Annotated in this window: 44 protein-coding genes (1 of these 44 cut by a window edge); 34 read left to right on the top strand and 10 right to left on the bottom strand. The window is 51.9% G+C overall.

What is annotated here, in order from left to right; translation table 11 throughout:
* On the top strand, positions 1-448 hold the 3' portion of the coding sequence (locus tag L6H98_RS20430; RefSeq protein ID WP_236417917.1) for a TraX family protein. 173 nt of this gene lie to the left of the window's left edge; only the last 448 of its 621 coding nucleotides appear in the window; its start codon lies beyond the left edge, outside the window; it ends in the stop codon at positions 446-448.
* Positions 449-515: 67 nt separating this feature from the next.
* Here L6H98_RS20430 and L6H98_RS20425 read toward each other — a convergent pair whose 3' ends face one another.
* Both L6H98_RS20425 and L6H98_RS20420 read right to left on the bottom strand, forming a co-directional pair.
* Positions 516-4,223, bottom strand: coding sequence for a non-ribosomal peptide synthetase (locus tag L6H98_RS20425; RefSeq protein WP_236417915.1), 3,708 nt, complete (start codon positions 4,221-4,223; stop codon positions 516-518).
* 47 nt (positions 4,224-4,270) lie between these two features.
* Positions 4,271-6,010 carry a methyl-accepting chemotaxis protein gene (locus L6H98_RS20420; protein WP_236418493.1) on the bottom strand — a complete coding sequence of 580 codons (1,740 nt, stop codon included), beginning with the start codon at positions 6,008-6,010 and terminating at the stop codon, positions 4,271-4,273.
* A 530-nt stretch (positions 6,011-6,540) separates the two neighbouring features.
* On the opposite strand from L6H98_RS20420, the gene rpiA reads away from it, so the two are divergent.
* The 10 genes from rpiA (at position 6,541) to L6H98_RS20370 (ending at position 16,692) form a co-directional block, all read left to right on the top strand.
* Positions 6,541-7,212 carry a ribose-5-phosphate isomerase RpiA gene (gene rpiA, locus L6H98_RS20415; protein ID WP_236417914.1) on the top strand — a complete coding sequence of 224 codons (672 nt, stop codon included), beginning with the start codon at positions 6,541-6,543 and terminating at the stop codon, positions 7,210-7,212.
* A 130-nt stretch (positions 7,213-7,342) separates the two neighbouring features.
* On the top strand, positions 7,343-7,804 hold the full coding sequence (locus L6H98_RS20410; protein WP_236417913.1) for a MarR family transcriptional regulator: 462 nt from the start codon (positions 7,343-7,345) through the stop codon (positions 7,802-7,804).
* Between the two features lie 232 nt (positions 7,805-8,036).
* Positions 8,037-8,384, top strand: coding sequence for a hypothetical protein (locus L6H98_RS20405; protein ID WP_236417912.1), 348 nt, complete (start codon positions 8,037-8,039; stop codon positions 8,382-8,384).
* Positions 8,385-8,398: 14 nt separating this feature from the next.
* The gene (locus tag L6H98_RS20400) at positions 8,399-9,112 is read left to right on the top strand and encodes a class I SAM-dependent methyltransferase (protein WP_236417911.1); all 714 of its coding nucleotides are present in this window, start codon (positions 8,399-8,401) and stop codon (positions 9,110-9,112) included.
* A gap of 161 nt (positions 9,113-9,273) precedes the next feature.
* Positions 9,274-10,260 (top strand): BadF/BadG/BcrA/BcrD ATPase family protein, encoded by a 987-nt coding sequence (locus L6H98_RS20395; protein WP_236417910.1) that lies wholly within the window; start codon positions 9,274-9,276, stop codon positions 10,258-10,260.
* Between the two features lie 79 nt (positions 10,261-10,339).
* Complete coding sequence (locus L6H98_RS20390; RefSeq protein ID WP_236417908.1) at positions 10,340-10,774, top strand: GNAT family N-acetyltransferase; 435 nt, start codon at positions 10,340-10,342, stop codon at positions 10,772-10,774.
* Between the two features lie 208 nt (positions 10,775-10,982).
* Entirely contained in the window at positions 10,983-11,441 is a 459-nt protein-coding gene (locus tag L6H98_RS20385) for a MarR family transcriptional regulator (RefSeq protein WP_236417906.1), read from the top strand.
* Positions 11,438-14,605, top strand: a complete 3,168-nt coding sequence (locus L6H98_RS20380) for an MMPL family transporter (protein WP_236417905.1) — start codon at positions 11,438-11,440, stop codon at positions 14,603-14,605. The genes L6H98_RS20385 and L6H98_RS20380 overlap by 4 nt, the downstream gene beginning before the upstream one ends.
* A gap of 240 nt (positions 14,606-14,845) precedes the next feature.
* Positions 14,846-15,472 carry an SGNH/GDSL hydrolase family protein gene (locus L6H98_RS20375; RefSeq protein ID WP_236417904.1) on the top strand — a complete coding sequence of 209 codons (627 nt, stop codon included), beginning with the start codon at positions 14,846-14,848 and terminating at the stop codon, positions 15,470-15,472.
* A 167-nt stretch (positions 15,473-15,639) separates the two neighbouring features.
* Complete coding sequence (locus L6H98_RS20370) at positions 15,640-16,692, top strand: phosphotransferase (protein WP_236417902.1); 1,053 nt, start codon at positions 15,640-15,642, stop codon at positions 16,690-16,692.
* An 89-nt stretch (positions 16,693-16,781) separates the two neighbouring features.
* On the opposite strand, the gene L6H98_RS20365 is transcribed toward L6H98_RS20370, so the two are convergent.
* A complete protein-coding gene (locus L6H98_RS20365) occupies positions 16,782-17,459 on the bottom strand; it encodes a tetratricopeptide repeat protein (RefSeq protein WP_236417900.1) in 678 nt (225 codons plus the stop codon).
* A gap of 79 nt (positions 17,460-17,538) precedes the next feature.
* On the bottom strand, positions 17,539-18,423 hold the full coding sequence (locus L6H98_RS20360) for an AraC family transcriptional regulator (RefSeq protein ID WP_236417898.1): 885 nt from the start codon (positions 18,421-18,423) through the stop codon (positions 17,539-17,541).
* A gap of 179 nt (positions 18,424-18,602) precedes the next feature.
* On the opposite strand from L6H98_RS20360, the gene L6H98_RS20355 reads away from it, so the two are divergent.
* Together L6H98_RS20355 and L6H98_RS20350 are read left to right on the top strand one after the other, a co-directional pair.
* Complete coding sequence (locus tag L6H98_RS20355; protein WP_236417897.1) at positions 18,603-20,123, top strand: tagaturonate reductase; 1,521 nt, start codon at positions 18,603-18,605, stop codon at positions 20,121-20,123.
* A complete protein-coding gene (locus tag L6H98_RS20350) occupies positions 20,120-21,634 on the top strand; it encodes an altronate dehydratase family protein (protein ID WP_236417896.1) in 1,515 nt (504 codons plus the stop codon). The genes L6H98_RS20355 and L6H98_RS20350 overlap by 4 nt, the downstream gene beginning before the upstream one ends.
* A 48-nt stretch (positions 21,635-21,682) precedes the next feature.
* Here L6H98_RS20350 and L6H98_RS20345 read toward each other — a convergent pair whose 3' ends face one another.
* The 3 genes from L6H98_RS20345 to L6H98_RS20335 form a co-directional block, all read right to left on the bottom strand.
* Positions 21,683-22,366 carry a hypothetical protein gene (locus L6H98_RS20345; RefSeq protein WP_236417894.1) on the bottom strand — a complete coding sequence of 228 codons (684 nt, stop codon included), beginning with the start codon at positions 22,364-22,366 and terminating at the stop codon, positions 21,683-21,685.
* Between the two features lie 19 nt (positions 22,367-22,385).
* Entirely contained in the window at positions 22,386-23,357 is a 972-nt protein-coding gene (locus L6H98_RS20340; RefSeq protein WP_236417893.1) for a YafY family protein, read from the bottom strand.
* 404 nt (positions 23,358-23,761) lie between these two features.
* Entirely contained in the window at positions 23,762-25,789 is a 2,028-nt protein-coding gene (locus tag L6H98_RS20335) for a beta-galactosidase (RefSeq protein ID WP_236417892.1), read from the bottom strand.
* Positions 25,790-25,920: 131 nt separating this feature from the next.
* Here L6H98_RS20335 and L6H98_RS20330 point away from each other — a divergent pair, with 131 nt between their 5' ends.
* The 14 genes from L6H98_RS20330 (at position 25,921) to map (ending at position 45,378) form a co-directional block, all read left to right on the top strand.
* Positions 25,921-26,754 carry an AraC family transcriptional regulator gene (locus L6H98_RS20330; RefSeq protein WP_236417891.1) on the top strand — a complete coding sequence of 278 codons (834 nt, stop codon included), beginning with the start codon at positions 25,921-25,923 and terminating at the stop codon, positions 26,752-26,754.
* Positions 26,755-26,955: 201 nt separating this feature from the next.
* Positions 26,956-27,744 carry an alpha/beta hydrolase gene (locus L6H98_RS20325; RefSeq protein ID WP_236417890.1) on the top strand — a complete coding sequence of 263 codons (789 nt, stop codon included), beginning with the start codon at positions 26,956-26,958 and terminating at the stop codon, positions 27,742-27,744.
* Between the two features lie 57 nt (positions 27,745-27,801).
* Positions 27,802-28,464 carry an SGNH/GDSL hydrolase family protein gene (locus L6H98_RS20320; protein ID WP_236417888.1) on the top strand — a complete coding sequence of 221 codons (663 nt, stop codon included), beginning with the start codon at positions 27,802-27,804 and terminating at the stop codon, positions 28,462-28,464.
* Positions 28,465-28,596: 132 nt separating this feature from the next.
* A complete protein-coding gene (locus L6H98_RS20315; protein WP_236417885.1) occupies positions 28,597-29,484 on the top strand; it encodes an SMP-30/gluconolactonase/LRE family protein in 888 nt (295 codons plus the stop codon).
* Positions 29,485-30,033: 549 nt separating this feature from the next.
* On the top strand, positions 30,034-33,117 hold the full coding sequence (locus tag L6H98_RS20310) for a X2-like carbohydrate binding domain-containing protein (protein ID WP_236417884.1): 3,084 nt from the start codon (positions 30,034-30,036) through the stop codon (positions 33,115-33,117).
* 406 nt (positions 33,118-33,523) lie between these two features.
* Entirely contained in the window at positions 33,524-35,077 is a 1,554-nt protein-coding gene (locus L6H98_RS20305; RefSeq protein ID WP_236417883.1) for a response regulator transcription factor, read from the top strand.
* 18 nt (positions 35,078-35,095) lie between these two features.
* Complete coding sequence (locus tag L6H98_RS20300; protein ID WP_236417882.1) at positions 35,096-36,868, top strand: sensor histidine kinase; 1,773 nt, start codon at positions 35,096-35,098, stop codon at positions 36,866-36,868.
* Positions 36,869-37,254: 386 nt separating this feature from the next.
* A complete protein-coding gene (locus L6H98_RS20295; RefSeq protein WP_236418482.1) occupies positions 37,255-38,544 on the top strand; it encodes an extracellular solute-binding protein in 1,290 nt (429 codons plus the stop codon).
* 145 nt (positions 38,545-38,689) lie between these two features.
* A complete protein-coding gene (locus L6H98_RS20290) occupies positions 38,690-39,577 on the top strand; it encodes a sugar ABC transporter permease (RefSeq protein ID WP_236418479.1) in 888 nt (295 codons plus the stop codon).
* A complete protein-coding gene (locus L6H98_RS20285) occupies positions 39,570-40,400 on the top strand; it encodes a carbohydrate ABC transporter permease (protein WP_236417878.1) in 831 nt (276 codons plus the stop codon). The genes L6H98_RS20290 and L6H98_RS20285 overlap by 8 nt, the downstream gene beginning before the upstream one ends.
* 143 nt (positions 40,401-40,543) lie before the next feature.
* On the top strand, positions 40,544-43,594 hold the full coding sequence (locus L6H98_RS20280; protein ID WP_236417877.1) for a glycoside hydrolase family 2 TIM barrel-domain containing protein: 3,051 nt from the start codon (positions 40,544-40,546) through the stop codon (positions 43,592-43,594).
* A gap of 133 nt (positions 43,595-43,727) precedes the next feature.
* Positions 43,728-44,021 carry a hypothetical protein gene (locus L6H98_RS20275; protein ID WP_236417876.1) on the top strand — a complete coding sequence of 98 codons (294 nt, stop codon included), beginning with the start codon at positions 43,728-43,730 and terminating at the stop codon, positions 44,019-44,021.
* Between the two features lie 99 nt (positions 44,022-44,120).
* Positions 44,121-44,456 carry an AraC family transcriptional regulator gene (locus tag L6H98_RS20270; RefSeq protein WP_236417875.1) on the top strand — a complete coding sequence of 112 codons (336 nt, stop codon included), beginning with the start codon at positions 44,121-44,123 and terminating at the stop codon, positions 44,454-44,456.
* A gap of 46 nt (positions 44,457-44,502) precedes the next feature.
* The gene (gene map / locus L6H98_RS20265) at positions 44,503-45,378 is read left to right on the top strand and encodes a type I methionyl aminopeptidase (protein ID WP_236417873.1); all 876 of its coding nucleotides are present in this window, start codon (positions 44,503-44,505) and stop codon (positions 45,376-45,378) included.
* A 272-nt stretch (positions 45,379-45,650) separates the two neighbouring features.
* Here the strand turns inward: map and mraY are convergent, their stop codons facing one another.
* Positions 45,651-46,604 (bottom strand): phospho-N-acetylmuramoyl-pentapeptide-transferase, encoded by a 954-nt coding sequence (gene mraY / locus L6H98_RS20260; protein WP_236417871.1) that lies wholly within the window; start codon positions 46,602-46,604, stop codon positions 45,651-45,653.
* Positions 46,605-46,905: 301 nt separating this feature from the next.
* Here mraY and L6H98_RS20255 point away from each other — a divergent pair, with 301 nt between their 5' ends.
* From L6H98_RS20255 to coaD, 6 genes are all read left to right on the top strand, one after another.
* Entirely contained in the window at positions 46,906-47,841 is a 936-nt protein-coding gene (locus L6H98_RS20255; RefSeq protein ID WP_236417870.1) for a LytTR family transcriptional regulator DNA-binding domain-containing protein, read from the top strand.
* A gap of 179 nt (positions 47,842-48,020) precedes the next feature.
* Positions 48,021-48,866: an ABC transporter ATP-binding protein gene (locus L6H98_RS20250; RefSeq protein ID WP_236417868.1), complete on the top strand. Its 846-nt coding sequence runs from the start codon at positions 48,021-48,023 to the stop codon at positions 48,864-48,866.
* The gene (locus L6H98_RS20245; RefSeq protein WP_236417866.1) at positions 48,863-49,588 is read left to right on the top strand and encodes an ABC transporter permease; all 726 of its coding nucleotides are present in this window, start codon (positions 48,863-48,865) and stop codon (positions 49,586-49,588) included. Before L6H98_RS20250 ends, L6H98_RS20245 begins: the two co-directional genes overlap by 4 nt.
* A gap of 41 nt (positions 49,589-49,629) precedes the next feature.
* The gene (locus tag L6H98_RS20240) at positions 49,630-51,918 is read left to right on the top strand and encodes a DEAD/DEAH box helicase (protein WP_236417864.1); all 2,289 of its coding nucleotides are present in this window, start codon (positions 49,630-49,632) and stop codon (positions 51,916-51,918) included.
* A gap of 409 nt (positions 51,919-52,327) precedes the next feature.
* The gene (gene rsmD / locus L6H98_RS20235; protein ID WP_236417862.1) at positions 52,328-52,933 is read left to right on the top strand and encodes a 16S rRNA (guanine(966)-N(2))-methyltransferase RsmD; all 606 of its coding nucleotides are present in this window, start codon (positions 52,328-52,330) and stop codon (positions 52,931-52,933) included.
* Positions 52,926-53,441: a pantetheine-phosphate adenylyltransferase gene (gene coaD, locus L6H98_RS20230; RefSeq protein WP_236417856.1), complete on the top strand. Its 516-nt coding sequence runs from the start codon at positions 52,926-52,928 to the stop codon at positions 53,439-53,441. Before rsmD ends, coaD begins: the two co-directional genes overlap by 8 nt.
* On the opposite strand, the gene L6H98_RS20225 is transcribed toward coaD, so the two are convergent.
* Positions 53,419-54,741 (bottom strand): nucleoside recognition domain-containing protein, encoded by a 1,323-nt coding sequence (locus L6H98_RS20225; protein ID WP_236417853.1) that lies wholly within the window; start codon positions 54,739-54,741, stop codon positions 53,419-53,421. The genes coaD and L6H98_RS20225 overlap by 23 nt on opposite strands.
* A gap of 209 nt (positions 54,742-54,950) precedes the next feature.
* On the opposite strand from L6H98_RS20225, the gene L6H98_RS20220 reads away from it, so the two are divergent.
* Complete coding sequence (locus tag L6H98_RS20220) at positions 54,951-55,991, top strand: SepM family pheromone-processing serine protease (protein ID WP_236417852.1); 1,041 nt, start codon at positions 54,951-54,953, stop codon at positions 55,989-55,991.
* Positions 55,992-57,080: 1,089 nt separating this feature from the next.
* Here the strand turns inward: L6H98_RS20220 and L6H98_RS20215 are convergent.
* The coding region (locus L6H98_RS20215) for a nucleotidyltransferase family protein (protein ID WP_236417850.1) at positions 57,081-57,671 on the bottom strand (591 nt) is incomplete at its 5' end.

Here is a 57,671-nt window from a genome sequence, read left to right as displayed (position 1 = left end):
GTTCTGGATCGCGGTCATTTCACAGGTTCCGTTTATGGCTGCCTTTAATCATGTCTCGTTAAACGTGGTGTGGACGTTATGGTCCTCCCTGCTGGTATTATTCGTGCTGGATCGGCTTCCAAACCGGTGGCTTGGCATTCCTCTCGTCATCGGGGCGGGGATCATCATGGAGCTTTCGAGGATGGATTATGGCATGTATGGTTTGCTGCTGGTGCTGTTGTTCCGTTATTTTACCGGCCCGGTGCTGGTGTTGGGACATGTTCTGATTACGGCAGTCTATATTATGGGATATAGCAGCCCCATCCAGATGTATAGCGTGGCGGCCACGATCGGTATCGCCGTTGCGATGCATTACGGAGCCCATTTCCGGATGCGAGGCCCGCGATGGGTCTGGCGTTATTTCTATCCGGTACACCTGGCTGTAATTGCCTTGATCAGGTGGATGTAAAAAAGGCCATTCTCCATGTTTGTGGAGAATGGCCTTTTCAGGCGTAAGGATAGGAAGAATGAGGTCGTTAATCCAGAGCCGAAGTGGCGTCCGAAGACGGCAGGATGGATGAAGGGAAATATCCGATATCCACCGCGTGCTTCAACATGGTCGTTACAAACCGGTCATCCGCTTTCGCGCATATAATGCCGGCCGGCTCTACGTAGGCTGTCGTTATAGGGCAGGCATACATATATGCCGAATCCTTCGCGCCGTCTCCTTCGAGCTGGGCAATCGCGAGCTGCAGCGCCTCTGCATCTTTCTCGACGCTGGCGTCGAACAGCCACTGGGTATATTCCGCAAACGGCATCGTCTCCACCTGATATCCGGCACGCCGGATGGAGGCAATCAAGTCATCGTAGCGGATCGATTCCGGGTTGCAGATGTGGAATACCCGTCCTGCCGTATCTTCGCGCATGGCCAGGTGGGCAATGGACTGGCTGGCGTAATCAATCGGCGTGAAGTCGACCATCCATTCCGCCGCCGGCGCTTTGCCGAGCAGCAGCATAGCTTTGATCATGCGGTAGAAGGCGTTGCTGTCAATATTGGTCTGGAAACGGCCGGTTTCCGAATGGCAAGTGAGATTGCCCGCCCGATAAATGCTTACAGGCACGCCTTCCCGGGCCGCCTGCATCAGAACCTTTTCCGCCTCAAGCTTACTGTCGGAGTACAGGTTGTCTACATGCAGATCTTCCGGGAAGCTGTCGTATTGCAATGAAGATTCCCATTGCCCGCTCAGCGCGAGATCTTCAGGTATGCCCATGGTGGAGACATGGTGGAAGGACGCACCCGGTTTGTGTCGGATCAGGCTGAGCAAGGAAACGGTGCCTTCGACATTGGTCTTGGCAAATTGCTCCGCCTCCCCGAAATGCCGAACGTCTGCCGCACAATGGATGATACGGTCGATGCGGGCCTGCACATAAGCGGCCTGCGCGTCGGACAGCCCCAGTCCTGGACGTTCAAGATCACCTTCTATGATCTCCACTCTCGCGGCAAGCATCGATTCGATGCCGTTTCCGAAATAACCTTTCATCACGCCGTTCAAGCGTTCCCTGGCCGTACTGCCATCGGATGGACGACGCACCAAGGCGTAAATGGTTGCATCCGAACGCATGAGCAGCTGCTCCAGCACGTGGGATCCGAGATAACCGGTGGCACCGGTCAGCAGGACATGCTCCGGTTTCAATATCTCGGGATAACCCAGTCGGGTCTCCAGCTCCACCGGATGTTCCGCCAAACGGGTGATCGTACCTGCGTTCTTTGCGATCGAAGCCGAATCATCGTTGGCAGAAAGCGCCATGGATTCCGCGCGCTTCGCCAGGGCGCGGATTGTTTTTTCTGCAAAGAAGTCAGCGATTTTCAATTGTGGATAATGCGGCTTCAGGATGACCAGGACGTGGATAACGCGAAGGGAATCCCCGCCTACGGCAAAAAAGCTGTCCTCCACGCCAAAATCGTCGTGCCCCAGAATTTGCTTCCAGGCATCATATAGAATGGACTCTGTCCCGGTTGCAGGCATGACGCGGTCAGGCTGGTTCTCGTGCCGCTCTTCGTTAGGGAAATCCACCATTGCTTTGCGATGGATTTTACCGGTAGGAGCAATCGGCATCTCATCAAGCTGGCACACCCACTTCGGCACAAAATAGGAAGGCAGTTTGGCTGCCAGCTGTGCTTTGATGTCAGCGACGGAAAGGGTGGACCCGTCTTTGGACGTAAAGTAGGCGACCAGCATGTTTTGGCCATCGCTTTCCTTTTTGGGAATGACAACGACATTCTGCACTTGGTCCAGACGGGCAAAATGATCCTCGATCTCCCCGATTTCAATCCGATGGCCCCGGATTTTCAACTGGGAATCGCTGCGGCCGACATATTCGAGCAAGCCATTGTCCAACACTTTGGCAATATCGCCGGATTTGTAGATTTTCTCGTTTATGGCAAACGGGCTGTCAATGAAAGACTGGGCTGTACGCTCCGGCAGGTTCAAGTATCCTTTGGCAAGAGCAGGCGTGGCGATATATATTTCTCCCGGCACGCCTACCGGACAAAGCTGTTGCTCTTCGTTGACGATGTACACTTTGTAGTTGTGGATCGGTTTGCCGATCGGAATGTGGACCACATGATCCGGAACGCGTTCGCTAATGCGATGCGTCGTTGTAGCAACGGTGCACTCCGTAGGCCCGTAAACATTCACGATGTCGATTTGATCGCCAAACTTGCGTTGGAATGCACGAACCTGCTCGCCATAGAGAGCTTCGCCCGCAACGGTAATGATTTTGACCTTCGACAATCGGTGGAACCCTTCTTCCGACAAGTACGAAGCCAGCTGATTGAAAAAGATGGTCGGCAAAATCGTAATGATCGTGGTGCCTGTCCGCTCAATGGCGATTGCAAAGTCCTCAACGGACACGCGCTCTTCCGCGGACAGAAGATAAAGCTCTGCACCGTAGAAGAGGGCCCCGATCGTATCCCACACGGATGCGTCAAAGCTGTATGTAGCAAATTGGGTTAATACGTCGCCTGGCTTAATGTCACAATCCCGCTGCACGACACTGCCCAAGTTCGTCACGCCCCGATGAGCGATAAGCGCGCCCTTCGGTTTGCCCGTGGAACCGGAAGTATAGATGATATAAGCGAGGTCGTCGGGATGGACGTCGACGTTCGGGTTGCTGGCTGCAAATCCGGCGAGACGCCCGTCAACGGCAACAATTTGCCGAACGGTCGAGATGCCGGAGAATAATCGGGTTGCTTCAGCGAACGATGATTCCGTGGTCAGAACGAATGAAGACGAAGTGTCTTCGACGATGTAGCTGTTACGCTCCTCGGGATGCTCGGGATCGATCGGAACGTAGGCACCTCCCGCTTTGAGAATGCCGAGCAGGGAAATGATCGTTTCCAGGCTTCGCTCCATAAAAATGCTGACGAACTCGCCTTTTTTCAGTCCGTTGGACAGCAGGACGCGTGCCACTTGGTTGGCCCGTTCGTTAAGCTCGCGATACGTATACCGGCCGGATCTGGACGTGATCGCAGGCGAATCCGGGAATTCGGCGGCAGTGGCTTCAAACCAGCCATGGATCGTTTGGTGTTCCGGCTCGAGCACGGCGGTGTCGTTCATTTCGCGGTACACGAGCCGATCGGAAGCAGACAGAATGTCCACCGAGCCCAGTGCCCTGTCTGCAGTGCGCAGGGCGGACCGCAGCAGGGTTTGGTAGTATTCCGCATAGCGGAGCACGGTGTCCTCCCGGAGAAGGGAGCTGTCATAGAATATATCCAGGGCAAATTGGCCCTGAATTTCGCGCATGTTCCAGCTTAGGACTTGCGGCCTTTGAGGGAGCTGGACGCTATTTAACATAAATAATGTTTCAGGATATTCCGCAGCAGAAGGATCTTGTTTGTGCTGCAGTTGCGCAGAAACCTGATCGTTTAATTCCCGGAACGCCATTTTACCATGAAGTTCCAATCTAAGCGTGGCTGTCCGCTCCGGGCATACCGCCCCCACCGCAATTTCGCGTTCTCCGGACAATCGATACAGCAATGCCGCATAAGCGGTGAGCAAGACAGGATATAAGGAATCTGCTCCAAGCTTTTGGCTCAGCTCTGGGATCAGGGAAGGATCGATCTGAACATGAGCCGATTCATAGGAAAAGGTTTGATGCCGGCGTCCAAAATCCAGTGGAATCTGGAGAACCGGAAGATGAGATTCTGCGGCATGGTTTGTCGTCGTTTGGTTATCAATCACTTATGGGATCCTCCTTGTTTCCATTGTATGCATGTTGGATTTCAGGTTTATTTTTTGACGTTGAATTGTGAAACGAGTTCCTGCAGCTCTTCGGACATGCTGGTCAGGCGGTTCGACGAATCGACGAGCGTGCTAAGGGAAGACTTCTGCTCATTCACGGATTCCGAAATTCGCACGCTGCTCTCGGCTGTTTTGCTTACGCTGGCGGACAAGTCGTCGGCGGTTGCCGTCATCTCTTCGGTCCCGGCGGAGATTTCCTGGGTTGCGCTGGAAACTTCCTGGATTTGCGAAGACACTTTTCTCGCTGCAGCCAAAATATCGTGGAACAGCCGTCCGGTCTCGGCGGCCACGGCCAGTCCCGTATCCACTTCGGAAGTACCTTGCTCCATGGCGCGTACAGCCTGTTTGATCTCTCTTTGGATTTCTTCGATGAGCACGGCAATTTGACTCGTTGCTTGTTCGGACTGTTCGGCCAGCTTGCGAACCTCGCCTGCCACGACGGCAAAACCTCGCCCTTCTTCACCAACGCGGGCAGCTTCGATGGAAGCATTCAGGGCAAGCAGGTTGGTTTGGCTTGATATCCCCGAAATGATATTAAGAATATCGCCAATCTCTTGCGAGCGGCTCTCCAGCACTTGGATGGCAGATGCCGTGTTTTTAACCGACTCGGTAATCAGCGTCATTTGCTCGGAAACCTGATTAACGACGGCATTCCCTTGCTCGGAGCGGCGTTCCATCTCATAGGCTTCGTCGGCGACATTGGACGAACTGCTGGCAATGGTCTGAATGACGGTAGCCATTTCGTTCATGGCGCGGGCGCTGTCGATGCTGGCCTGCTCTTGGGCGCGAATGTTGGATGTAATATGATTGACGCTGGTGTTGATGATTTCTGCGTTATCGCTATTTCTTTCCGATACATCGTACAATTCTCTTGCAGAAGCATTGACTTCATGGGAAGTGGATTGCACTTTGACGATCGTATCGTTGATTTTGCCGACCATGACATTGAATTTTTCGTTGACAATGCCCAAATCGTCTTTTCCAGTTGGAAGCTGGACATCCAAATTGCCCCGGCTCACATCATCGATACCTTTAATCAGGTGACGGATCGGGGAGAGCGTATTTTTCACGACAAGATATTGGATGATCAAAAACAACAACAGGAAGGCAACCAGAATGATGATGCTGTTTCTAAGCATGGATGCCAGTCCTTCCGGCACGGCCGAAGCATCCGCATCCACGGCAAAATACGAGAAGATTTTCCCGTTGCTGTCCTTGATCGGATAAGCGATGGTGGTCCAGGTTCCGAAATCGTCGTCATAAAACGTGGTGAACGTTGGACGGTCGGTACTCAACATTTCTTTCAAGGCATTGGCCACGGTCACCGGCTGCTCGTACATGTCGCCGATATTGACGCCATCGCTTTGGAAAGCTTCGCGCAAATTGGTCGGCATGGCAATCAATGAAGTTTCCCGTTGGGTGTTCCCGCCGAGTTCTGTTCCAAATATGTAAGCCTGCGCCACGTTAGGATAATACTCATGCATCTCGTCCAGGAAAGCCCGAAGCTTGGTCTGTACAGGTCCGTCGTAACTGCCTTCCGTTATGGCTGCCTGCACTTCGGACGGTTGGATTTCTTCCGACCATTTTTTCGTGATGAGCTCGACCTGATCATGCAACTGCTCAATCAGCACGACTCTTTGGAAATAATAACTGCTTGCGATCAGTGCCACGCCAATGATGACAATGTTGGTGAATGAAAGCAAAAGGTTTTTCGAAAAGAAAGACATGTTTTTCCAGCTGAATGATTTCACTAAATTCCACTCCTGATTCTCTTGGTATTGACGCTTTGAATGGCTTGCATGAATGCAGCTAATCAGGTCATGTATATATCCTCCTTCGTAGATTAGATCTGCGACCATGGTCTTGGTTCGTGGTCGTAAATATGAAGATTTATCCCACTTATTAACCATGGGTGTCTAATAATTAAAACACATCCACTTTTAATATGTCGTATAAAATGTCCCCAAACTGAATAGTTTGATTAAAACTTTTTTAATATTCTGCATAAATGCGGATAGATGACCACCACCAATAGGTATATAGCACTATGGATTTGGAGGGTTACCATTTTTTGGCGTTCCATTTGTATTTTATCGCATAGGATCCGATCATGCATCGTTGTTTCCGAGCTGCATTCCGTTCTGCATGACGGCGGCGGGCAGACAGATTGAGCTGTCATGATATACATCGGAAGCGGTTTTATCTATAATAAATACAGTATGTATTTTAAATTCATAAGCAGCGGGGGTCTATGGAGATGAATCTGAAACAGATTGCAGCAGAACGGGCGGCTGAATACATTCAGGATGGCATGAAGGTGGGACTTGGAACCGGATCGACGGCATACTACGCTATTTGCAAGCTTGGAGAGCGCGTGCGCGACGGTTTGCGTATTCAGGCTGTTGCCACATCGGAAGCCTCGGACAAGCTGGCACGGGAGTGGGGAATCCCCATCGTCCCGTTTGACCAGATCGGCCGGCTTGATATTACGATTGATGGCGCGGATGAAGTGGACCCGGATTTTAATCTGATCAAAGGCGGCGGCGGCGCATTATTGCGTGAAAAGATCGTAGCTGCCAACAGCGACAAACTCATCATTGTAGCAGATGGAAGCAAGGCGGTTAAACGGCTCGGCCGTTTCCCGCTTCCGGTGGAAGTGGTGCCTTTTGCCTCCGAGTGGACGTTCAGCGCGCTGGAGAAGCTGGGTTGCCGTCCGGCCTGGAGAATGAATGGAGAGGAACGTTATCTGACGGATAACGGAAACTTGATCGCTGACTGCCATATGGAGGCCATTGAACATGCGGCTGAACTGAACGTTCGCTTGAACATGCTGCCTGGCGTCGTGGATAATGGATTGTTCGTGGATATGGCAGATACCGTCATTTTGGCAAAGGAAGACGGAAGCATCGATGAACTGCACCGTCCCTAGCCTGAAAAGCGAGGCGTGATTCGAGATATGACTGACATCCCTCTTGTGAATCATGAGGCATGCTGCGGGCAGAGTGGCAGACCGCAAAAGATAGCATTACAATGTAAATCAGTGATGGAGGATTAGGGAAATGCCGAATACGGAGGACAATCGGGAACTGTCTTTGCAATTATTTGTGGTTCTTGTCCGAGCATATAATTCAGTGACTTCAAGGTCCAACCGGGACATTCAAAGCCATGGACTGAATTCAACGGAATTCGGGGTGCTTGACTTGTTGTATCACAGGGGGCCGCAGGCCCTCCAGAAAATCGGCGAAAAGGTGTTGATGTCGAGCGGCAACATTACGTATGTCGTGGACAAGCTGCAAAATAAAAAGCTGATTACAAGACGTGCCTCCAAGGAGGATCGGCGCGTTATTTTTGCCGAATTGACTGAGACGGGGAAGGCCTTCTTTGAAGAGGTTTTCCCGCAGCATCATCAAGTCATCATCGATGCCCTGGAGGGGCTTTCGCCATCCGAGAAGACAGAGGCGATCCGGTTGTTGAAAAAACTTGGCCTGGCTGCTGCAGGAAAAACCGACGTGCGTTCGTAACGCGTCGGTTTTTTTGTTTTTGCTCGGATTGGGAGGACGGCTTTCGAGCCGGCTAAGCTCGGTCAAAGCAGATTGACATCCAATCCCTGAAATCGGAGAATGGGTATATATGGGTTCGTTGAAATGAAATGCCTGAACGAACCATTCTGCCCATTAGGATTCATTGGGGATCGGAAGCAGGCCGGATGCAGAGTGCAATACATGAGTAAGGCCTATGAAAAGGAGGGATTTTATGCCTCGACCAGCAAGGGTGTGTTCGTATTGTCAGCAAGAAATGGCAGAGGACGAATTCAAATGCAAAGCATGCGGCAATCTCGTAGAAACAAAGACGGCGCCGCCCGAACGCGTTTACATGCAGGAAGAGGGAAAGCCACTGGATCGCTATTCCATTGTGCTGCTGGTCATCATGACGCTGTTATTCGCGCCAATCGCGATGACGATCGGGGGAGTGCTGCTGTTTCACGATGATCCCTATCGGAGGGATACGGGCAAATTGATCGTGACCGGTTCGATGGTGGTCATGGCGATCCTATGTTTGGTTTTTGTTGCCGGATCGGGAACGCTAACGGTCCGCTTCTGAAAGGGGAGTGTCTAATGAATCGGGAGCGCTTTAATGCTGCACGCAGGGCGGAGGCCGATTATCATGACAGGTTCTATCGTAATCATGAACTGTTCGCGGAAGGTACCTGGATGGCGAAACCGATGCCCGTCGTGATGGAAATGCTGGAACGACTATTGACCCGTCATTCCAGGTTGAATGTGCTTGATCTCGGATGCGGCGTCGGACGTCATGCCATTGCGATTGCGCAGCGTCTGAAACAGACGGAAAGCAGGATCGTCGGTGTTGACCTGATTGATGCGGCCGTAGATGGTCTGTGCACCTATGCGCAGCAATACGGGGTTGATCACTTGATTAAGGTCGAAAAGGCAGACGCAGAGCATTATCCGATACCAAAAGCGCATTATGATTATATCGTTGCCTGTTCTTGCCTGGAGCACATGTCAAGTAAGGAAGCGTTCCTTGGAACCATTGAACGGATGCAGCAGGGCACGCGGACAGGCGGAATTCATTGCATTGCCATGAGCACAAACGTGAAGGAACAAGAGATACGCACCGGACGGCCGCTTTTGCCTCTGATTGAATTGAACCTGTCCACCGAGGAAGCCATGGATCTGTTATGGAAGAGCTATGCCGGATGGGAGATTCTCCACCAGAAGACGACCGAACACAAAATAACAGAGATGAAGTATGATGAAGAATCGCAGTTTAGGTCTGTTTTTGTCCGTTTTGCGGTGCAGAAGAAATAAACGAATGCCTAAGCAGACCGACCCATTTTCCCGGGGAATGACCCGACGGAAAGAGGGAGAGCTAGATAACAGGCGATGGGAAGATGGTACTGCACTCGCAGTGACCTAGTGTGATTGATTAGTGCGGTTCATATAGACAATGTTGGAGGAGGAAATGAGCAATGGATACATATGTCATCGGGATCGATGGTGGAGGAAGTCATACACGGGTAGCGATCGCAGATCATCAAGGGCATGTCCACTCTTACGTGCAAAAAGGAGGCTGCAATCGTTATCACGATGACCGTGCCGAACAGAATGTGCTCGAAGGGATCGCCGAAGCCATTCAGAAGGCAGGGTTGCAGGTACAGCAGATTGCCTCCTTGACGGCGGGGATGGCCGGACTGGATCAGGACGAACACTATGCATGGGCAGAACAATTATTGCGCAGAACGGGGATCCAAGGCAGCATCCATGCTGTAAACGATACGCGCATCGCCCACACGGCGGCTTTCCATGGCGATCCTGGAATTGTTGCCATCGGAGGTACGGGTTCCTTAATCCTTGCCAAGACCGAGAAAGGGCAGTGGATTCGCAATGACCAGTTCGGACATTATGCTCCGGTGGCGGCGCGTTTCCTGTCTTACGACACCGTGCACTCCATTTTGGCAGGTCGTTATGGTCAGGCGGACATGGCATGGATTGAACTCGTTTTGAATTATTGGAACGTAAACACGATACAGGAACTGGCACGACTCGGCTCAACGGGATTCGGAGGAAACAAGCAGGAAACCAATCGGCGGTTTGGGCAGATGGCTCCATTGGTTACCGAAGCTGCAGGCAAAGGAGTACCGCTTGCTGTAGATGTATGTGATCGAGCGGCCGATACGGCAGTGGTAGGGATCGCGATGCTTGCAGCCTGCTTTCAATCCGATTCGGTTGCCGTCAGTCTGACGGGCAGCTGCCTGGAAACGCCGTATATGCGCGAAGCGATCCGCAAAGGGCTTGCTTCCGCAGGCGAGGCAGGAGGCAGGAGCTTCCGGCTTGCAGCTGGCGATCTGACTGCAGTCGGCGGCGCTTTGCTCGAGGCATGGGATACGGCAGGCATTCCGGTGAGTGAAAACATGCTCGCCACGCTTCGATCAGAACTTGCCACAATCCGACCATAAGGAATGCAGCTTGAACTTTGGCGTACGAACGACTACAATACGATGGCGGAAGATAGCAAGCAGTAGGAGGAATGACAAAATGTTGATTGATTTGAAAACGCGCATACAGGAGCCGGTTGTGCAGGAACTGTTATCCTATTCGGTATTTCCGGATCCGGACCGGTTGGACCACGCGCTGCAACAATATATTCAGAGTGATGATTTGCATCTGGAAGGGTATGAAGACGAGCAGCAATTGGTAGGTCTGATCGGTTATGAACAAACGGGAGACAGCGAGATCACCATTCGGCATATCGCGGTGCTGCCGGAAAATCGGTTCAAAAATTATGGCCGGGGCATGATTGCCCAAGTGCTTGAGAAGCACAATCCGGACTTGCTGGTTGCGGAAACGGATCAGGAAGCGGTCGACTTTTACCGGAATTCCGGATTCGTCGTTTATAGTTTAGGGGAGCCTTATCCTGGCGTGGAACGATTCCGCTGTGTGCTGGAAAAGGATGAGGAAGAAGAGGCGTAATTGCGATATCGGTTGCAATGAAATGAAGATGGACTAGGGCAGGACGTGGGATCGGGTGAATGACCCGAGTAAGGCGTCCTGTTTTTTTGCTTTTTAGGGACGGAAGATGCAGGAAAAAAGTATTGCTTTGGAATAAAGTTTCATTATAGAATAGTTTCGTTATGAAATAGTTCGTTTAGTGAACTTTATGAGAAAGGAGAATTGAACCATGCAGAAACCGGATGCCAAGCACTTGGTCAATCGATATTTGGATGCCTCGTTTTTAGTCACCAAGCAGTTTGAAATTCGTATTCGGGAACAGGTCGGGCAGATGATGTCGACAGATCAATTTTGCGCCCTGCGCCTGATTGATGAAAAACCGGATTGTACGCCCTCGGATTTGGCGGATCTTCTCTGCGTCGGCAAGAGCAGCATTACGGCATTGGTCAACAAGCTGGTGAGCCGAAATCTGGTTCATCGCTCGGGGGATGAACGTGACCGCAGAGTGGTGTATTTGTCTTTGACAGACACGGGGCGCAAAATTTATCAGGAAACGGAGCAGGAGATTCACAAGCTGCTTGAGCCTTACCTGGTGCATTTCAAGCCGGAAGAGATACGAAATTTCATTGAATCTTTCGAAAAATTGGCGCTGCTGCTATCCGATGAAGGAGGACAGGACGAAGCATGAGAACGATTTTGAAAGCAAGATGGTGGCTGATGGGGCTATGGATTGCCGTAGCTGCCGTACTGATGTTCACGGCTCCAGGCATGAGCGACCTGATCCGGGAAAAAGGCCAATTTTCCGTGCCTGACGGGTATTCTTCGACCCAGGCTGCGGCTATTCTGGACGAAGCCGCCGCACAGAAGGGGGAACAGCCGGGGACACAGCTGGCGCTTGTATTCCATAACCCTGACGGACTGGGCACCGCAGGAAAGCAAGAAGCAGAAAATGCGATCAAACAGTTGGAATCCAACAAGGATAAGCTGGGTATCTTGTCCATACTCGATCCGTTTTCCCAGCCCGAGCTCGCCGAGAAAATGATTTCGGCCGACGGGAAGACGATCCTGACGTCCCTTTCCGTGGATCAGGGCAAACGTACCGTCAAAGAGATGAGATCCGACCTGAACGGGGCGCTCCAATCCGTTTCCGTCGAGCATTACATTACGGGCAAAGGACTGATCGATGAAGATACGATCGAGAGCTCCCAGGAGGGGCTCAAAAAGTCGGAATACATCACGGTCGCCTTTATTTTGATCATTTTGTTCCTTGTCTTCCGTTCGTTCGTAGCCCCATTCGTTCCATTGCTTACGGTGGGCATCAGTTACCTGGTGGCACAGCAGATCGTAGCCTTTCTGGTCGATGGGGTCGACTTCCCGATATCGACGTTTACGCAAATTTTCATGGTTGCGGTCATGTTCGGGATCGGAACGGATTATTGCATCCTGCTGATCAGCCGTTTTAAAGAAGAACTGGCCCATCATGAAAACACGTGGGAAGCGATCATTGCGACCTACCGCACCGCCGGAAAAACGGTGTTTTTCTCCGCACTCGCGGTACTCGTCGGTTTCATAGCGATCGGTTTTGCGCAGTTTATGTTGTACCGGTCCGCCGTTGCGGTTGCCGTCGGCATTGCCGTTATGATGGTTGCGCTCGTCACGATCGTGCCTTTCTTTATGGCGGTATTGGGCAAAAAACTGTTTTGGCCTTCGAAGGGTTCGCTGGAGCATGCAGAGAGCCGCATTTACGGTGCTGCCGGCCGCTTCTCTCTCAAACGCCCATGGGCGGCGCTGCTGATTATCGCTGCCATTTGTGTGCCGCTTCTTTCCACGTATGACGGCAAGCTGTCGTTTAACAGTCTGGATGAGATCGGCGACAAATACGACTCCGTCAAAGCGTTTAACATCATTTCGGACAGTTTCGGTCCAGGTGAATCATTGCCGGGGCAAATCGTCATTCAAAATGACGAACCGATGGATAACGCAAAAACGATGGCGATCGCCGAAAAAATCAGCCGCGAAGTGGAGAAGGTGGCTGGCGTATCCGGTGTTCGGAGCATGACCCGGCCCACCGGCGACGAGATTAAGGATTTTGAAGTGACCCAGCAAGTCGGAACGCTGTCTGATGGTTTGGGCGAAGGTAAAACGGGTCTGGATAAAATTCGCGACGGTCTGAGCGAGGCCAGCACCCAGTTGAGCAAAAACCAACCACAGCTCAAAGAAGCTGCGGATGGAGCAGGGGAGCTGACCAAAGGAACGGCACAGCTGCAATCCGGGATCACTCAGCTGTCCGATGGGCTTGCACGAATCGAAAAAGGCATCCGTGATGGCTCTTCCGGCGCAGGCGAGCTGAAGGCCGGGCTTCAACAGGCCAAAACGAGCGCCGACCAACTAGCGAAAGCCAGCAATCAGCTTCTTCAGGCCTATCGCCAGGCAGGCAAAGGTGTTGCGGCGATCGGAGACGGGGTTGGCAGCTTGCAAAAGCAGCTCGCCGGAGTGTCTGCGGCCCTTACAAGCTTGAGCGAATCCTTTACGGCGCTTGAGGCGCGTTATCCGGAATTGGCGCAGGATGCGGATTATCAGCGCATCAAGGGAACGATCGGGGAAACCGGCACGGGAACAGCGCAGCTGTCGCAAGGACTGGGACAAATCCAATCCAGCTTGGGCGAAGCGGCTGCAGGAATCAGCCAGGCCAACGAAGGTTTCGCTTCCGCGACTGCAGGCCAGAAAGCTCTCGCGGACGGTTTGGACCAAATCGTCGCAGGCATCGGCCAGCTTGAAACAGGCTTGAAGCAGGCGGCTGATGGCCAAGGGCAAGTGATTCGCGAAATTCCTTCCATTCAGGACGGACTTGGCCAGCTTCAGGGAGGCCAGGAAAAAATAAAACAAGGCTTCACCGATCTGAGTGGGCAGTTGACTCAATTGACCGACGGTTTGAACCAGAGCGTGGACGGGATCAGCCAAGTGTCCGGCGGACTTGAATCCGCCCAAGACTATCTGACCCAGCTTCAGCAGTCTCCGGATTCCGATTTGGCCGGATGGCATGTCCCTGAGGAAGCTCTGAACAGCAAAGATTTTGAACAGGTATTCGATACGTATCTGTCCAAAGATCGCAAAACGATGACCATTGATGTCATTTTTGCCGAAAATCCGTATGGGACCGAGGCTATTGATCGCGTACCCGATATCGAGGCTGCCGTGCAGCGCGCCGTTCAGGGAAGCGCGCTCGAAAAAGCCGATATAGCCATTGGCGGAGTAACCAGCACATTCGCGGATTTGCAGGAGATTTCCAACAATGACTACACGCGTACCGTCATGTTGATGCTGGCAGGCACGCTGATCATTTTGATCATTCTGTTACGCTCGGTCATCATGCCGATCTACCTGATTCTCTCTTTGCTGCTGGCCTATTTCTCTTCCATGGCTATCACGGAAGTCATTTTCGTCAACATGCTCGGGTTTTCGGGAATCAGCTGGGTAACGCCGTTCTTTGGATTCGTCATGCTGATCGCTTTGGGCGTCGATTACAGCATCTTCCTGATGGACCGTTTCAATGAAAACAAAGGTATGCGAGTACAAGAAGCGATGCTTTACGCAATGAAAAACATGGGCACGGTCATTCTGTCCGCTGCCGTGATCTTGAGCGGGACGTTTGCTGCAATGTACCCGTCTGGCGTTCTGTCCATGATGCAGATTGCCACGGTCGTGCTCAGCGGATTGATTCTGTATTCCTTGTTGTTCTTGCCATTGTTCGTGCCTGTGATGGTGAAGATGTTCGGGCGCGCCAACTGGTGGCCATTCCCGAGCAAAGAACAGCAGGACGCTGCTTCTTCCGATCGCTCGATTGGCATGTAGCATGCTGCACCAATAAGGACTTGTAACCATCCAATCGCTTTTATGAGGCCCTGTCGGCTTGCCGACAGGGTTTTGTCTCGTTTTTCGTGAGTTCCCGGACTATGGTGCCCGTTGCATGGCATGTGACATCACCTGCAAAATTAAGGTGGCTGCCTAGGGACAACGTCCCGCGCTTTGATTTCCCATTGTACATATCATGGAACATAATCAGTCAGAGATGGGCGGAAGGGGGCTACAGCGATGGTTTATCGATATGCAGCTATTGGGGACTCGCTTACGGTAGGAACGGGAGCGCTGCTGGGTACCGGCTTTGTTCTACTGTATCGGCGAATGATCGAAATGAACGTGCGCACCTTTGTTTCGGTTGACAATATGGGGGTAAACGGCTTGACTTCCGAAGAATTGCTGCATATGGTATCCAACTATGCAAGGGTAAGGCAAGCCGTGCGAGAGGCGGACGTCATCACCATGACCATCGGGGGGAACGACTTGATTCGCACGTTCAAAGCGAGCGGAGGAATGCCCGGAGCCGAGCGTATGACGCAAGTGCTTGGGGAAACGCGAAACAATGTCACCCAGATCATGAAGCATATTCGCCAACTGAAACGAGGCCATAGATATATGATACGAACGGTCGGATTGTATAATCCGTATCCACGTTCGGCGGAGGCTGCTTATTGGGTCAAGCAGTACAATTCTTTCCTGAATGGCGCCGGCTCGGGGTATTACGGCTGTGCGCAGGTGTACGACCAATTCGAAGGGCGTGAGCGCGACCTGTTATTTTGGGACAGGATGCATCCCAATTCGAGAGGGTACCGTGTGATCGCCGACCAACTGGGCCGAATGGGATACAGACCTTTTGCCTGAAAGCGATGAACGGAGCGCGAAATGCTGAATAGGAGGAGCGGACTGGACCGCTGGATACGCTTCCGTTAAGATAAACGAATAGCGAACGCGTTTCGAATCTATGAATCATTCGTAAAGACATCCAGGCTAATGCAGCAGAAGATACATCAATAAAGGAGATCGATTTAATGCAGCACATTCATTTGCGATCCGAGAAGGATTTGGAATACCAACGCGTACGGCAAGTGCTGTCGGTATACGCTCCCGACTCCGAGTGGGAGGCGATTCGGGGAAGCGGAGGCATGAACAACTCGACGTATTTGCTGCGGATTGACGGTAAACGCTTTGTGTTGCGGCAGTACGAAACCCATAACGACGTCGCCAAAATTGCTTTTGAGCATGAAATCCTAGATGCGTTGGCCCGTTCCGGTTTTTCGCTTCGCCTGCCTTCGCCTGTGAAGGCGCCGGGGAACGGGCAAACCTTTTATACCCTCGTTAACGAAGCCACCGGGCAGAAGAAAGTCGTCGCCTTGTTTCGTTATCTTGAAGGCCGCAACCCGGTCTGGGGCGACCCGGAGCAGCTCCGCGAATTGGGGATGGCTGCAGGAAAGCTGTCGCAGGCATTAGCGGGCTTGAAGGTGTCGCTTGATCCGGTTTATCCGCCGTATTATCAAATTCAAGACGCTTATCCGCTCTGTACGCCAGACAAGCTGCTGCGGATGTGCATTTCCCCGCCGGTCCAGCTGCACGCCGTACGGAACGATATGAACGAGCTGGCGCATACGCTGCCTGCGCTTTTTGACGCGTTGGCAGGCATGGAGCATTTACCGCATCAACTGGTGCATGGGGATGTGAATGCGTCCAATGTGCTCGCAGATGAAGAGGGGCGCGTGTGCGCCGTGTTGGATTTTGAATTCGCAACGTGGGACTTGCGCGTCATGGAGCTGGCCGTTCCGCTGTCGGATTTGCTTACCATAGATCGCGGCGAGGTTTGGTTATGGAGAGCACTGGAGAGCCTGATCCGTGGATTTCGTGCACATGCCGTCCTGGAGCCCGCGGAACTGGCGGCTCTTCCTCAGCTTGTGCTGCTGCGAAGCCTGGACGTGGTCATGCATTTTATCAGCCGGATGTTCGAGGAGACGGATCCGCCAGAGGTAGCGGCCGTTCAGATTCGAAAGCTGAGGGAACGCATGGACTGGATGAAGAACAATGAAGCGCGTCTGCGGACGTTGCTGTCCTGAAATGAAAAGGAGTGCCGAATTCAGCCAGATGGTGAGCTCGGCACTCCTTTGATTATTTCGGAATGATGCCAGGCCAACGCAGGCTAACATTACGATCCGTTTTTGCGGAACCAACTGCGAACCGCCCAGCCGCGTTCCTGGCGTTTCTTGTATTTGGGCAGGGAACGATACACGTTCAGCGACTGCTCGTAAGCCTGTTTGGCTTCAGCCGTGCGGCCGAGCGAGCGATATACCGAACCGAGCAGGTAATATGCTTCGCTTGAGGATGAATGCACATTCTGGAAACGGTTTACATAGTCCAGCGCTTTGTCTTGGTCGATGTCCTTGAAAACATTGGCAAGCTTAAGCAAAGGTCGGCCGTATTTCACTCGCGGATTAAGCTCCAGCGCATGCAGGATATGGCGCTCTCCCTCCTGCACTTTGCCAAGATGCAGCTCGGATGTGCCAAGCTCTTCCCAATACTCGGCGGATAGCTCATAAGGCCGCTCAAGCTCCAACAGCAACGCGTAGGCTTCACTGTATTTTTTTCGCTCGTTCAGCAAACGGGCCAGGTCAAGTTTGGCGGATACCTCGTTGGGATTCAGGGCGATTTGCTGCCTGAGCCTGGAGATGCTGCGCATGCGCCCAAGCGGCTTCAGGAAGTTGGGAAACAACCCGACGTAACGTCGATCAGCCACATACAGGATGACCAGCAAAATAAGGACGGCTACGAGCGGATTGCCAACAATCTGCCACAGCAAGCCAAAGATGAGAAACTTGGTCAACACGTTCGGGTCAACTCCATTATGATGAAATAAGTATTGCCACGGGCAATGCAGACCTATATTTTATCACATATCAGGAGGATTATGGAAGAGTTGGTCGCGCTCTCGCCATTTTGCGATAAGCCGCAGGCGTGGAGCCGGTCATTTTTTTGAATTGGCGATAAAAATGGGGCAAGCTCTCGAAGCCGCAGGCTTCGGCAATGGCCGCCATCGTGTCGTCCGTTTGCAGCAGGCATTCTTTGGCCATGATTACCTTCCGGGCCAGCGCATAATCCGTCAGCGTCATGCCCGTATGTTTCTTGAAGGCACGGCTGAAGTGGGCGGGGGAAACGGCAGCTCGCTTAGCCAGTTCATGCAGGGACATCCCTTTTCGCAGCTTGTCGTCGATATTTTCCAGAATGCCGGACAGCCATCCCGGTCCTGAAATGGACCGGACGGGAGGCGAAGCGTCCGACGGCTGCAGGCGTTCCAAATGGATCAGCAGCAGCTGAAGCTGGAGCAGGGCGGCATGCGCGCTCAGGGAATGGTTCAACCTGAATTCGTCCCGGATGGCGTCGATGAGTGCGATTACTTTGGTTCGTTCGTGCAGGGCCAGATGGCGCTTGTAGATTCTGGTTCTCCGGCAATGCTCGAACACGGATAACAAGGCAGTCGCGCTGCCTCCCGCTGCCGACGCCAACAATCCCGGACTGAAGAAGAGCGCGGATGACGTAACCGGGTTGCGTTCATCCGGCAGCGCCCGGTGCACGGTGCTGCCCGGGATAATAAACAGATCCCCCTCTTCCATGTCCTCCAGTCCGGTATCGATGAAAATGCTCCCCTGTCCTCTATACACGTAGATCATCTCGTGCCAATCATGCAAATGATCAGGCAATTCATTCTGAGGGGCCTTGGTATCGGCATAGACCAGACGGAAAGGGATGCCTGAATCGGCGAGAATGGTTGTGCGAACGGGCGAACGTTCCATGAAAGCTCCTTTCTGCTTGCTTGGTTGCAAATGAATGGATTCGGAAACGCACAATAGATCATGAAAGAGTATATTTATCGCAATATAAGCAATTTAAATTCCTTTTAATGATGATACAATGAATTTAAAGCGTTTACAACGCGTTGTTGTAAGACCATTAATCAATGAGGTGAGTGTTCATGTCGGCGAGCACCAAACGACCCAAGCTGAAGCTGAATCTGTTGGGCAATGATGGACAACGCAAGTGTAAGGAAATGATGGAGCGTCCCGTTAAGGTATTGCAAATCGGGGAGGGCAATTTTTTGCGCGGATTCGCGGATTGGATGCTGCACGAGAGCGCAAGGCAGGGGAAATTCCACGGAAGCGTGGTCGTTACCCAGCCGCGTCCGGGCGGCAAAGCCAAGCTGGAGCAAATCCGTGAACAGGATGGGTTGTACACGATGATCACACGGGGGTTATCCCAGGGCGAACCCGTGGAGCGCGCGGAGATGATTTCAATCTTTGCCCGCTGCCTGAACCCTTATGAAGAATGGCAGGAGTTTCTGGAGCTTGCGGAACTGCCGTCTCTGGAGTTCGTCATTTCGAACACAACCGAATCGGGATTGAAATACGTGCCATCCGAGTACACGCCCGGGGAACCCGTGCTTTCTTATCCGGGCAAACTGACGGTCTTTCTCCATCGCCGCTATGAACGATTCGCGGGCGACCCTTCCCGGGGGCTGCTTCATCTGCCGTGCGAACTGCTCGAAGGCAACGGGGACGTGCTGCGGGATTGCGTGCTCCGGCACAGCGAGGATTTCGGATTTTCCGAGGATTTCCGTACATGGGTCAAGGAGTGCAACCGGTTTTTGAACAATCTTGTGGACCGGATCGTGACCGGGGCTCCCTCCAGGGAAGAGGCGGACTTGTTAACGGATCGCTGGGGTTACGAGGATCAGTTGATCAACACGGCCGAACCGTATCATTTATGGGCCATTCAAGGGGAAGAAGCCTTGGACAAACGGCTTCCATTAAAACAGGTGGGGCTGAACGTTCATTGGGTCAAGGATCTGAAACCGTTCCAGCTGCGCAAAGTTCGCATTCTGAACGGTGCGCACACGTTGATGTCGTCCCTTGGCATCCTGCATGGCGTAGAGCACGTCAGGGAAGCGATGGAGGACCCGCGGATCGGACCGTGGATCAAGGAAACGGTGCATCAGGACATCGTGCCGGCATTGAACATGCCGGAGCAGAATCTGGACGAATATGCCGAAGAGGTGTTCGAACGGTTTCTCAATCCATATATCCATCATAAACTGCAGGATATTGCGTTAAATATGGTGGGCAAGTTCAAGGTGCGCGTTTTGCCTACCTTGTTGTCTTACGAAAAGAATCAGGGAGTCTGGCCCGCCCGGTTGATCCGCGGGTTTGCGGCGATGCTGCTTTTATATCGGGCGGTGCCTACACCGGATGGATATCAAGGACAGCGTCTGAACGGCGAACCTGTCGCATTGAGGGATGATCCAGGTGCATTGGCCTCGTTCGCGTCACATTGGGAAGGGTACGATGCTTTGGGGAGTGATCGAAAGCAGCAGTTGAACTTGCGGGTAGGAGCCCTCCTGTCCGACCCGGAACTATGGGGCGAGAATTTGGATGAACGCGATGGCTTGCGCGAGGCGATCGTTGAAGAAATGTTACTGTTGGAAGGGGTTAAGGCATGAATACGACGAGCACGACCAAGGAATGGATTGCCATTCAGCCGCAGGATGACGTCATTATCGCGCTGCGCGATTTTGCCAAAGGAGAAAAGGTTGAACTCGCTGAAGGCGTTTCGCTGGAACTGCTTGACGAGGTGCCCAAGGGGCATAAAATTGCCGTTCGCGAAATTTCTCCGGGGGAGGACGTATTCAAGTACGGTTTTTCCATCGGGGTAGCCAAAGAGCGCATCGAGCCGGGAAGCTGGATTCATACCCATAATCTGAAGACAGGGCTGCACGGTTTGCTGGAATACGAATACCGGCCCGGACAGGCTGCCCAACTGGAAATGCCTCCCGAACGCTTGCTTACCTTTGACGGATATTTGCGCCCCAACGGGGAAGCGGGCATACGGAACGAAATTTGGATCATCAATACGGTGGGCTGCATCAATAAAGTGTGCGAAGCATTGTCTCGCATGGGCCAGGCACAGTTCGGGAGCCGCGTGGACGGAGTCTATCATTTTCCGCATCCTTTCGGCTGCTCGCAGCTGGGCGATGACCTGAAATACACGCAGCAGTTGCTCGCCTCCCTGGTGGAGCATCCCAATGCAGGAGGCGTGCTCGTGATCGGGCTGGGCTGCGAGAACAACCAGGTTGATGAATTTCGCGAATGCATCGCCCCCGAATATCGGGAAAAGGTTCGTTTCCTGAAGGCGCAGGAAGCCGATGACGAACTGGATGAAGGTTTGCGTTTAATGGAGGAACTGGTTGAAATGGCCGAGCAGGCCAAGCGTCAGCCCTTGCCGCTGAGCAAGCTCAAGATCGGGCTCAAATGCGGCGGATCTGACGGCTTGTCGGGCATTACGGCGAATCCGCTCGTCGGGGCGGTGTCCGATCTGCTCGTCGCTGCCGGCGGAACCGCGATTTTGACAGAGGTGCCGGAAATGTTCGGGGCCGAGACGATCCTCATGAACCGGGCTTCGAATGAAGGGGTCTTTCATGATCTGGTAGACCTGGTCAACGGCTTCAAGCAGTATTTCGTCAATCACGGCCAGAACATTTACGAAAATCCTTCACCGGGAAACAAAGCCGGAGGCATCACGACCCTTGAAGAGAAATCGCTCGGCTGTACCCAAAAGGGAGGACTTTCCTCCGTCGTGGATGTGCTGCGATACGGCAAACGTGTGACCCGCCCCGGCCTCAACATCGTGGAGGCTCCAGGAAACGATCTGGTGTCGGTTACCGCATTATCCGCTGCCGGCGCCCATATCGTGCTGTTTACGACAGGACGCGGAACGCCGTTCGGAGGACCGGTGCCGACCGTCAAAATCGCGACCCAGTCCGACCTGGCGAACCGCAAAAAGCATTGGATCGACTTCAATGCAGGCCAACTGCTGGAAGGAGGAACGATGGAGGACGTAAAAGTGCAGCTGTTCAGCCAACTGATCGACATCGCCTCAGGCAGAAGGCAAACGCTGAGCGAGCAGCATGGATTTCGCGAAATTGCCATCTTTAAGGACGGCGTCATACTCTAAATCAAAAAAACCCGGGGCAGGCAAGGCTGCTCCGGGATTTCGTCTGCATTAAACGACGTCGATCAAGGCTTTTTTCATTTTCGAGAGGGCCGCCGGTGAAGTATGGGCTTCAAGCTTGCAGAGCAGCAGGGAACGTGCTTCATCTATACTGCCTTCGAAAGGCTTGATCCCCTGCCGCTCCATCCAGTGCCGGGTTGTTTCGTAAGCCGAGCTGTTCCAGGCAGCTTTGCCTTCGGCAAGCCCTTCCTTTTCCTTGGTGCCGCTGATGACGATGGCTGTTTTGCTTTGAAGGTCAAGCAGCCCTTGATCGAACGCTTTTTTGTCTTCTTTGGCCCGCAAGTTTGCTTGCGACCTCAATGTCCTGCCATCGATCCCCTCTTTGTTTTCGATCAATTCGTAGAGCCTCAGCGCTTCGCGGGATAACTTACCGGCATCATACTGCTCTGTGACGGAATCGGTGCCGGCCAGTATGCGATGAAACCAGGGAAAACATTCACGGGAGACCAGTACGGCTTTCTTTTTCACGAATTTTCCGTAAGCCGCAATGCCTTCCTCCGCCAGTCTGGAGCGCCATAACCAGGGGTCGAGCTCTGTGTCCCGGTGCCAGTTTTCCTTGGGCGTCAACGAGGATAGGGACGGGTATTCGGGAAAAAGCGGAGCCAGCGGCAATATGCCGGCCTGTGCGATTCGTAAAACAGCTTCCTCAAACGTTACCAATGGTTCATTGATCATGATTTCGTCATTCTCCTCATTAAGGGGATGTACATCCACTCCGGCTGGAAGATTGGTACATGCAGCAAACCTCCTCGGCCTGACGCTTGATCTCCTCCCGAAGTTTTTCCGGCTCCAGCACTTCGGCTTCCCTGCCCAGGCGGTAAAAGAAACGAACGGCCCAGTCCCATTCCGAGGGAGGGCAGTGAAACGCGAGTTCCCATAGATCCGGAGTGATTTCCGTCATGCGTTCGCCGATATGTTCGTCCTGCTCGGCTTCAATCATGGCTCTATAGCTCAAGTGGGCCCGAATGGGAATGTCCAGTCCTTCTGGCGGACGCGCCAGGGCCAGGTGTTCGCGAACCGATTCGTTCAATTGCGGCCATTTGCTCTTTTCGATGCTGCGGGCTTCCATGATGCGGTCGACCCGGAACAGACGAACTTCTCCATGTTCCTCGGAATAGGCATCGCAGTACCAAAAGCCGGCAGAAGCATATAAACGTTTCGGATGGATCTGCAGCCAGCGCTGGCGTGAGGCAGAGCGATAAAGAATGGATAGCCAGCCTTGCTCGGGGATGCAGGCAAGAAGGGGCTCCAGATGCTGAAGGCTGTACTGGCGTTGCGGTACATGATGCTGCAGTTGTTTGAGCATCGGATGGATCCGATTCATGACCTCGTCCGGGATAATGCTCTTGATTTTATCGATCAGCGTCCAGCGTTTTTCCTGAAAAGGAGTGTCTGCATAATGACTCAGTCCTTCAAGCGCAAATATAAGCGTAGCGGCTTCGTCCGGGTCCAATTGCAATGGGGGAAGCACATAACCGTCCATGAGCCTGAAGCCGCCCCCCGGGCCGGAAATGGCGATAATGGGCACATTCATTTCTGACAGGGACTGAATATCACGCAAAATGGTACGGCGGGACACTTCAAATTTTTCTGCCAATGAATGCGCCGTTTCATGACCTTGCTGCAATGCCATCACAATGGCAGCCAGCCGGTTTATCTTGTTCATGTCAGCCACTCCGTTTCGAGGGTTGCGCCGCCGCCGGAAAGGATGATGGTGCAAAGCCATTGTAACAGCAGATCAGTGACAGCTTGCATGTCACTAATGGGACAAGGCTTTTGTTTAAAAATGCAATGATTCTTGGAATCGTCAGGTATTTAAACGCTTTCCGGCAGGTGGCGATAAGTGTTGTCTCGTCCAATTCGCTTCGGGAGAACTTTTTTCCTTCTGACTTGCCGGTCGGCTCTGCTGGTAAAAAAAACCGTATCCGTCTAAACGGATACGGAAAGTAGCGGATTGCAGATATAAATCCCCTTTCTTATGAAACAGGAGGAGCGAAAACCAGATTAGTTGGCAGGATTACTCGGATCCAAAGGGCCGGATTGTAACAGTTTGTATCTTATCCACCGGGTTTATCCCCTTTGCAGCAAATGTACGTCACGACCGGCAATTTCGACCTTGCCGGAAAGCTTGCGTTTCGTCAGCAGCTCATAAGCCGTTTCTTCGCCGAGATCGTAGGTCTGCAGGGAAGCATTATGATTCATGACAAACAAGAACGATTTGCCGTCTTTAGTACGGGCACTAACCTCAACGCCGTCCGGGGTCTCCAACAAGGATTCAACGTTATTGTCCGCGGCTATTTTGCCCAGCAATGCATCCAGGAAACGTTCCTCCGGATCCGTAGCTACGTACCATGCCTCTCCTTTGCCAAAGGTGTTGCGGGTAACGGCAGGCATGCCTGCATAGAAATCGTCGCCGTACCTGGCGATGATGTCGGCACCTTCGCTGTGCAGCAAATCGCACAGCATGCCGCATTCATATTCCTCTTGCAGCAGGCCGGAAGCGGCCTCGACGACGATGCGGTTTTTCTGCTCAGGCAGCAGTGCGTCGATTTCTTCGACCCAGATGCCAAGCAGCTTGCGCAGCTCGCCCGGGTAACCTCCGGTGGTTACGAGATCGTGCTCGTTCACGATGCCGCTGAAGAACGTGGTCAGGAATGTGCCACCGGCAGCCACGAACCGTTCCAGCTTTTCGGCAAAACCCGGCTTGACCATATAGAGCACCGGGGCAAGCACGATGTCGTATTTGCCGAGGTCAGCGTCGACGCTGACGATGTCCACCTGGATGTTGCGGCGGAAGAAGGCCGCATAGTATTTGTGGATCTGGTCGACGTATTTTAGCGCAACGGTAGGTCCGCTTGATTTTTCGATAGCCCACCAGTTGTCCCAGTCGAATACGATGGCCACTTTGGACTCGACGGTGGCATCCAAAGTGGTGTCGCCCAGCATCTGCAGTTCCTGCCCCAGCTGTGAAACCTCGCGGAATACGCGCGTGTTCTCGTGACCGACGTGTTCAATGACTGCGCCGTGATATTTCTCGCAGGCTCCAATCGAACGGCGAAGCTGGAAGAACATGATCGTATCCGCGCCGTGGGCTACCGTCTGATAACTCCACAGGCGCATGACGCCGGGGCGTTTCAGGGAGTTGTACGGCTGCCAGTTCTGCTGGCTTGGCGTCTGCTCCATCAGCATGAACGGCTGGCCGTCCTTCAGGCCGCGCATCAGGTCATGGGCCATGGCCGTGAAGCTGACCGGCGTGGCCAGGCCGGGATAGCTGTCCCAGGATACGATATCCATGTATTTTGCCCACTTGAAATAATCGAGCTGTTTGAAAAAGCCCATCAGATTGGTCGTAACGACGGAATCCGGTACATGTTTCTTGATGGCGTCGTATTCCAAGCGATAACAGTCAAGCATGCTGTCGGAGTTAAAACGCGAATAATCCAGCGAGATGCCCTGGAACGTAGAGTTATTCTCGCCCCAATGCTCGCTCAGATTGCTTGGCAGCACGATTTCGTCCCAATCATAGAACGTATGGCCCCAGAAGTTGGTGTTCCAGGCTTTGTTCAGATGGTCCAGGGTGGAATAACGCTGCTTCAGCCATACGCGGAACGCCTTCTCGCAGTTGTCGCAGTAGCAGTCGCCGCCGTATTCGTTGGAGACATGCCATACGAGCACGGCGGGATGATCCTTGTAACGCTCGGCCAGTTTGTCCGCGATTTTCTCGGAATATTTGCGGTACGTGGGGCTGTTCGGGCAGGAGTTGTGTCGTCCGCCGAATTTGCGCTTGCGTCCATCCGCATCCACGCGCAGCACGTCGGGGTAACGTTTGGCCATCCATGCCGGGTGTGCCGCAGTGCTTGTAGCCAGGCAAATATATATGCCTTTTTCATACAGGCTGTTAATGATCCGGTCAAGGCCCTCGAAATCGTAGGTCACCTCGTCAGGCTGAATCAATGCCCAGGAAAATACGTTGACCGTGGCGATGTCGATGCCGGCCAGATTGAACATGCGCAGGTCTTCCAAATGTGTCTCGTGGTCCCACTGTTCGGGATTGTAGTCACCGCCATAGAAAATTTTAGGCAGTTTGCCGCTGATCATGATGCCCACCTCTTGTATAAGAATAATTCTATATTATTTGAATCCTAAAACTATTAAAATATAAGAAAAGTATTGAAGGATATAAGAATATGGAAATACAATTCCGAGGGCGAACCGAGAGGAGGCACCATATGTTGATTTCACCGCAGCATCAGCGGTATTTCATGACGTCAAGGGACCAGCCCTTGCCCTTATACATTGAGAGTATCGGTTACAATGGCAACCAGGAAAATGTGACAAGGCCTGCCGGATATCCTTGCTACCATTGGCTTCAGACGGTGAAAGGGGCAGGCAAATTCAAGTTTGCGGGTTCTACGGTCGTTCTGGCGGAAGGTTCGGGCATTCTTCTCCCGCCCAACGTTCCTCATGAATACGTGCGGTCTCAGGGACGATGGGAGACGCTGTACATCACGTTCAGCGGCTCCCAGTGCCCAGCGATCACGGAGGCGCTGGGCCTGGGCGAACCGGCGCTGCATCAGTGGGAGCTGAACAGCCCGCTGGAGCACTACGGACGGGAGGTGCTGGCGTCCATCGGCAGCGACCAGGATTTGTCCGGGCTGGAGGCGTCGGCGGACATGTACCGATTTTTGATTTTGCTCAAAAAACACGGCATGACCGGCAGCCGCTCATCGATCTCGCATGCGGTGGAACGGCTGGCCCCGCTGATCGCATTCATGGAGCAGCACTATGCCGATCCCGACATCGGGCTGGAACAGATGGCGGCGATTCCGGGCATTTCGCCAAGGCATCTGAATACGCTGTTCAAACAATCCTTCGGCATGACCGCGTACAGCTATTTCATCCTGCTCCGCATCCGCAAATCGAAAGAATGGTTGACGGGTGATACCAAGCTGACCATCAAGGAAACGGCGGCGAAAGTGGGGTTTCGGGATGTCAGCCATTTCGTGGCAACGTTCCGGCGCATCGAAGGAGTAACCCCGGAGCAGTTTCGAACGTTGTACTGATATGCTACGGGTATGGGTGTGAGAAGGGGGATTGTCGAGAGGGCCGATTTTCCTGTAAGCTGTTACAAAGTGAACAACACTCATGCCAGTCTGATATTGCTACACGGCTGTCATTGCCGTTATGATGATATCGATTCTTTGGAAATGGGAGAAGCGCAGGCGGACGCTTAGCGTCCGTTAGCAGAAGAGAGGATGATTGATTTGACACAGACGATACCATTGTGGGATGGCGCTGCGCCGCATGCGGCCCAGGGTCGCGAAGAGGAAATGCCGCATTTGATTCCGTTTATCCAGCCTGGGTCCGATAGCGCTGTCATCGTGTGCCCCGGAGGAGGTTACGGCTTTCTGGCCGACCATGAAGGCGCACCGATCGCCGAACTTCTGAATCGTGCAGGAATCAGCGCATTTGTACTGAAATACCGCGTTGCTCCGCATCAGCAGCCGGCACCGCTGAGCGATGGACAACGCGCGATTCGCCACGTCCGCGCACATGCGGATCAGTACGGCATCGATCCTTCCAAAATTGCCGTGCTCGGCTTCTCGGCCGGAGGACATTTGACGGCCATGCTTGGAACGGCTTACGATCCGGGGCAACCGGACCATGAAGATCCGGTGGAGCGTGTGAGCTCCCGTCCGGACCGCATCATTCTTTGCTATCCGGTCATCACCATGGGCCATTACGGCCACGCCGGATCGCGGGAAAACCTTCTTGGAGCGGATGCATCCGAAGCATTGATTACGGCGTACAGCGCGGAAAAACAGGTTAAGGCCGATGCTCCGCCAGCTTTCCTGTGGCATACCAGCGAAGATGGGCTTGTTCCGGCAGAGAACAGTTTGCGTTTCGCTCTGGCTCTTGCGGAGCACGGGATTCCGTATGAACTGCATGTCTTTGAAAAAGGCTCTCACGGCCTGGGGCTTGCCGATGACATGCCTGCTGTCCGCGTATGGGCGGACCTGTGCCTGACTTGGCTTAAAAACCAAGGCTGGTAATGCTGCCGGACAGGCTTGCACCTTTATGAATGCCATGGGCGCGAAGGAGATGTCAAAATGAAACTGCAAAAAAACGATACATTGCTTTTTATCGGCGATTCCATCACGGATTGCGGCCGCCAGCATCCGGTAGGAGAGGGCAGCCATGGACTCGGTCACGGTTATGTGGCCCAGGTTTACGCACTGCTGCGCTCCATCTATCCGGAATTGATGCTGCGTGTTCGGAACGTGGGAACGAGCGGAAATACGGTACGCGACTTGAAGCACCGTTGGGACCGCGACGTCCTGGACCTGAAGCCGGACTGGTTGTCCATCATGATCGGCATTAACGACGTTTGGCGCCAGTTCGACCATCCGATATCCGATGAACCGCATGTCTTCCTGGAGGAGTACGAAAACACGCTGCGCGAGCTTGTTGCATCCGTACGTCCGTCTTTGAAGGGGCTTGTGCTCATGACACCGTATTACCTGGAAGCCAATCCGGAAGATCCGATGCGGGCAACGATGGATCTTTACGGAGAGGCCGTTCGCCGGATCGCGAGCGAATACGACGCCGTATTCGTGGACACGCAGGCTGCGTTTGCGCCGTTCTGGGACCATTTCTACACGTCGGTGCTCACGCATGACCGGGTTCATCCGGATGCGACGGGACACATGATTTTGTCCAAGGCATTTTTGGATGGGATCGGTTTCGAATGGTCGGGCGCGCCGAAAGCGTAACAACAATGAACGAAGCGAGGCGTTGTCGGGCAGCCGGCGATTTGCCGCGGCAATGTTTGCTCGCCATGCTGCGCTGGTTTCATCCCCAAGCATATCTGGCAAATTCAACAATATCCAAAAGGACGTGATTGCATGAGTAACGTGAACGTTGCAATACGAGTACCGGCCTTGTTGGGCGAAGGTCCGAGCTGGGACGCGGAGAACGGCCGTTTGTTATGGGTGGATATCGAAGGCTTCAAGGTGCATGCGTATGACCCGGCTACAGGACTGGACGAGGCATTCGACGTAGGACAGCATGTCGGCGCGGTGGTTCCTTATCAAGGCGACGAGGTTATGGTGGCGCTGCGCAGCGGGTTCCATGCGTTTCATTTGCGCACAGGCCGATTGCAGCTCATTGAAGATCCCGAGCAGGGATTGGATGGAAACCGCTTCAATGATGGCAAATGCGATGCTCACGGCCGCTTCTGGGCAGGCACGATGAGCATGCGAAACGAAAGCGGAACAGGTGCATTGTATTGTCTGGAAGAAGGCCAGCCTGTACGCACATGGGTGAAGGGAGTCTCGACTTCCAATGGGCTCGGTTGGAGCACGGATCGGACGGCGATGTATTATATCGATACGCCGACGCGTTGCATCGATCGTTTTGATTTCGACCTGACGAGCGGGACGTTAAGGAACCGGACAACCCTCATCGAGGTGCCGGAAGCATTGGGGTTCCCGGATGGCATGACCGTGGACGCCGAAGGCATGTTATGGGTAGCCCATTGGGGCGGAGGCTGCGTGACCCGCTGGAATCCGGACACGGGAGAACTTCTGCAGCGAATCGATGTGCCAGCGGACCAAGTGACCTCCTGCTGTTTCGGCGGAGAAAACCTCGAAGACCTGTACATAACGACTGCCCGAACCGGAATTCGTGAGGAACGGCTGCAAGAAACGCCGGATGCAGGCTCCGTCTTTGTTGTTCGGCCAGGCGTTAAGGGGCAGGAAACACATGCATACGGCAAACGGAATGGAGCGTAAGATGGAGTTGCCCCTGATGGAATGGCTTGTACCGATACCGCGGAACACAGAATGATCACCGCGTAACGCGGGATGGAAGCAGACCGGGTTTAGCATGGCGACAACCATGATGTCCTGGATCTGAATAGGCTGACCAGCATTTGCTGTTCAGTCTATTTTTTTTGGTTTGGGTGAGAAGAGCATCGCCTTTAGTTCCATGCGTATGAGTTGTGCGATTGCCAATCGACGGAAAAAGCTGCGCGGACCATCAGTCAATGGCGGGTGGCCAAAAAAATGTTGAATTACGGCAATAAGGCAGAAGGTAAAAGAAGATTTCCATCGAATGTTATTTATTGAGAAAAATATCCATATTCAGTCATCGAACACAAGATTATGAAAGCGCTTAACGAATCGAGAATCCATTGGAATGGAGGTGAGGACTGACAGTTACGGAACATTGCCATATCCGTTTCAGAACGTGCATGAATCTTCCTGGTTCGGTAGGTTGGGAGAGATTGGATTGCCAATGAACGATCGGCTTGGAATATAACGTAGAGGAGGCTGAATGTAATGAAAACGTTTTTAGGAAAAAAACTGCGGATGGCAGGTTTGGCGGTAGCCTTGGCTGCCGGCTCCTTTGCTGCATTGCCTGAAATGACATCTGCTGCCCCGAGTGAGCCGTATACGTGGAAAAGCGTAGTGACCGGTGCGGGCGGCGGATTTGTGCCTGGCATCATTTTCAATGAATCCGAGAAGGACCTTATCTATGCACGGACGGATATCGGGGGCGCTTACCGTTGGAATCCCGAAAATGAGAGCTGGATTCCGCTAACCGATTTCGTCGGATGGGACGACTGGAACAAAAACGGTGTGGATGCGCTGGCTACCGATCCCGTCGATCCGGATCGCGTGTATTTGGCAGTGGGTACGTACACGAACTCCTGGGACAAAAACAACGGGTCGATTTTACGCTCGACGGATCGGGGCAATACGTGGCAGACGACAACCTTGCCGTTTAAGGTGGGCGGCAACATGCCGGGCCGATCCATGGGAGAACGTTTGGTCGTTGATCCGAACGACAATCGCATCCTTTATTTCGGCGCTCGCAGCGGCAACGGGTTATGGAAAAGCTCGGATTATGGGACAACCTGGAGCAAAGTAACGAGCTTTCCCAATCCGGGTACTTATGTTCAGGATCCTGCGAACGAATATCAAAGCGACATCGTCGGCCTCGCGTGGATTACGTTCGACAAGTCATCCGGCCATGCCGGTCAAGCAACCCAAACGATCTATGTCGGTGTTGCAGATACGGCACAGAGCATCTATCGCAGCACGGACGGCGGGGCGACTTGGACGGCGGTGCCAGGACAGCCGACGGGGTACTTGCCGCATCATGGCGTGCTTGATGCGGATGGAAGCCTGTATATCACCTACAGCAACGGCGTTGGCCCGTATGACGGAACCAAGGGAGATGTATGGAAACTGAACACATCCACGGGAGCCTGGACCAACATCAGTCCCATACCGAGCAGCAGCGCGGACAATTATTTCGGGTACGGCGGGCTGGCCGTGGATGCCCAAGAGCCGGGCACGCTGATGGTTGCGACGCTGAATTCATGGTGGCCGGACGCCATTTTGTTCCGCAGCAAGGACGGCGGAACGACATGGACCCGCATCTGGGAATTCGACGGTTATCCGAACCGCAAGTTCCGTTATGCCCAGAATATATCTGCAGCACCTTGGCTGACGTTCGGCACGACTCCGGCACCGCCGGAAGTATCGCCGAAGCTGGGATGGATGATCGGCGATCTGGAGATTGACCCCTTTGATTCTGACCGCATGATGTACGGCACGGGAGCCACGATCTACGGTACGAACAATTTGACGAACTGGGACAATAATGAAAAGATCGACATTTCGGTCATGGCCAAGGGAGTAGAAGAAATGGCCGTCCTTGACCTGGTCAGCCCGCCGAGCGGAGCCCATCTCGTGAGCGGCTTAGGCGACGTTAACGGCTTCCGTCACGATGATCTGGACCAGCCGCCGGCGAAGATGTTCTCCAGCCCCAACTATGCTTCGACCGAAAGCCTGGATTTTGCCGAGCTGAATCCAAGCACCATGGTTCGGGTAGGGAAAGCGGATTATGCGGCAGACCCGAATGCCAAATCCATCGGCTTGTCCTCCGACGGAGGAACGAATTGGTACAAAGCGAACGCCGAACCGGCCGGCACGGCAGGCGGCGGCACCGTGGCCATTTCGGCCGACGGCAGCAAGCTGGTATGGAGCACGTCCGACAAGGGAGTCCATTATTCGTCAACGGGCGGGAATTCATGGACGGCGAGCACAGGTATTCCCGCACAGGCCAAAGTGATTTCCGATCGGGTGAACCCCAACAAGTTTTACGGCTTCGCTGCCGGAAAAATCTATGTCAGCGTAAACGGTGGAGCCGTGTTCAGCCAAACGGCGGCAGCGGGCTTGCCGGTTGATGGCAATGCCGATCTGGATGCCGTTCCCGGGGTGGAAGGCGAACTCTGGTTTGCCGGAGGTAACGAAGACGGTGGTCCGTATGGGCTATGGCATTCGACCGACTCGGGAGCGAGCTTCGTGAAGCTATCCAACGTTGAGGAAGCCGACAGCATCGGGTTCGGCAAAGCCGCGCCTGGCCGGAATTCCGTTGCGCTGTATGCCGGTGCCCAGATTGACGGAACGCGCGGGTTTTTCAGGTCGGACGACGGCGGAGCAAGCTGGGTGCGCATCAATGACGACGCGCATCAGTACGCCCGGGTAACCACGATTACGGGTGATCCGCGCATTTATGGCAGAGTGTATCTGGGCACCAACGGCCGGGGCATTTTGTATGCCGATCCTGTAGGCGGAAACAACGGCGGAGGAACGCCGCCGGTGTCCCATTCCGGCATATCGCCCCAAACCGCCGAATTTGACATTAACGCAGACAAGCAGGCCGACATTCCCGTAGCGCTTACCTTGAACGGGAATACGCTGGCTTCGATCCGAAACGGCAATCATGTGTTAGTGCAAGGATCGGATTATACGTTGTCCGGAAACCAGGTGGTGTTGAGCAAAACGTATCTTGCGACGCTGTCTAAAGGCGTGCAATCGCTCGTTTTCCAGTTTAGCGCAGGCAACGACGCCACGCTGAGTGTAACCGTCAAGGATACTACCCAGGTTCCTCTGCCTGAAGGAAGCATTCGAATCGAAATGTACAATGGAACAACGGCCGCCACCGCCAATTCGGTCAACCCGAAGTTTAAACTGACCAACACCGGAACGGGCCCGCTCCAGCTGGCGGACGTAAATATCCGTTATTATTACACCATCGATGGCGAAAAGCCGCTGAACTTCTTCTGTGACTGGGCCACGGCGGGAAGCGCAAATGTGACGGGCACGTTCAGTGCACTGCCTGCGGCTGTGAACGGTGCGGATCATGTCCTGGAAATCGGCTTTGCCCCTTCGGCAGGCACATTGGCCGCAGGGCAAAGCACCGAAATTCAGGTCCGGTTCTCCAAAACCGATTGGACGAACTTTACGCAGACGGACGATTATTCGTTTGCCGCAGGGAGGACCGCCTATGAAAACTGGTCCAAAGTAACGGGATATGTGTCCGGCACGCTGCAGTGGGGGATTGAGCCCTAACCGTCATCCGTAGGAGAAGGTTGGAAGAAGTCATGAAACGCCTGATGTTCCGGGCGGAACATGGCTTCTTTTTTTGGGACAACTTGTTGTAAAATAAGCAAAGGGGAGCATGCAGATTGCCGTGCTCCAGAGTCTTCCGGACGGCTCGATCCAATCTTAATCCCATTGCTTAAACGAATATTTTGGGATATAACAAGATGTACCGACTTGGTATCGGATTTTGAACATATTGTAACCGCTAACAGAAACGGAGGCAGCACCAATCTGGAAAAGTGAAGCGTTCGCTTGAGGGAAGATGGTACTGCTCTCGCTGTGGCCCGGTGGGGTTTATCTGTGGTTTTCTATAGCGTAGAAACGAGTATCCGCAGAGACATAGAGGAAACACTAGAATAAGGGGGTCGCGATCATGAACCGTTTGTGCAAGGTACTGATTGTGGACGATGAATTTCTCGTAAGGCAGGGCATCAAGCATCACATGAATTGGGAGGCCGAAGGGTTTCAGATCGTGGGTGAGGCTTCCAACGGCGAAGAGGCGCTTGAACAGGTCCGCAGGTTGATGCCGGACATCGTTATTACGGATATTGTCATGCCGGTTATGGACGGCGAGGCATTCGTGCGTACGCTGAAAGCCAATCATCCGCAGATCGAAGTGATCGTACTCAGCAGCTTCAGCGAATTCGAATATGTTCGTTCAACGCTTCAGCACGGGGCCGCAGATTATATTTTGAAACCAAAGCTGGACACGAACGAGTTGTTGGAGGTGCTGCAGCGGACTGCGGGCAAAATTCCGGAATTGCAATTCGAGCCTGCCGAGGAAGGGTGGAGAATCGGCCATTTGATGGAGAAAATGCTGTCCGGGTTCACGCTGGAGGAAGATGCGGAACTGGATGTGGTCAACGAAGCGTTTCCGCATGGGTCTTTTCGCTTGCTTGCGTGTCCGTGGCCCGAAGAATCGCTTCGGCAGGCCGGTGCCTTGACGGGCCGGGAATATGCAGAATCCGGACTGCGGAAATCTTTGCCGGATGCGGTGATTTCCCTCCTCCCCGCAGAAGGGGAAATGCCTGTCTTCATTTTGAATACGGAAGCGTCCCTCGACGAAAGCCTGGTGAAACAGATCAGGCAATTGGCATTGGGTTCGGGGGCTGGTGTGAACGCTCCTGCTTGGGTGCTGACCGACCGTTTTCCGTCCATTCAGCATATGGGGGCCGTTTACCGGGATCGTCTGCTGAAGCTGCTGGAATACCGCTTTTATTATGAGCATCAGGCCATATTGGTAGAAACCGATCTGCCAGCGCTGCATCCTGCCGGTTACCAGTTTAACGTAAACATGTTTGTCCAGCACGTCAGACGGAACCGCACGGAAGCGGCCCGGGAGTATTTAAAGCAATATGCGCAGTCGCTCGGACGCGATTACATCGCGGACGTATTCGAGATCAAGTCCTTTTTGGGCAACCTGATCTTTAACGTAACCATCGCACTGGCGGATCTGGACGTACAGTCCGGTTCGCTTGACGAGAGCAAGTATGCCTACTTCAAAAATGTGGACGGAGCATCCAGTTTGAACGAGGCGTTGGACGTGCTCGAAAAGTTCATGCTGGAAGTGGAAGAATGCCTGCAAGGCGGCGGGAGAAAACGCAGCGATCCCAATATGAGCATGCTGCTGGAGTATATGCATCAGCATTATGACCAGCCGCTCGGCCTTGCCGACGTCGCCAAGCATTTCCACTTTAATCCATCCTATTTGTCGAGTTATTTTTCTTCCCACCAAAAAGAGGGGTTCAACGAATATTTGAACAAAATCCGGATCGAAAAGGCGGAAGAGCTTCTTCGCAACGGGGATGTCACTATTTCCGAAATCAGCAGCATGGTGGGATATTCGGACCATAGTTATTTTTGCAAAGTATTCAAGAAATTCACAGGACAATCGCCAAGCCGATACCGTCGCAAATTTTGGGCATAACGTCAGAAGGAATGGACTATGAAGAAATGGATGAACGGTTTTTCCCGCCTTGGCCTGTTTCCGAAGCTGATCCTGGTCATGGTCGTCAGCATCGTCCTCGTATCCGTCCTGATTCTGTATACGACCATTCACATGTCTACCAAACTGTTTACCGAAACGTTCAGCATTACGAATTCGAAGGTGCTCAGCCAAATCAAGGCCAATTTCGAATCATTCAATGATGCGATCGCGGCGGTGTCCAACAACGTCAGCCAAAGTGGGGCGATCCGCGCTTATTTGACCGAAGGGGACGGGGATTCGCTGTCCATGGCCAAATCCTACTACAACATGAGGGAGACGATGGATCGGGTGCAGTCCATCACCGGGAGTTACGAGGTGGGCATTACCATTGGCGGTATCAATGGGCGGACATATTCGACGGACCAATTGCAATATACGATGTTCAAGGACGTATTGAAGGACCACCCGATTACGCGTGAGGCGGCAAACACACCGAATCGCATCATTTTTGACGATTTTACGAGAGAGACCAGTTCCGGGACAGAGCAGATGATTTCAGCGACCAAAGCGCTTGCGGACCGTTCTCAGGGCCGCATCTACGGTACGCTCTACGTCACGATGCGCGAGAGTGTGTTCCGCCAGTTTTACGGCAGTTTTACGAGCAGGGGCAATGACGTCGTCATCTTGAACGAAAAAGGCGAGATCGTTTCATCCAATCGTGAAGAATGGATTGGCACGAGGGAGCTGGACTTGCTGAGCCTTGCCCGGAAAATATACAATGAAGGCTTGAGCAGCGGCATCAACGCGCGGGTGATGGATCAGGACAGCATCGTGTTGTCCGAGTACCTGCCTTTTTACCGATTCTATATCGTCAACGTGGTGGATAAGGAAGAGTCGATGGGTCAGTTGTTGAACATGAAGGCGATTGCCCTGATTTGCGCCGCCATCGTTGCGGTTGCCCTTATCCTTGTATTTCTGATTACCAATCAGATGACCAAGTCGCTCCGCAGGTTAGTCAAACAGATGTCAAACATCACGAAAAGCGATCTGGATAACTATATTCCCGTAAGCGGCAGTTATGAGAGCCGGCAGCTTAGCCATGCTTACAATTACATGCTTGACGAGCTGCATGATTATGTGGACCAGCTGGTCCAGACCCAGCGCGAACAGCGCAACGCCGAGCTGGCCGCATTGCAGAGCCAAATCAATCCGCATTTTCTATACAATACGTTGGCCTCGGTGAAGGTGCTGGTCCAGCAAGGGAACAAGGACCGGGCGGCAGAGACGATCCATGCGCTCATTTCCCTGCTGCAGAACACGATCAGCGATGCGAGCGAGACCGTGACGGTGGAACAAGAAGTCGAAACGTTGAAAAACTACGTCTTCATCAATCATGTGCGATACGGCGGACGGATCAAGGCAGCCTTCTACATCGCTCCGGATTGCACGCAATACCATGTGCCGAAGCTGGTTATCCAGCCCTTTATCGAAAATGCCTTTTTCCATGCCTTCATCCGCAAAGAAACCGGAACCATTCACGTGATGGTATCGAAGGACGGGGAATCGCTGATCTGCGAGATTATGGACAACGGGGACGGCATTGAAGGATTGACGATGGGCGAAGCATTGCCCAATCCCAAAAACAACCGGCAGCTGTTCAGCGGAATCGGCATACGCAACGTGCATGACCGCATCGAGCTGATGTATGGACCGCCATACGGCGTGACCATTATGAGCAAACCGGGAGAAGGAACAAGAGTGACCGTGACACTTCCGCTCATTGGCGGCTGAACCAAACGTATTAATTGCCTAGAAGGAAGCCGGGAGCCCATTTGCAGAACATGCAGATGGGCTTTTTTTATGGCTTTTAGAACAGCGTCTGGTCTTTAGAAGTTTGCAGGTCAGTGGCGAGCAGCGGATTGGGCACCCTTTTTTGTACTATTTTCAGATGTACAAATTCCAAGATCAAAAGAAATTACAAAAAAACAAATTTAATGCAAGCGTTTTCTGGAAGTGCTTTCATTGAGGCGATAGGATGACAAATCCGCACAAAATTATTACTAACGAATCGCGAAAAGGGGATGATAAGATAAATGCATAGAAAGCAAACGCTTTCAAATAACACAAAAATCACTACACATAATGAGGTTAAAGGGGAGTTGAACGGTTTGAAAAAAATGTGGGTATTGATGCTGGTTACTGTATTGCTGCTGTCCGCATGTTCGTCTGGCGGTGGAGGGGGCAACGCATCAGGCGGCGAAGGCGGAAAGAGCGCTAACGAAATCACGATCTGGGCTTGGGATAAAGCCTTCAACGTTGCAGCGTTGAATGAAGCCAAAACAGCTTACGAGAAACAGAATCCTGATCTGAAAATCAACATTATCGAATATGCGCAAGCGGATATTATCCAAAAGCTGAACACAGGCTTGAACTCCGGAACGAGCAACGGACTTCCGAACATCGTGCTGATCGAGGACTACCGCGCTCACAGCTTCCTGAACGCTTATCCGGATGCCTTCAAGGAAATCGGCTCGGCAATCAACGTATCCGATTTTGCAGACTATAAGCTCGGGCCAACTTCGGCGGACGGCAAACAATACGGCGTACCGTTCGATTCCGGCGTAGCGGGTCTGTTCTACAGAACCGATTTGCTGGAGCAAGCGGGCTACAAAGCCGAAGATTTGCAAAACATCACTTGGGACGACTACATCAAAATCGGTGAAGACGTCAAAGCCAAAACAGGCAAACAAATGCTGTCCCTGGACCCGAACGATCTGGGCATCCTTCGTATGATGATCCAGTCCGCCGGTTCCTGGTACTCCAAAGCAGATGGCAAAACGCCGGATCTGGCTGGCAACGCCGCTCTGAAAGAAGCATTCGAAACGTACAAAAAAATGATGGATGCCAACATCGTGCGCCTGCACTCCGACTGGAGCCAATTCGTAGCTGGCTTTAACAGCGGCGATGTGGCTACCGTACCGACAGGCAACTGGATTACGCCTTCCATCAAACAAGAGGCTTCCCAATCCGGCAAATGGGCTGTTGCTCCGATGCCGAAAATGGCTGGCCAAGCCAATTCGGTTCATGCCTCCAACTTGGGCGGCAGTTCCTGGTATGTGATGAACAACGTGCCTGGCGCAGATCAAGCCGTAGATTTCCTGAGCAAAACCTTCGGTTCCGACAAAGACCTGTATCAAACGCTGCTTAACAACATCGGTGCTATCGGCACGTACAAACCGGCTGCCGAAGGCGAAGCGTTCAACAAAGCCGACGAATACTTCGGCGGCCAGAAAATCTTTGCGGACTTCGCAAAATGGACGACAGAAATTCCTAACGTAAACTACGGCATTAACACTTACGGCATCGAGGACATTCTGGTTGTCGAAATGCAAAACTACCTGAACGGCAAAAGCATCGATGACGTTCTGGCAGACGCGCAGAAACAAGCAGAAGCACAATTCAATTAAGATGATCCACGGTAACTCATAAAACCCAAGGAAGCATCGGAGCCGTTCCACCGTCTGGCAAGCCAACCGCCGACCGGACCTCGGTGGAGGCTCCATGGGTTTTATGCATGCTGCATGGAGAGAGAGGAGCCATACTGTGAAAGCCATGAATACGGGAGACAGTCTCCATAAAAAAAGCAATTTGACTGGATGGGCTTTTATCGCGCTTGCTGCCATCGGGATCCTCGTGTTTTATTTCTATCCGATGATTCAGGCACTGCTCTTATCTTTTAAGTCGGGTGCGGGTGCCAACCTCGAATATTCGGGCCTGAGCAACTACAAACGGTTGTTCATCGACACCACGTTCCGGACAGCGCTATCCAACACGTTTATTTACCTGATTATTCAAGTACCGATCATGATCATTCTCGGCTTGTTCATTTCCGTTCTGTTGAACGACAGCACACTCAAATTTCGCAGCTTTTTCCGCGTGGCCATCTTCTTGCCCTGTGTTACCTCGCTGGTAGCTTACTCTGTGGTATTCAAATATTTGTTCGCACCGGACGGCATGGTGAACCAGTTCCTGATGGGATTGCACATCATCGGCGAACCGATTCAATGGATTACCGACCCGTTCTGGGCCAAAATTACGATCATTATCGCCATTACATGGCGTTGGACCGGATATAACATGATTTTCTATCTGTCGTCGCTGCAAAACATCGACCAATCCATCTATGAGGCTGCCCGGATCGACGGCGCGAATGCCTTCACGCAATTTTTCAAAATTACCGTTCCATTGCTGAAACCGATCATTCTGTTCACTTCGATTACGTCGACAATCGGTACGCTGCAGCTCTTCGACGAAATCATGAATATTACGAAGGGTGGTCCGGGTAACGCCACCATGTCGATCTCCCAGTACATCTACAACCTTTCGTTCAAATATTCGCCGGACTTCGGATATGCGGCAACCGTATCGTATTCCATCGTTCTGATCATCATTGTGTTGTCCTTTATCCAGTTCAAAGTGGCAGGTGACCGAAATGGCTAAATTGAAAGTGAAACGCTTCTTTATCTATCTGTTCCTGACGATTGCGGCATTTGTGTCGATCTTCCCGTTTTTCTGGATGGTTGTCAGCTCCACCAATGCTTCGGTCGACGTTACGAAGGGCAAACTGCTGCCGGGTTCCTTTTTTATCGAGAACTTGAACAAACTTATGGATGAAACAAACCTGCTGCAGGCGCTCGGCAACTCGGCCATTATCGCCATTGTTACGACGGTGCTGGCTTTGCTGATCGGTTCCATGGCCGGATACGGTTTTGAAATCTTCCGTTCCAAGTCGCGGGATATCGTGTTCAACATCTTGCTGTTGTCCATGATGCTTCCGTTTGCTGCGATCATGGTACCGCTGTACCGCATGTTTGCCAGCATTTCCGGCATTGCGCCGGGTATCGGCATCAACACGATGGCGGCCGTCATTTTGCCGACCATCACAACGGCATTCCTGATCTTTTTCTTCCGTCAAAACACCAAGATGTTTCCGAAAGAAATGCTGGAAGCCGGACGCATCGACGGTTTGACCGAACTCGGCATTTTCCTGAAAATTTATTTGCCAACGATGAAAACAAGTTATGCCGCTGCGGCAATCATCACGTTCATGAGCAGCTGGAACAACTATTTATGGCCGCTCATCGTGCTGCAAACGCCGGATCAGCAAACGATCCCGCTCCTGATCTCCAATCTGGGTTCAAGCTACGCGCCGGATTACGGGGTCATCATGACAGCGATCGTTATTGCGACATTGCCGACGGCCATCGTGTTCTTCCTGATGCAAAAACATTTTGTGGCGGGCATGGTCGGGTCTGTGAAATAATGGTATCGTGGCAGCAACCGCTTCCAAGATTGCAGAGAGAGGGGAGAACGCCACCTATGGCGTTTCTCTGCCTTTCTGTTTGCATGTAAGGATTATCGTTCCAAACATTTAATAAGTTCAAAAGATGGAGAGGGAGAGAGTCGATGAAAGCAGCAAAGGCAGATTTGAAATGGCTCGGCGATGTAAGCGTATTCGAGGTAAACCGTTTGAAGGCTTATTCGGACCATCGATATTATCGAACAATGGAAGAGGCATTGAAGTCGGATGAAATGGACATGCGCTACAGCCTGAACGGCATGTGGAAGTTCAACTACGCGGTTCGTCCGGATTGCCGTCCGGAGCATTTCTATGCAGCCGATTTCTCCAGCGATGGATGGGATGACATTGAAGTACCCGGACATATCCAGCTGCAAGGCTACGGCCAAATTCAATACGTGAACACCCAATACCCATGGGACGGCTTGAATGAATTGCGTCCACCGGCTCTACCGGAAGACAACAATGCGGTGGGCAGCTACATCCGGACGTTCCACCTGCCGCCAGGTTGGGGAAACAGCCCTGTATATATTTCGTTCCAAGGCGTGGAGTCGGCTTTTTACGTTTGGTTAAATGGCCACTTTGTCGGTTACGGCGAAGATAGTTTTACGCCATCCGATTTTGACCTGACGCCATTCCTCCAAGAGGGCGAGAACAAACTGGCCGTCGAAGTGTACCAACGGAGTACAGGAAGCTGGCTGGAAGATCAGGATTTCTGGCGTTTCTCTGGCATTTTCCGCGAAGTGTACCTGTACACGGTTCCAGCTGCGCATATCCGGGATGTTCGCGTGCGCACAGACCTCGATGCATCCTATTCGAAAGGTACGCTGCAGCTGGACCTGAAGCTTGAGGGAGCAGCGGCTGCAGGCGCTCGCGTGGAGGCTGAATTGCGCGACGCACAGGGAAATGTGGTTCAAACGTTTGGCGTGAATGTACAAGATGGCCAGGCTTCCGTACGCAAAGAAGTCGGTGAGGTAAACCTGTGGAGTGCGGAAATTCCTTACTTGTATCGTTTATACCTGCGTGTATACGACTCGGCCGGGGAACTCGTTGAAGTGGTGCCTCAAGCCGTCGGCTTCCGCGTATTCGAAATGATCGACAAGGTGATGCACATCAACGGCAAACGAATCGTCTTCAAAGGCGTGAACCGTCATGAGTTCAACCCGCATCGCGGCCGGGCCATCACCAAGGAAGACATGCTGTGGGACATTCGGACCATCAAGCAAAACAACATGAATGCGGTGCGTACCTCCCACTACCCGAACCAAAGTTTGTGGTACGAGCTGTGTGATGAATACGGTGTGTATGTGATCGACGAAATGAATCTTGAAACGCATGGATCCTGGCAAAAGCTCGGTGCCGTCGAGCCATCATGGGTGATTCCCGGCGACCGGCCGGAATGGTTGGATATCGTCATGGATCGTGCCGTATCCATGGTAGAGCGGGACAAAAACCATCCATCCATCCTGATCTGGTCTTGCGGCAACGAATCCCATGGCGGCGAAGTGATCTTCAAGGTTTCGGAGTACTTCAGAACGTATGATCCGACCCGGCTGGTCCATTACGAAGGCGTTTTCCATGACCGCCGCTTCAATGACACGAGCGACATGGAGTCGCGCATGTATGCCAAACCTGCGGATATCGAAGCCTATTTGAACGACAATCCGGAGAAGCCTTATATCAGCTGCGAATACATGCATGCAATGGGCAACTCGATCGGCGGCATGCACAAATACACGGAACTTGAAGACAAGTACCCGATGTATCAAGGCGGATTCATCTGGGATTACATCGATCAGGCCATTTACAAAAAGGATCGTTACGGCAAGCCGTTTCTGGCCTATGGCGGCGATTTCGGAGACCGCCCGTCGGACTATTCGTTCTGCGGGGACGGCATCGTGTATGCGAACCGTCAAGTCACCGCAAAAATGCAAGAAGTCAAGTTCCTGTACCAGAACATCAAATTGTTCCCGGACCGCGGCGGCGTGCGCATCGTCAATGGCAATCTGTTCGCGAATACATCGCAATATGCGCTAACGTACAGCCTGGAGCGCGAAGGCGTAACCGTATTAAGCGGAACATTGGAAGCAGCCGTTGCTCCGGGAGAGGAAGCGTTCGTGGAGCTTCCGCTCGCTACCGAGCAGCTTGCGCCGGGCGAATATGCCGTCAATACGGCGTTCGTGCTTCGTGAATCCACGCTGTGGGCGGAAAAAGGGGACGAAGTGGCATTTGGTCAATTCGTGTTTACGCAGGAAGCCGCTGAAGGGGCGTCGGTAACCACTGATCTGAATCAAGTGAACGCTATTCAAGTGGTTGAAGGCGATGTCAACATCGGGGTTCGTGCAGGAAGCACCCATGTGTTGTTCTCCAAAGCGTTCGGAACGCTGGTGTCGCTGAAGTTCTCCGGTCAAGAGACGATTGCCCAAATGCCTGCACCGCTCTTCTGGCGTGCAACGACGGATAACGATAAAGGAACGTCCATGGGCTTTGAGCTTGGGGCATGGTATGCGGCAAGCCTGCTGCCGAAATGCATCGAATGGAAAGCCGAGCAACAGCAGGGTGAGTACCGGATCGAATTTACGTATAAGCTGAATATTTCCACTGAAGTTAAAGCAAAGGTTGCGTATACGGTTCGCGCGGATGGCAGCGTTCTTGTACAGAACACCTATCAAGGAACAGCGGGATTGCCGGATCTTCCGATCCACGCTCTGTCATTCAAAACATCGCCTGAGTTCGACCGTGTACAGTGGCTGGCATTGGGGCCTGAGGAAAACTATGCGGACCGTGCTTTCGGTGCCCGCCTAGGCATCCACGAAAGCTCTGTCGCCGACACGGTAGCGCCTTACCTTGTGCCTCAAGAGTCCGGCAACCGTACCGGCGTACGTTGGGCGAAGCTGACGGATGCGGCCGGACGCGGTTTCCGCATCGAGGCGGCTTCGGCTCCAATCGAGCTAAACGTGTCGCCGTATACGGCTTTTGAGCTGGAGAACGCGCAGCATGCCTATGAACTGCCACCAGTCCACTACACGGTTGTAACGGTGGCGGGCAAACAAATGGGCGTCGGCGGCGATGACAGCTGGGGCGCTCCGGTGCATCCGGAATACCGCATCCCGTCGGACGGCGAGCTTCAATTCGAGTTTGTCATTCGGGCATTGTAATTCGGTTTTGGGAAGTCGGCAATGAAAAAGGCTTTTGACAGCAGGGGTCTCCGGTACGGAGGCCTCTGTTTTTGTTGTAAACCATGAAACCGTTATTATCAAGAGGTGGAATACACCGGGAGGAGGATGGGAAATGGACATGATGACGATTTTGGCGTTTGCTGGCATTTTCGTGATGTTTGGGTTCTATGCTCTCGCTGGTTATTATCTAATTCCATTCATTTCAAAAAAAGCGTTCAAACGTCAGCTGGATGCGTATCAAATTTTGCTAATCATTTTGTTTGGAGTGATCATTGTTCAGGTTGTGCAAGTGCTCATGTATGGGGAGTGGAGAAATTTGGTCACCTCTACAGGAGTATTATTTCCGTTAATGAGCCTGATCCTGGCCCTTCGCATGAGGAAGCGAAACGGAGTGCCAAAGGGCTGAGGTGCTGGCATGCCAAAAACTGCCCGCGATATCATTATTGCAACTTAGATCAGGAAACTGGCTAAACCCGTTGATATAATGAGTTGGGGAGTGAGGGAAATGTCAATTCAAACGATGGAATCGATGGTTAAATGGGTCGACGATAACGTCATGCAGAACCCGTCATTGGAGAACATGTCCTCATATGTAGGCTATTCTCCGTACTACTGTTCCTCCAAATTTCGCGAATTTACTGGAGTCACTTACAAACAGTACTTGGCTAAACGAAAGCTGCTTTGCGCGGAACAACTGCTCATTTCGACCGAGGATAAAATATTGGATGTGGCACTAAGGTGCAATTACTCGTCACCAGAAGCTCTGGCAAGAGCCTTCATTAAAGTATACAAATGCACGCCGACGCAATACCGGGAACGCTATAAACAGAATAAATGTTAAACCAGTAATTCACTCACTCCTAAATTATAGATCAGGGAGTTTAAGAATGATGGATGAAATCGGCAGAAATAATCCGTGCTGGTGCGAAAGTGGACTGAAATACAAGAAATGCCATGCCCAGATTGAAGATCGGATGACTAGTTATGCTCTAAAAGGATACAAAGTTCCCGCTCGCCATTTACTGAAATCCGTATCCCAAATCCATGGCATTCGGGAAAGCGGCAAGATCAATACGGCTATTCTGGATTATATCGGCGATTTTGTGAAGAGCGGCATCCATACCGAAGAAATCAATCGACTGATTCACGAAAAAACGATCGAACTGGGCGGCACGCCGGCACAATTAAATTTCAACGGATATCCCAAGAGCGTTTGCGTATCGGTCAATGACGTTGTATGCCATGGCATTCCTTCAGATAAAATGGTGTTAAAGGATGGGGATATCGTAAATATTGATGTATCTACCTTATATCATGGCTTTTATTCCGATTCCTCTCGCATGTTTTGTGTCGGTGCCGTATCCCCCGAGAAACAGAGGCTTGTGCAAACCACGAAAGAGTGTATGGAATTGGGAATACAGGCCGTGAAGCCATGGGGATTCCTTGGTGATATCGGGCATGTCATCAACGAACATGCAAAACATCAAGGCTATTCCGTGGTGAGGGAACTCGGAGGGCATGGCATCGGCTTGCAGCTGCATGAGGAGCCATGGGTGGGACATGTTGGCAGAGCTAATACAGGCATGTTATTAGTACCAGGTCTTATTTTTACGATAGAACCAGCCCTGAATGTAGGAAGCGCCAAAGTATATACGAGCAAGCAGGATGGATGGACGATGTATACGACAGACCAAAAACCCTCCGCACAGTGTGAAAGCATGGTTTTGGTTACTCCTGATGGCTGTGAAGTGTTGGCTTGGTAATCCACTAAATACTACATCAAAACCCGCCAGAAATGATTCTGACGGGTTTTTGATGCTATATATGTTGAACTAGACATTTACACGTTAACGGAGAGGGCAGAAAGAATCTGGAGAAGCGGAGCGTTCGCCTTTATCACCGGATTTTCCCCTTGAACAAAGGGGGTTCAAAAAAATCTGGGGATAACAGCGATCGGAAGATGGTTCTGACCACGTAGTGACTCTGTGTAATAATCATTAGTTCAACTTATATAGCCCCTTTTTAAAGGGCTTTTTTATGAGAAGGCATATTTCCAAATCAACCAACAGATCAGAACGGAGGCCCAAGAAATGAAACCAAATACGATGACAATCCTATTCTCGCTCCAGCCGTACTTCAAGCTGAAATGATAATGAATCGGAGCCATTTTGAATAGGCGCAATTTCGTGCGTTTATAATACCAGACCTGCAGGATGACCGAAAATTGTTCAGCCAAATAAACGGAAAACAGGATAGGTATTAATATTTCTACCTTCTCAATTACCGCTAGGATGGAGAGTGAACCTCCAATGGCTAGTGACCCGGTATCCCCCATAAATGCTCTGGCTGGATAAATATTATAGAAAAATAATCCGAGCAGACAACCAATCATGACAAGCGAAAATGTTTGTACTTCCTGCTTGTCTGATATTAGAAAAAAGAAAAAATAAGTTGGGATCGCAACATTGATCAATAACCCGTCTAGACCATCTGTGAAATTGATTGCGTTTGCTGATCCAACCACAAATAGTAACATGATCGCTATGTACACATAAACGGGCAAGTGTAGTTGAAAACCATGGAATAACGAAATATCGCTCGTCATCGTAAACGAATGGAACAAAGTGATCAGCAGAATTCCGGTAAATGCGAATTGAAACATAAGTTTCGTCCGTCCGGATATGCCTGATGGATCTTGCCACACCGCCTTTTTGAGATCATCCATAAAACCAACAGAACTGAACAAGAGAAACGTCATGCACAAAAAAATCATCCATGGTGTAGGATGAAATTGTAGAGATGTTACCACGCCTACAAGTAAAATGAGACCCGCCATCAGTGGTGTCCCTTGCTTGGCTTGATGATCAGGGGGTAATTCAGACCGGATGGGTTGTGTTAATTTCAGATTGCGTAATCCCCAGATGAGTAGTGGTGTTAAAAACGCTACAAGCAAGAACGAAAGACCGGATATCCCCAGTATTCCAAACACGCTGAACTCCCCCTTCCTTGTTATATGATGAAATCGCCTGCAAACGATTCAGTTATCCCTCAAAATCAACTATACCTAAGGCTTAGAATTCATTAAAGTGAAAGTTTGCACGGCTTTTTTTCTTATTTTCGGGATAAGTCGGTGACCGGGATGATCGTTAAAGCAATCATGGATTAAAGTATGAGTCTCATGCTTACCATGACATGTTTGCTGTTGGATTCTCTAATAGAAACTGACAAAAAAGGATTTCGACAGTATAATTGTTTTGAATATCCTATACGGCACTGACCTGGAGGACGGCATGCAATTTCAACCAATCTATGATGATGGGAAAGTACTTTTACCGAAGATCGAATTAAATATGGCATCGGACCAAGCGATTGGCATCATAACGGACTTGAAGCGAAAGCAGCTTTTCATCAATCAACTCGTGGACCATTCCCAATATTACATATTTCGAGCCGGGCAAAATGAATACATACGTTTAACGGTGGAAGAACTGATCCATTTTTTAATCCAAGTATCGGAGAGCAGCGAGCGTGTTGCTTCGTTACTGGATTATTTTACTTTAAAAGAAGAACGAAAAGTAAAAATCAAAGATTTAAGCTCATCGAAAAGGATGTATGTGACCTTGCTGCGCGTCTTTTTTGCGCATCAGCCTACACTTGTCCTGGAGGAACCTTATTTTTACTTGGAGGAAGAAGACCGTCGTCATTTTAAACGGATTTTGGATGACCTTTCGAAACAAAAGCAGATTTTAATGTTAACTTCGAACTTAGAGGATGCCATGATTTCCTGTGACGCCATTTATCGATGGAACGAGCTCGGTTTTCATCCATTGGATATACGGGACTCGGAAGAGGATAAGCAGGAAGCACAGGAACAAGATCGAGCCAATATCACTTTGCAAAAGATTTATACGAAAAGAAATGACAAAGTGATTTTATTTGATCCGCCTGAAGTCGATTACATCGAAAGTATGGATGGTTCGATTGTTGTACATGTAGATGGAGAAAGTTATACCTGTGCTTTGACGCTAACCGAGCTTGAGCAGAGATTGAACCATTTCGGATTTTTTAGGTGTCATCGATCCTACATCGTTAACTTGCAAAAAGTAAGAGAGATTATTACATGGACGAAAAATAGCTACAGCTTGCGCTTAAACACAGGTAAAGATGCGGTGGTTCCGTTATCCCGTTCCAAATTGCAGGAATTAAAAGCGCTGCTTAACATTTGAAATGTTTGCGAAGCAAACATCACTTCGTAAGCCTATATCATTTCCGGGGCAATAATCGAACCGATCAAGCATTCCGGGGTACCATTCAGGCGATAAAAGCTACATTTCGGCGGGTTTTGATGGCTGAAGGCATGCCATCTTTATATGCTTAAGGCATCAACGCTAAGGAAGTGGTGTTCATGGACGTGATTCATGTGGAACATATTCGAAAAAGGTTTGGAAATAAGGATGCGTTATCAGACGTGTCCTTTTCCATTCCGAAAGGAGAAATTTTCGGTTTCCTGGGTCCGAGCGGTTCGGGAAAAACGACATTAATCAAGATTTTGACGGCGCAATTACATCCGACAAGCGGACAGGCAAGTGTGTTTAACGAGCCAGCGGAGATGATGCAGCAGTCTGTACAGAAGATGCGCTTTGGCATATTAACGGATAACAGCGGTCTGTATGAGAGATTAACGATTGAGGAAAATCTGGAGCTGTATCGTAAGTTATACGATCTTCCTAAATCCTCGGTCGATATGGTTCTGCAGTTTGTAAACTTAAGCGGAGAGCGCAAGAAGAAAGTCAATCGCTTATCGAAAGGGATGCGCCAACGTGTCATGTTGGCATGCGCGGTGATCCATGAGCCGGAATTGTTATTTTTGGATGAGCCTACCTCCGCTTTGGATCCGGTAAACTCGGCACATATTTATAAAGGCTTACGCAGCTTGAATGAGAAAGGCACAACGATTTTTTTAACCACGCATGATATGGCTGAGGCAGAATGGCTATGCAACCGTGTAGCGATTTTGCATCAAGGACGAATCCAAACCATCGGCTCGCCTAAGGAGCTTAAAAAACAGCATCGGGAAAACGTACTTTGTGTGGACTTAATCAATGGAGAAGCTTACGAGCTCCCGATCAATGAGGGAACGGCTGATCTAATCGCAGACTGGATGAAACAAGGGTTCATAGATCGTTTGGAAACGAAAGAGCCAAATCTGGGTGAGATCTTTATTAAAATGACAGGAAGTGAGCTGCTGTGAGTATCTCATTAAAACGTGCCCGAGCGATATTTGTGAAGGATTACAAAGAGTTTTCGCGCAATTATGCGCTCTCCATTATGTTGATTTTCCCTATTATTCTCGCGCTTCTTATCCGTGGTGTAGACTCGTCTTTGCCCTTAGCTTCCGTGGCTGGAACTTTCGCTACCGTTCTTAATCTTTCGTTTGTGTTGCTGACCTGTTTCGCGCAAGCATGCTTGATTGCGGAAGAAAAGGAGCGTAACACTTTACGATCATTAATGATGACTCCAGCCACGGCCCTGGACGTTTTAATCGGTAAAAGCAGTCTGGTCTTTATCATGTCTGCTGTCGTTCTGGCTGTTTCTACGTATATATTCGGCTTTGTGCCAGCTAGTATATGGGCTTTTGCAGCGGCCGTTATTCTTTCGATGATTCTATACATCGCGGCCGGAACGATCTGCGGCTTATTTTCCAAGACACTGCTGGATGCATCGTTATCCATCCTTCCTGTGGCGTTCATATTCACCGGGGCACCATGGGGTGTATTTTTGGCGGATGATTATCCGATCTTCAACGTACTGGAATATGTTCCAAGCAGTCAGCTGGTGCATTTGCTGGGTATAAGCGATACAGGCTTTGCGACGGGAGATGTATTAAAACCCCTCCTTATTATTTTGATATGGACAGTTGCATTAACGATTGTGTCTGTCGTTTTGTATCAACGAAGATTAAAGGATGAGTAGAGTATATTCGCGTATTTCTACGAAGGAGGGATCCATTTCCGATGAATGCAGCCGTCAAGTTGATGCAAAAGCTCAAAGACCGCGTTACCCGGAACAAGTTGAAGTTCTACCGGGATCAAGTGGAGCTTATCAGGAACCGGAATTTACATGCATGGGATGATGGGCAGCTTCAAGCGGAGTCCCTCCGGCTGCAGAAAGAAGCACAATCGGGCACGCCTTTAGATGAGCTGCTTGTCGATGCTTATGCGTTAGTGTGCGAGGCGGCGCAGAGAAAGCTCGGATTACAGCCTTACGATGAGCAGATCATGGCTGCCATCGCTCTGCACGACAGATTTTTGATCGAGCAGCATACCGGCGAAGGAAAAACGCTGTCTGCGGTTATGCCTGCTTATCTAAACGCGTTGACCGGCAAAGGCGTTCATGTGCTGACGTTTAACGATTACTTGGCAAAACGGGATGCGGAGTGGATGGGCCCGATCTATCGTTTCCTCGGGTTAACGGTCAATTCGGTCCAAGCAGGCATGAGCCTGTTCGAGAAACGGGAAGCCTACGCCAAGGATATCACCTATGTTACGGCTAAAGAGGCGGGATTCGATTATTTGCGGGACACGATCGCGATGAGCGAAGCCGATACCGTACATCGTCCTTTCCACTACGTCATCGTCGATGAGGCGGACTCCCTGCTTCTTGATGAAGCGCGGGTGCCGCTAGTCATTAGCGGCGATTTGGAGGTTTCCGAAAGTGAGGGCATTCTTTTCGCAGAAGTGGCCCGGCAGCTGCAGCCTGCAGAGCATTACGACTTCGACGAGTTCCGGCGGAACGTGTACTTGAATGATGCGGGTGCTGCGAAAGCGGAACTGCTGCTGGGATGCGGTAATTTGTATGATAGCCGTAACAGCCATTTGTTAACGTCATTGAATTGCGCGCTGCATGTGGAGTCGTTACTAAAAAAAGACGTCGATTACATCGTTCGGGACGGTGAAATCGAGCTCATCGAAGAATATACCGGCCGTGTGGCCGAGAACAGGTATTTGCCGGACGGGCTGCACGCCGCGCTTGCCGCCAAAGAAGGGCTGGAGTGGAAAGCCGGCGGGAAAGTTCTCGGGACGATTACCATTCAACACTTCATTAGCCTGTATCCCGGCATTTGCGGCATGACGGCTACAGCGTACGCTTCCGCAATGGAGTTCAAAGATATTTATGCGCTGCGGGTCGTGCAAATTCCGCCGCATCGACCAAACATCCGGATTGACCACCCGCACCGGATTTATACCCATAAAGAAGCCAAATATAAGGCGCTTGTACAAGAAATCACGTCTGTCCATAGGGTGGGACGCCCTATTCTTGTGGGTACATCAAGCGTCGAGGAGTCTGACATGCTGGCCGAGGCGCTGGCGGTTGCCGGCGTGCCATGCCATGTTCTGAATGCGAAAAACGATGCGAAAGAAGCCGAAATCATCGCCAAAGCGGGAGAAATCGGCGCCGTAACGGTGTCTACGAATATGGCGGGACGCGGCGTCGACATTCGGCTCGGCGGCGGCGATCCTGCACAGGCCGAAGTGGTCGCCAAGCTGGGCGGGTTGTACGTGATGGGTACGCATGTGAACGAAAGCGTGCGAATTGACGACCAGCTGCGCGGACGTTCCGGCCGCCAGGGCGACCCGGGAGCTTCCGTATTTTATATAAGCCTGGAAGACGAGTTATTGCTTCGCTTCGGCACCCATAAAGCAGTTCGCGTTCCCAGGCAGGATGAGGCCCTTGAAGATCCGGCGCTCCGCAGCCAAATTACCCATATTCAGCGCGTGATTATGGGCCAGAACTTCGATATCCAGCAGGAACTGAACGCTTATTCGGATATGGTGGAGGATCAGAGGCGAATGTTATACGCGGAGCGGCTCCGCATTTTGAAAGGCGAGCTGCCGATGAGCCCTTCGGAGCAGCGGGTACGGCTTTTTTATATCGACGAGTTCTGGGCCGAGCATCTGGCATACGTTTCTTACCTTCGCGAAAGCATCCACTTGGAGAGCATTGCCAGCCGCAATCCAATCGACGAATTCCACACCCAAATCACCCAGGCTTACGAGCAAATTCCGGCTAAAATCAATCAGGAGTCTGCGAATATGCTTCGCAGGCTCGCGGGTTCAAATGATCCGGCGGAGTGGGAAAGGCTCGGTCTGAAAAGCCCTGCCTCTACCCGAACCTATATGATCAACGATCAATACATCCAGAATAAGCGCAGCTCATGGACCGGAACGACCGTATTCGCGTATTTGGGCCGCAAGATTTTGAGGCTGGTGCTGTGGCCGGTATACAGGCTGTCGAAATATTGATGGACGGTGAAAATCGAAAAAAGCCGATTTTACGTTTTCGTCAACAATTCGTCAGCAACTCGGCATTGAACAGGAATTCAGCAATAAAGAAAAACGGGAAAACCCTTGTCATATAAGGGATTATAAAAACAAATTCGGGGCCCTCTTTCGAGAGCCCCTTTCATGGGAGAGGAGAAACCGGACGAAGAGCTTATGGGGAAACGTAAGTCTTCTCCGCGGTTGTCTACGACACTTTTGATGTCGATAATTATAGAATGGCCGGAACAGGGACATTTTATACATGCATTGCCAAAATGAGTTTCACTTTTTTTGCCTGTCCAGAAGACGGGCCTTTTATTTTTCAAACCGTTCCCGAGTGTGGTACGATAGCTTTATCATTAAACTTACATAGAGAAAAGGTGACTCGTCAGTGAGAGTGGTATCGGGAAGTGCCAAAGGAAGGCCGTTGAAGGCTGTTCCCGGCACGGGAACGCGACCGACGACCGACAAGGTGAAGGAAGCGTTGTTTAGCATGATTGGACCTTATTTTGATGGAGGAACAGCGTTGGATCTGTTTGCGGGCAGTGGGGGTCTCGGCATCGAGGCGCTTAGCCGCGGCGTGGACAAGGCTGTTTTTGTTGATTTGGAACCGAAGAGCATTGAAACGATTCGCGCCAATCTAAAGGCAACCAAACTGGAGGATCAAGCCGCCGTATACCGTAATGATGCGGGGCGTGCGCTCAAAGCGCTGGCAAAGCGCGGCACGCGGTTTGATCTCGTATTCCTGGATCCGCCTTACCGCATGAAAAACGGGGACGAGCTGATGCAGACGATGCATGATCTGGAGCTGCTGGAGCCGGAAGCGACGATTGTGCTCGAATACGAATCCAAGTATGAATATCCGGAGCAGTTCGGCCCGTTTGAACAGACGCGCAAATCGGTTTACGGCGAAACGGCGGTTTCCATCTACCGTTATGAGCCGAACGAGGCGGAAACGAAAGAGGACATCACAGAGGAGGCACAACCTCATGACTAACGCGAAAACAAATGGCGAACGGATTGCGGTATATCCCGGGAGCTTCGATCCCGTGACGATGGGACATCTCGATATTATCGAGCGGGCTTCCAAGCAGTTTGATCGCGTCATTGTGGCCGTTCTGAACAATATGAGCAAAAATCCGCTTTTCACCGTTGAAGAGCGCACGGATCTGATTGCCGAAGTTACGGCTCATCTGCCCAATGTGGAAGTGGATACGTTCCGTGACCTGACGGCGAATTATGTGCGGGAAAAGAATGCCCAGGCTATCGTTCGCGGCGTGCGCTCGGTGACCGATTTCGAATACGAACTGCAGATCGCTTCCACGAACCGCAAATTGAACCCGGATGCGGAAACGATTTTTATGATGACGAATCCCAAATATTCGTATTTAAGCTCCAGCATCGTCAAGGAAATCGCCCATTACGAAGGGGATGTGACCGACCTTGTGTCGCCTGAAGTAGAGATCGCGCTGCGACGCAAGATCAGGGAGAAACGCGGCGATTGATCCACAGGAGCAGTCCTGACAGGACGGCCATAGCGAACAGTAAAACGGACCAAATGACAAGTGCCGCCGGAACAGCATGCCACAAGGTGTAAGGTCCGTCGGCGTAATGCCGAAACAGCGAGTATCCTTGGAACCAGTCCGCACCATCGGCATTTGCATAAGGGTGGAAGGTTGCTTGTACTCCCGGGAGGTATCGGGCAAACGGCGTCCAGAGCAGCAGTGAAGCACCAAAAGCAATGAGCCCATGAAGGACGCGGGCTGCCGCAAAACGGAACAGGTTGCCTTTCGTCATGGAAATGGATTTCAATGCTGCGAACACCTGCAGGTGAGAACAAAGCCCTCCCCAGCCGAGAACGGCAGCGGTCAAGGCAATGAGCATGACTTGATCCAGATGGGATTTGCTTAAATGGTATACGCCCAGGTGCATCTCAAGAAAAGCGGGCCACATCGCGACCGGGGAGCCGGGCGTCAGGAACAAGCCGAGCAGGCGGATCAGAACAGCAAAAACAATGATGTAACCTCCCGTCATCATCAAGGTTTGCACAGCCTGAGATACGGTATCGCCAAGCAGTTTGCCGAATGAACGGCCGTCGAGAAGGTGCGCCTCCCGGGCTGCATTCAGCATTCGGCGAAGGAGGTTTCTTGGTGGATGGAGGGAGCTTGGGGCAGTCTGAGAGGCTGTCCTGTTTTTGGACCCGATCGGTCCTTTATGGCTGTGCTGCGGCGGCGTTGTCTGTGGAGACGATGCTTCCTGACTGGTCGCCATCGGAGTTAATCGGCTTAAGAGGATGGCCGTGATCCAGGCGCTAAACCAGTGGACGAGCAGCAGAAAATATCCGGCAGCCGGCTGCTGAAGAAATACGGCTCCGATCACCAATACAATGACCATCGGATTGGCGAAATGGGCGAATGACGCAAGCGCTGCGGCCTGCCTGTCGGTTAATTTTCCCTCTTCCGCAAGCCTTGCCGTCATATCTGCGCCTGCCGGGAATCCGCCGATCATGCCAAAGGCAAAAACAAGACCGGCCTGGCCGGGGAGACGAAAGCATGTTTTCATCAACGGCTCGAACAGTACGCCAAGGGCAGCGGTAAAACCGAAGGCATGCAGCATTTGAGATAACATCAGGAACGGCAGCATGGAGGGGAAAATCAGTTTCCACCAAATGTCCAGTCCCTGAATGGAAGCGTCGAAGGCTTGTTTGGGCGAGAGGACAACGGCGACAACCAGCAATAAAGCACCTGTGCTCATAAGTATGGTACGTAATGGGCCGGATCGGGCGGCCTGGGTCTGCATTATCATCGGTTCACCTCAATATGATAATAGGCGTTTGCTTTCAAACGCGTTTGCTTCCGGGGTGGACGGCCGAATGGCGTCCGCAGGACGATTCGGCCTTGGCCGGACAGGCGGCAAAGCAAGGGCGGCCTACCCGGCCTGTACCATTGTATGCTGGAGCATGAGGGTGTTAGACTAATAAATATCGTAGCAAACGTTAAGAACGGGGGTGTGCAATGAATCGGATTCGGAAATCGGGCGGTTTCAGAGTTTCGATCTTCGTGATCGTGGTCGCTCTGATCGTTTACGTAACGGTGTACATGCCGACGCCGTACATCATTTACATGCCCGGCAGCGCGGATGAGGTCAAACCCATGGTCACCGTGAAGGACGGGGACAGCGAAGAACGCGGGACATTTATGATGACGACGGTATCGGCCACGTATGCCAACGTGTTTTTGCTTGGCGCCTCGTTGTTTAACAAAAATGCCGAGATCGATAAGAAAGAAGATCGGTTGCGGGGCAAAACGGAGGCCGAATATTCGGCGGAGCAAGTATGGTTCATGAGCGATTCGCAGTCTTCTGCCATGGAAGCCGCGTACGAGAAGGCAGGAATCAAATATGCCATCGTACCGGAGCATATATTTGTGTTCGGTTTATCGGAAGATCCAAAACCGCAGGGGGACATCGCGCCGGGAGACATCATCTTGGGTGTAAACGGAACGGCGACCCCGGACAACACGGTGCTCTCGGCTCAACTCAAAAACCTGAAGGTCGGTGACACGGTTGAAATGCAGTTGGAACGGGGCGGCGAGACGATTAGCCGGGACGTGAAGCTGGTGGAAGTAAAGGACAGCAAAACCGGGGAAACCCGGCCAGGGCTCGGCGTGATGATCGGCACCGTGCAAAAGGTCAAACCGGAAGATTCCAGCAAACAAATCACGTTTACGGATACCCGGGTGGGCGGTCCATCCGCTGGTTTGATGTTTACGCTGGAAATTTACAACCAGTTGACCCAAGGGGACCTCACCCATGGACACCGGATTGCCGGGACGGGTACGATCACGAAGGACGGCGTTGTTGGCCCGATCGGCGGGGTCGTGCACAAAATCGTGGCCGCCGACCGGAAAAATGCGGAGGTTTTCTTTGTCCCGCAGGACAATTATAAGGATGCTGCGGCCAAAGCCGAGCAGATTGGCAGCAAAATGAAAATCGTTCCCGTGAGCACGGTAGACGATGCATTGGCTTATTTGAAGACATTGACCGTGAAATCGTAAAATCATGTTCCGCAGATGGACGGTGTCGGGAAAATAACCTGATTAGGCTAATTTCACTTCGATAGATCATTTGGGTGTATTCCCGTTTCAGCAAAAAGAGCGATCAAGGAGCAGGCTGCTGCCTGACCTGGTCGCTCTTTTTGGTTTTCCAAGGTGCCAAGGGACGCGAAACTGCGTTAAAAGAGGGACATGCCGGGCTGAGATCGAGAATGGCCTGGGACGATTTGCGGCACAGAGCAAGTTATACAAGCGTCTGAACGCAGCGGAATGGTTCATGCATTACGGCAGCCTTTACTGTGCGCAGGTAGGACGAAATATCCCCTCCTCAGAGACCTTATCTGCCTCGTTTGGCATATTGTGCGCCGATTTTTGCCCTGGAATGTAGTATGATGCGCTGGAGGTCGATGGCGTTATTCATTTCTAACGAACCCTAGGCACGTTATCGGGAGCTGATCGTGGGTTGAATCTGTAACGAACTTCAGGCACGCTAATCGTGACGAAATGAGCTGAAATGCAGCTAAAATGCTGAAATAAGGTGCGTCAGGTTCGTAAGCCACAGAATTACGCGAAATATGGCGAAATAAGGTGTGTCAGGTTCGTAAGAGCTCGGGATGACTGATAACGAATAACGAATGACGAATGACTATATAGATTGAACCGGAAATTTACACGATAACGAAGAGGGCAGAAAGAATCTGGAGAAGCGAAGCGGTCTAAAAGCTTTCTGAAAGAAAGCTGCTTCGGAAGCATAGGCTTATCACCAGATTTTCCCCTTAACTAAAGGGATTCAAAAAATCTGGGGATAACAGCGATCGGAAGATGGTTCTGACCGCGTAGTGTCTCTGTGTAAAAATCTTTGGTTCAACCTATATAATAACCAATGACTAGTGTCCAAAACTGAAAATGATCAAATGGCTGATGGGGCAGTGTGATCAAATGGCTAATAGACTACGAAGTAAGTAAGTGAACCATGACCAAGCAGCAATGGTGTCAATGAACCAATGAAGGCCCGCAATCATACGAATGACTGCGAGCCTTTTTGTCATTGCAGCTCAATAGAAGCATATATGTTTCGGATTTCATGATGGATTACAGCCTTACCGGTGGCTCGAAAAAATCGCTGAACATCATGCGGGAGCTTGTCTGTTCATATGCAAGGGCATATGCGGCCTGTGCTTGGATATCCATTTCCAGGTGAGGGTGCGTGAAGCCGGAAGGTTTCATGACCACAGGCAAGGAGGCCGTTTTTTTCATTTGTTTTAATAACGTTTGGCCAGTGGCATTGAAACCGAGCACGCGCAGATAACCCGGACCTTCGGATAACGACATGGGCGACAGCTCTTCCTTGCCGTGATTGAGCAGCACATGGGTAAGCATGCGCTGCAGCTTGGTGCGCGTATAACGTTTGGTTTTGAGGGCGGCCAGCAGCGCTTCGACGCTGGGCTCCGGCAGTTGGGCCAGGGCACGGCCCAACCGGTGTTCGAGGCCTTCCGTGACCTCGGCGATGCGCGCCAGCTCGGAGGCACGGCGCGTGGCCGCGATGTGCAGCAGCGGCCGCGCCAGGCGCTCCCAATGCACGGGAGCGCGCCCTTCCTGCCATTCGCGCCGCAGAATGGCAAGCGAAGCCGCCGGCACGTACGGCGCGTACCGGTGCCGCCTACCACGAGGCGACGCCCGGAC

The organism is Paenibacillus sp. JJ-223 (assembly GCF_927798175.1).
In the GTDB taxonomy this organism is placed as follows: Bacteria; Bacillota; Bacilli; order Paenibacillales; family Paenibacillaceae; genus Paenibacillus; species Paenibacillus hubeiensis.
This window is presented reverse-complemented; position numbering and strand designations above follow the sequence as displayed.

Coding starts and splice junctions, on each gene's coding strand:
- L6H98_RS20385 (WP_236417906.1), top strand. CDS start 10,983: ATGCAGAAACCGGATGCCAAGCACTTGGTCAATCGATATTTGGATGCC.
- L6H98_RS20220 (WP_236417852.1), top strand. CDS start 54,951: ATGAATCGGATTCGGAAATCGGGCGGTTTCAGAGTTTCGATCTTCGTG.
- L6H98_RS20340 (WP_236417893.1), bottom strand. CDS start 23,357: ATGAACAAGATAAACCGGCTGGCTGCCATTGTGATGGCATTGCAGCAA.
- L6H98_RS20375 (WP_236417904.1), top strand. CDS start 14,846: ATGGTTTATCGATATGCAGCTATTGGGGACTCGCTTACGGTAGGAACG.
- L6H98_RS20355 (WP_236417897.1), top strand. CDS start 18,603: ATGTCGGCGAGCACCAAACGACCCAAGCTGAAGCTGAATCTGTTGGGC.
- L6H98_RS20350 (WP_236417896.1), top strand. CDS start 20,120: ATGAATACGACGAGCACGACCAAGGAATGGATTGCCATTCAGCCGCAG.
- L6H98_RS20300 (WP_236417882.1), top strand. CDS start 35,096: ATGAAGAAATGGATGAACGGTTTTTCCCGCCTTGGCCTGTTTCCGAAG.
- L6H98_RS20420 (WP_236418493.1), bottom strand. CDS start 6,010: ATGTCTTTCTTTTCGAAAAACCTTTTGCTTTCATTCACCAACATTGTC.
- L6H98_RS20410 (WP_236417913.1), top strand. CDS start 7,343: ATGCCGAATACGGAGGACAATCGGGAACTGTCTTTGCAATTATTTGTG.
- L6H98_RS20295 (WP_236418482.1), top strand. CDS start 37,255: ATGTGGGTATTGATGCTGGTTACTGTATTGCTGCTGTCCGCATGTTCG.
- coaD (WP_236417856.1), top strand. CDS start 52,926: ATGACTAACGCGAAAACAAATGGCGAACGGATTGCGGTATATCCCGGG.
- L6H98_RS20360 (WP_236417898.1), bottom strand. CDS start 18,423: ATGGAACGTTCGCCCGTTCGCACAACCATTCTCGCCGATTCAGGCATC.
- L6H98_RS20315 (WP_236417885.1), top strand. CDS start 28,597: ATGAGTAACGTGAACGTTGCAATACGAGTACCGGCCTTGTTGGGCGAA.
- L6H98_RS20255 (WP_236417870.1), top strand. CDS start 46,906: ATGCAATTTCAACCAATCTATGATGATGGGAAAGTACTTTTACCGAAG.
- L6H98_RS20395 (WP_236417910.1), top strand. CDS start 9,274: ATGGATACATATGTCATCGGGATCGATGGTGGAGGAAGTCATACACGG.
- L6H98_RS20310 (WP_236417884.1), top strand. CDS start 30,034: ATGAAAACGTTTTTAGGAAAAAAACTGCGGATGGCAGGTTTGGCGGTA.
- L6H98_RS20240 (WP_236417864.1), top strand. CDS start 49,630: ATGAATGCAGCCGTCAAGTTGATGCAAAAGCTCAAAGACCGCGTTACC.
- L6H98_RS20380 (WP_236417905.1), top strand. CDS start 11,438: ATGAGAACGATTTTGAAAGCAAGATGGTGGCTGATGGGGCTATGGATT.
- L6H98_RS20320 (WP_236417888.1), top strand. CDS start 27,802: ATGAAACTGCAAAAAAACGATACATTGCTTTTTATCGGCGATTCCATC.
- L6H98_RS20400 (WP_236417911.1), top strand. CDS start 8,399: ATGAATCGGGAGCGCTTTAATGCTGCACGCAGGGCGGAGGCCGATTAT.
- L6H98_RS20390 (WP_236417908.1), top strand. CDS start 10,340: ATGTTGATTGATTTGAAAACGCGCATACAGGAGCCGGTTGTGCAGGAA.
- L6H98_RS20275 (WP_236417876.1), top strand. CDS start 43,728: ATGGACATGATGACGATTTTGGCGTTTGCTGGCATTTTCGTGATGTTT.
- L6H98_RS20305 (WP_236417883.1), top strand. CDS start 33,524: ATGAACCGTTTGTGCAAGGTACTGATTGTGGACGATGAATTTCTCGTA.
- L6H98_RS20370 (WP_236417902.1), top strand. CDS start 15,640: ATGCAGCACATTCATTTGCGATCCGAGAAGGATTTGGAATACCAACGC.
- L6H98_RS20270 (WP_236417875.1), top strand. CDS start 44,121: ATGTCAATTCAAACGATGGAATCGATGGTTAAATGGGTCGACGATAAC.
- L6H98_RS20250 (WP_236417868.1), top strand. CDS start 48,021: ATGGACGTGATTCATGTGGAACATATTCGAAAAAGGTTTGGAAATAAG.
- L6H98_RS20345 (WP_236417894.1), bottom strand. CDS start 22,366: ATGATCAATGAACCATTGGTAACGTTTGAGGAAGCTGTTTTACGAATC.
- L6H98_RS20280 (WP_236417877.1), top strand. CDS start 40,544: ATGAAAGCAGCAAAGGCAGATTTGAAATGGCTCGGCGATGTAAGCGTA.
- rpiA (WP_236417914.1), top strand. CDS start 6,541: ATGAATCTGAAACAGATTGCAGCAGAACGGGCGGCTGAATACATTCAG.
- L6H98_RS20405 (WP_236417912.1), top strand. CDS start 8,037: ATGCCTCGACCAGCAAGGGTGTGTTCGTATTGTCAGCAAGAAATGGCA.
- L6H98_RS20225 (WP_236417853.1), bottom strand. CDS start 54,741: ATGATAATGCAGACCCAGGCCGCCCGATCCGGCCCATTACGTACCATA.
- L6H98_RS20285 (WP_236417878.1), top strand. CDS start 39,570: ATGGCTAAATTGAAAGTGAAACGCTTCTTTATCTATCTGTTCCTGACG.
- map (WP_236417873.1), top strand. CDS start 44,503: ATGATGGATGAAATCGGCAGAAATAATCCGTGCTGGTGCGAAAGTGGA.
- L6H98_RS20335 (WP_236417892.1), bottom strand. CDS start 25,789: ATGATCAGCGGCAAACTGCCTAAAATTTTCTATGGCGGTGACTACAAT.
- L6H98_RS20290 (WP_236418479.1), top strand. CDS start 38,690: ATGAATACGGGAGACAGTCTCCATAAAAAAAGCAATTTGACTGGATGG.
- L6H98_RS20330 (WP_236417891.1), top strand. CDS start 25,921: ATGTTGATTTCACCGCAGCATCAGCGGTATTTCATGACGTCAAGGGAC.